This window comes from Enterobacter mori LMG 25706 (assembly GCF_000211415.1).
Classification (GTDB): Bacteria; Pseudomonadota; Gammaproteobacteria; order Enterobacterales; family Enterobacteriaceae; genus Enterobacter; species Enterobacter mori.
The window spans coordinates 213,153-269,178 of the sequence record NZ_GL890774.1; the positions used below are offsets into that span (position 1 = coordinate 213,153).

Below are 56,026 nucleotides of genomic sequence, written 5' to 3' on the forward strand. Positions count from 1 at the left end.
CCCCATCAGCGAGAGCGCCAGCACGTACCAGGCCGGAGCCATGGGAGACACGCCCATCAATACCGTCACTGCAATCGGCGTCAGTCCACCGAAAATGGCATACGACACGTTGTAAGAGAAAGAGATACCGCTGAAACGGACTTCCGGCGGGAAGGCTCGCACCATCACGTAAGGCACTGCACCCACGACGCCCACGCACAGCCCTACCACGCCGTACAGCAGGAACAGCTGTTCAGGATGGCTGCCCGCCAGATGGTAAAATGCCCAGCTCGACGCGGCCAGCAACAGGCTGCCGACGACAAAGGTAACGCTGGCCCCAAACCGATCCGCCGCCAGCCCGGCGGCAAGACAGCCAAAGCAGAGCATAATGGTCGCGATACTGTTTGCCTGCAGCGTCACCGCCGGGGCGAATCCATACTGTTTCTGCAGCCAAACCGGCGACATTAATATCACCACGACAATACCCGCCGAAAGCAACCAGGTAAGAAGCATCGACACCACTACCGCTTTTTTATGGCGTACCACGACGGCTTTCACCGGCAGCTCCTGCGCCAGCGCTTTGCGCTGCTGCATCTCGAGGAAAATGGGCGTCTCCTGCAGCCAGCGGCGCAGGTACATCGCCACCAGGCCAAACGCCCCGCCCAACAGGAACGGAAGACGCCAGCCCCACTCATGAACGGCCTGTTGCGTCATGCTGGTATTCACAATCGTCGCCACCACCGACCCCAGTAAGATCCCGACGGTGAGCCCCGCGGTTAAGGTTCCACAGGCGATCCCAATGCGACGGGCAGGCACATGCTCGGACACAAATACCCACGCGCCTGGAACTTCACCACCGATGGCCGCCCCCTGGAGAATACGCATCAGCAATAGCAGCAATGGCGCAAGGATACCCATCGAGGCATAGGTGGGCAGCAGACCAATAGCCAGCGTGGGCACGGCCATCAGCAGGATACTGAGGGTAAACATCTTCTTACGCCCGACCAGATCGCCAAAGTGCGCCATCACAATGCCACCCAGCGGACGCGCCAGATACCCGGCGGCAAAAATGCCGAAGGTTTGCACCTGACGCAGCCATTCCGGGATATCCGCCGGGAAGAAGAGTTCTCCCACCACGGCGGCGAAGAAGACAAAGATGATGAAATCGTAAAATTCCAGCGCGCCACCTAAGGCCGCAAGCGTGAGGGTTTTGTAGTCCTGTCGATTCAGAGGTCGGGGGTTATGTGACATAGCGAACCATTATGCGTGTGTTGTGGATTTATTTTTACAGCGATCGTAAAGAAAAAATTACTATATCGTAAATCCGTTTACACGCTACTGCGGCTGACGCTAATGTCACACTTTCGTTATTTTCAGGAGATTGTTTCGCGGCGAGCGCTTTTAGGACGAAAAGCTGCTACCACTTTTTCATCGGTTTCCACATAGGGACCGTCAAGCAGCTGTATACAATACGGTACACTTGCAAAGATACCGTGCACAATGACGCTGCCATCTTCTGCTTTCAGCCCTTCCAGCGTCTCTTTGATCGACTTCGGCTGGCCCGGCAGGTTCAGGATCAACGCCTGCTTGCGGATCACCCCCACCTGGCGGGAAAGAATGGCCGTCGGAACAAAGTGTAGACTGATCTGCCGCATCTGTTCACCGAAGCCCGGCATTTCGCGATCGGCAACCGCCAGCGTCGCGTCCGGCGTCACGTCGCGGCGCGCGGGGCCGGTTCCACCCGTCGTCAGAACAAGATGACAGCTCATCTCATCCACCAGCTCACACAGGGTCTGCTCGATAATCGGCTGCTCGTCCGGGATCAGGCGAGTCTGGATCTCAAACGGGGTGGTCAGCGCGCTGCCCAGCCACTCTTCAAGAGCAGGGATGCCTTTATCCTGATAAACACCGCTGGAGGCGCGGTCAGAAATCGACACCAGGCCGATGCGTAAGGTATTCATATCCATTCCATTCAAAAAGTACTGATTAAAGGGAATGATACACGCAGAGAGGAAATTCAGACAGAGGCGGGGGTAAGAGGCGTGACCGGGAGCCCGGTCACGCGGAATGATTACAGCAGGTCGCCGATCATTTTTTCCAGTTTGCCCTGGTCAACAGCAAACTTACGGATACCGTCCGCCAGTTTGTCTACTGCCATTGGATCCTGGTTGTGCTGCCACAGGAACTCGGATTCCGTGATGCGCTCTGGGCGTGCTTTCACTTCACCGGTGTAGGACAGTTTACGCTCAAGCGCGCCTTCGCTCTCTGCCAGCTCTTTCAGCAGCGCAGGGGCGATGGTCAGACGGTCACAGCCAGCCAGCTCGATGATTTCACCGACGTTACGGAAGCTTGCGCCCATAACCACGGTCTCATAGCCGTGCTGTTTGTAGTATTCGTAGATTTCAGTAACAGAAACCACGCCTGGATCTTCAGCCGGTGCGTACTCTTTCTTGTCGGTATTAGCTTTGTACCAGTCCAGAATACGGCCCACGAACGGAGAAATCAGGTATACGCCCGCTTCTGCACATGCACGCGCCTGCGCGAAGGAGAACAGCAGGGTCAGGTTACAGTTGATACCGTCTTTTTCCAGCTGCTCTGCAGCGCGGATGCCCTGCCAGGTAGAAGCCAGTTTGATCAGGATACGGTCGTTGCTGATGCCAGCATCGTTGTACATTTTGATCAGACGTTTCGCTTTCGCGATAGACGCTTCGGTGTCGTAGGAGAGACGTGCATCCACTTCGGTAGAGATACGGCCAGGAACCAGTTTCAGGATTTCCAGACCGATGTTCACTGCCAGCTTGTCGGTAGCGTCAACAACCTGCTGCGCGCGGTCGTTGCTCTGTGCTTTCGCCCAGGTCACTGCGTCGTCAATCAGTTTGCGATACTCAGGGATCTGTGCGGCGTTAAGGATCAGAGAAGGGTTGGTTGTGGCATCCTGCGGCTGGTACAGCTTCATTGCCGCGATATCTCCGGTGTCAGCTACGACAGTGGTGAACTGACGAAGGGAGGTCAATTTATCCGTCATGATAGTGTTTCTCTTTTAACGTGCCCTGGATAATTCACGCTACCGACAGCATGCCTGCAGCGGAAAAATGACAGGTTTACTTGTTAGGGGGATGTAACCGGTCTGCCCTGATGATAACACGAGTGAGAGGCAGCGCAACCGCAGACAGTGCGCTTAGGCAGAGTATGATAAACTGAGAATATTAACAGGCTGCTAATCAACAGCATGTCCAATCAGTGGTAGCGCTTACATATTCACTTTGGCATCAACAAGAGGGACGTTAATGCCTGATTTCCTATACTTTATTAACGAAATTCTCTGGGGTTCGATAATGATATATCTGCTCCTGGGAGCAGGTATTTGGTTCACGCTGCGCAGTGGTTTTATCCAGTTTCGTTATATTCGCAAATTTGGCAGAAGTCTGAAAAATAGAATCACCCCACAGCCGGGCGGATTAACCTCATTTCAGGCGCTCTGCACCAGTCTCGCCGCGCGGGTCGGCAGCGGTAATCTGGCGGGCGTTGCGCTGGCCATCAGTGCGGGGGGGCCTGGCGCCGTATTCTGGATGTGGGCCACGGCGATTATCGGCATGGCGACCTCGTTCGCTGAATGCTCGCTCGCTCAACTCTATAAAGAGAAAGACAAAAACGGTCAGTTTCGCGGCGGTCCGGCCTGGTATATGGCCCGTGGACTGGGGATGCGCTGGATGGGCGTCCTGTTTTCGCTCTTCTTACTCATCGCCTATGGCCTGATTTTTAACACCGTCCAGGCAAACTCCGTGGCGCATGCCATGCGCTATGCCTTTGCCTGCCCGGAATGGATAACCGGTGCCGTTTTAGCGCTTCTCACCCTGCTGACGATATATGCCGGTCTCAAAGGCGTGGCCCGCCTGATGCAGTGGCTGGTTCCGGTTATGGCCCTCCTGTGGGTAGCCGCCAGTCTGTTCGTTACCGTACTGCACATCGATCAGTTTCCGGACGTCATCGCCGCTATCTTTAAGAGCGCGTTCGGCTGGCGCGAAGCGGCCTCGGGCGCGCTGGGTTATACCGTCAGTCAGGCACTCACGGCAGGGTTTCAGCGGGGCATGTTCTCGAACGAAGCCGGTATGGGTTCAACGCCCAACGCAGCGGCGGCGGCGGCGTCCTGGCCTCCCCATCCAGCGGCGCAGGGCATTGTGCAGATGATTGGTGTGTTCACGGACACCATTATTATCTGCTCCGCCAGCGCGATGATCATTCTGCTGTCGGGGACCCTTCCCCATCCCTCTGGCACCGTCGGGATACAGCTGGTTCAGCAGGCGCTGGTCAATCTTGTGGGTGGCTGGGGAGCCGGTTTTGTCTCATTGATAGTGGGTCTTTTTGCGTTTAGTTCGATCACGGTGAACTATCTCTACGCGGAGAACAACCTGATCTTCCTGAAGCTTGACTCGCGACCTTCGCGCAACGTGCTTCGCGTAGGTGTCATCGCCATGATAATGACGGGCGCCCTGCTCAGCATGCCGGTGGTCTGGCAACTGGCGGACGTGATTATGGCGCTGATGGCGATCACCAACCTGACGGCAATTTTGCTGCTTTCTCCGGTGGTGACACTCATTGCTCAGGACTATCTGCGTCAGCGCAAGCTGGGCCTTAAACCCGTGTTTGATCCCACCCGCTACCCCGAAATTGAGGCGCAAATTGCCCCCGGCGCCTGGGATGATTTGCCGCGGCAATAACAGCTATCGATCAATTCAGGGCGATTTTTTGCTAAAGTCGCTCTAAATTTCCTGCAAGGACTGGATATGCTGATTCTGATTTCACCTGCAAAAACGCTCGATTACCAGAGCCCGCTCGCCACCGAGCGCTATACCCAGCCTGAACTGCTGGACTACTCTCAACAGCTGATCCGCGAAGCGCGTAAACTCTCTGCGCCGCAAATCGCCTCGCTGATGAGCATCAGCGACAAGCTGGCCGATCTGAACGCGACCCGCTTTCACGAATGGCACCCGGATTTCACCCCGGCTAACGCTCGCCAGGCGATTCTGGCCTTTAAAGGTGATGTCTATACCGGCCTGCAGGCGGAAGATTTTAGCGAAGCCGATTTCGATTTTGCCCAGCAGCATCTGCGTATGCTGTCAGGCCTGTACGGCGTACTGCGCCCGCTGGACCTGATGCAGCCGTATCGTCTGGAGATGGGTATCCGCCTGGAAAACATCAAAGGCAAAGATTTGTACCATTTCTGGGGCGATATCATTACCGACAAGCTGAACGCGGCGCTGCGCGCCCAGGGCGATAACGTGGTAATTAACCTGTCCTCCGACGAATACTACAAGTCAGTGAAACCGAATAAGCTGGATGCAGAGATCATCAAACCGGTGTTCCTCGACGAGAAGAACGGTAAGTTCAAAGTGATCAGCTTTTACGCCAAGAAAGCACGCGGGTTGATGAGCCGCTACATCATCCAGAACCGTCTGACGAAGCCGGAGCAGCTGACCGGATTTAACAGCGAAGGTTATTTCTTTGACGAGGCGTCGTCAGGGAAAGGTGAACTGGTGTTTAAGCGCCACGAGCAGTAAAAACAAACCCCGCCAACTGGCGGGGTTTTGCATTAATGGTGTTTCCAGTCCGGGCCGCGGTCGTCGCGGCGGTCATCGTGGTGATGGTCATCATGGCGATTGTCATGCTTACGCTTTTCATCATGCGGACGCCAGTGGTTATCGCGCCAGTCATAGTGCGCCTTCCACCAGTCGTGGTCTCGCCAGCGGCCGCCGTCCCAGTAATGTCCGTTGTTATCCTGGTCGCCAATCTGCAGTTTTACCGCAGGGACGAGGGTGATTTCAGATGCCTGTACCGCCATGGGAGCGACCAGCATCAGTGAAAGCGCGATGAGAGCAGGTTTCAGTTTAGACATAGGTGACTCCTCGTTACTCTTGCCCAACGTGGGCCGATGTAAGGAGATTACGCGAGGGGAACGGGGGATGTTATTCTCTGCAATCCTAAACGCTAAGTGACCGCATTTATTGGGAATTTCTACTTTTTTCCTGCTTCTTTTCTCCTTAATTCCTTCACAAATAAAGCCGGGTGGCGCTGCGCTTACCCGGCCTACGTTCTGCGCCGTTGTAGGTCGGGTAAGGCGTAGCCGTCACCCGACAAAAATCACGCTCGAGCCATCATCAGCTTACGCAGCGCGGCAAAATCTGCCGGCAATTCATGAGACAGCAGCGGCAGGTCGGCACGCTCGGCCAGCTCTTTCGGCAGTGACAGCGTTTCGCCCAGGATCGCTTCCACGCTCTCTTTGAACTTCGCCGGATGCGCGGTGCCCAGGAACAGGCCATATTCACCCGGATTGAGCTGATCGCGCAGCGCGCGGTAAGCAATCGCCGCGTGCGGTTCAGAGGTGTACCCCACAGCTTTCAGCTCGCGCATGGTCGCTTTGGTGGTTTCATCAGTCACCGCGGCGTAGCCCAGGTCACCCAGACGCCAGATCTTACGGCGGAACAGCTCTTCCACGCGCGGCCAGTTGTTTGGCTGCGATACATCCATTGCGTTAGAGAGTGTCGCCTGCGTGGCGTTCGGCGCCCACTTCCCGTCTTTCAGGAAGCGCGGCACGGTGTCGTTGGCGTTGGTGGCTGCGATAAAGCGTTTCACCGGCAGACCCAGCGATTTCGCCAGCAGGCCCGCCGTCAGGTCGCCGAAGTTACCGCTTGGTACGGAAACCACCAGCTGGTTGCGCGCTTCCTGCGGCAGCTGCGCCACCGCTTCGAAGTAGTAGCAAATCTGCGCCAGCAGACGGCTGATGTTGATAGAGTTAGCAGAGTTCAGCCCCAGGGCGACCTTTAGATCTTCGTCGTCGAAGGCCTGCTTGACCAGCGCCTGGCAGGCATCGAAATCGCCGTCAATCGCCACGGTTTCAATGTTGCCGCCGAGCGTACAGAACAGTTTTTCCTGCAGCGGGCTGATTTTGCCTTTCGGGTAGAGGATCACGACGCGGACGTTTTTCAGTCCGTAGAACGCGTGCGCCACCGCCGCACCGGTATCGCCGGATGTCGCGGTCAGGATGGTCACCGGTTTGTCGCCGCTGATGTGGGTCAGCATCTGCGCCATGAAGCGGCCACCGAAGTCTTTGAACGCCAGCGTAGGGCCGTGGAACAGCTCCAGGCAGCCAACGTCAGGCTCAACCTGCTTCACCGGTGCCGGGAAAGCAAACGCCGCACGCACGCGCTCTTCCAGCAGCTCCTGCGGGATTTCGTCCCCGATAAACGCCGACAGAATTTTCGTGCTGCGGGTGACAAAGTCTTGCTTCAGCAGTTCGTCGATGTCGGTCAGCTGAAATTCCGGCAGGTCATGAGGGAAAAACAGCCCCTGATTTTTGCCCAGCCCCTGCGTTACCGCCTGCGCGAAGCTGACCTGCTCGTTATGATCTTTAAGGTTGTAGAGTTTCATTAATTATCCCAGTACTCGTGCGCCAGCCGTGTCCAGACGGCAAATATGAACAAAGCCTTCCTGATTTTGCAGGTAGTGTTTAGAGAGCCAGTCCGCCACGCGCTGCGCGGTGTCTGGCTTGTCGCACAGGGCGAACAGCGTCGGGCCTGAGCCAGAGATGCCGCACGCCTGCGCGCCGATATCCATCGAGGCCTGTCGCGCCTCGTTAAAGCCGGGCAGCAGCTTCGTACGATACGGCTCGGCAATGACGTCTTTCATCAGCTTCGCCGCCAGCTGCGGCTGACGGGTGTAACAGGCATGAATAAAGCCTGCCAGGTGACGCCCGTGGGCGATACAGTCCTGACGACGATACTGTGCAGGCAGGATCGCACGCGCTTCCGCGGTAGAGACCTTAATGCCCGGATAGGCCAGCACCCACAGCCACTCATCAAACCCTGGCACCTGCTGGCTGATGATGCCATTTTCTTCGATCATCAGCTGCATGCCGCCGAGGAAGCACGGCGCCACGTTGTCATAATGAATGCTGCCGGAAATGCGCCCTTCCAGCTCGCCCATCAGCCCCAGCAGACGGCTGTTGTTCAGCGGCTTGCCGCAGTGCTCGTTCATCGCCACCAGCGCGGCAACCACGGAACACGCGCTGGAGCCCAGGCCCGAGCCAATCGGCATACTTTTTTCCAGCGTCATGGCGACCGGCACGTTTTTGCCGATCTCCTGACAGAAGCGTTCCCAGCACTGATAAACGATATTTTCGCGCGGCTCAGACGGCAGTTTGCTGGCAAAGCGGCCCACGTTATTCAGGCTGAAGCTGTCTGCCGCTTCCACCGTAACCGTATCGCCCAGCAGCGAACCATCCACCGGCGTGACCGCCGCGCCCAGCACGTCAAATCCGACGCTCATATTGGCGCTGGAAGCCGGGGCATAAACTTTGACCATGTTAAACTCCTAACTTCCATGACAGGGTACGCAGCAGATCGGCAAACACACCCGCCGCCGTAACATCGTTCCCTGCGCCATAGCCGCGAAGCACCAGCGGCAATGGCTGATAATAGTGGCTGTAGAACGCCAACGCATTCTCGCCGTTTTTGACTTTGTACAGCGGATCGTTGCCATCCACTTCGGCAATCTTCACCCGGCACACGCCATCTTCTTCAATGTTGCCAACATAGCGCAATACCTTACCTTCATCACGGGCTTTCGCCACTCGGGCGGCAAAAGCATCGTCAAGCTGCGGCAAATTCGCCATAAAGGTGCTGACGTCACCACCGTCATCAAACTCTGCTGGCAGCACCGGCTCAATCACGATATCCGAAAGCTCCAGCTCGCGGCCCGTTTCACGCACGAGGATCAGCAGCTTGCGCGCCACGTCCATCCCGGAGAGATCGTCACGCGGATCCGGCTCGGTATAGCCCAGCTCGCGCGCGGCGCGAGTGGCTTCCGACAGGCTCATCCCTTCATCCAGCTTGCCGAAGATAAAGGACAGCGAGCCGGAGAGAATGCCGGAGAAACGCTGCAGTTCATCGCCCGCGTTGAGCAGGTTTTGCAGGTTCTCGATAACCGGCAGGCCTGCGCCCACGTTGGTGTCGTACAGGAACTTGCGGCGCGACTTGCTCGCCGCCAGACGCAGCTGGTGATAGTAATCCATCGACGAGGTGTTGGCCTTTTTGTTTGGCGTCACCACGTGGAAACCTTCGCGCAGGAAGTCGGCATACTGATCGGCCACCGCCTGGTTGGAGGTACAGTCAACAATCACCGGGTTAAGCAGGTGATACTCTTTCACCAGACGGATCAGGCGGCCCAGGTTGAACGGCTCTTTCGCCTCGTTCATCTCGGCCTGCCAGTTTTCCAGGTTCAGACCGTGAACGTTGGTCAGCAACGCTCTGGAGTTGGCAATCCCGCAGACGCGCAAATCGATATGTTTCTTCTTCAGCCACTCCTGCTGACGCTTCACCTGCTCCAGCAGCGCGCCGCCTACGCCGCCCACGCCAATCAGGAACAGCCCGATCACCTGGTCGGTGTTGAACAGCATCTGGTGAACGACGCGCACGCCGGTGGTGGCGTCATCGTTGTCCACGACAACGGAAATCGAACGCTCAGACGAACCCTGCGCAATCGCCACGATGTTGATATTGGCACGCGCCAGCGCGGCAAAGAATTTAGCGGAGATGCCGCGCAGCGTGCGCATGCCGTCACCGACGACTGAGATAATCGCCAGACGCTCCTGAATGGAGAGTGGCTCCAGCAATTCCTCTTTCAGCTCCAGATAGAACTCTTCCTCCAGCGCGCGACGGGCGCGCAGGCAATCCGCCTGCGGCACGCAGAAGCTGATGCTGTATTCGGAAGAGGACTGGGTGATCAGCACCACGGAGATACCGTTGCGGGACATGGCTGCAAAGACGCGCGCCGCCATGCCGACCATCCCTTTCATCCCCGGGCCGGAGACGCTGAACATCGCCATGTTGTTGAGGTTGGAGATGCCTTTCACCGGCAGACCGTCTTCATCGGTACTCGCGCCAATCAGCGTACCCGGCGCCTGCGGGTTACCGGTGTTTTTAATCAGGCAAGGGATCTGGAACTGAGCAATCGGAGAGATGGTACGCGGGTGAAGCACTTTAGCGCCGAAGTAGGAAAGTTCCATCGCTTCCTGGTACGACATCGACTTGAGCAGCCTGGCGTCCGGAACCTGGCGCGGGTCGCAGGTATAGACGCCGTCAACATCAGTCCAGATCTCACAACAGTCTGCGCGTAAACAGGCGGCCAGCACGGCGGCGGAGTAGTCGGAGCCGTTACGGCCCAGCACCACCAGCTCGCCCTTCTCGTTACCGGCGGTGAAACCTGCCATCAGGATCATGTGGTCAGACGGGATTTTGCTCGCGGCGATACGGCGGGTTGATTCGGCAATATCAACGGTGGATTCGAGGTAGTGGCCCACCGCCAGCAGTTTTTCAACCGGGTCGATCACGGTCACGTTATGGCCGCGCGCTTCCAGCACGCCCGCCATGATGGCGATTGAGAGTTTTTCGCCCCGGCAGATCAGCGCCGCGTTGATGCTGTCCGGGCACTGGCCGAGGAGGCTGATACCGTGCAGGACGTGTTTGATTTGCGCAAATTCCTGCTCAACGAAGGACTTCAGCTGAGCGTGCGGGAAGCCGGGCAGCGCCTCTGCAAGCCCTTGCAGTAAGTCAGCGAAGATACGCTCGGCGTCGCTGATGTTCGGGAGTGCATCCTGGCCACCGATGGTTTTTTCAATCATCGCCACCAGATGGTTCGTGATTTTTGCCGGGGCAGAGAGCACGGTAGCAACCTGCCCCTGCCTGGCGTTGCTTTCCAGGATATCGGCAACACGCAGAAAACGTTCTGCATTTGCCACTGATGTACCGCCGAACTTCAACACTCGCATGGTTCTACCTCGTTTCCTTTAGCCGAAAAAAAAGCCCGCACTGTCTAGGTGCGGGCTTTTTTTTGTTTTTCCTGTACGCGTCAGCCCGCATCGTTACCCGTGGTAATGATGATGGTTGTGGTAATGGTGGTGATGCTGATGCGTTTCATGGATGTTGTGTACTCTGTCATTATTATCTGTCTGTGCTGTATTCTTTTAGGGTTAAAGGATCGGGCACCTTAAGTCAACGAATTTTTAATTTGATCACAATTCGGAGGACTCTCACGTCCCGCTGCCGTCGGATTTATTTTCATCCGAATACTCCAAAAGCAACCCTTAGCATCAGATGATTACACCATAATAAAAATGTATGACAGCACTTTACTCGGCCAATTTTTTTTCAATATCGTGCAGCAAACGGTGCAGCATTGCCGTGTCGCGTTGCTCAAGACGGCCCAAACGCTGCTGTAGCCAGTCGACCATTTTTTGATCGTCAGCCACACCCAGCTGCATGAGCAGGTTTTCCACGCGCGCGCGAAGTGCAGACAGCTGGTTTTCATCGGTGCCTTTAACAGGCGGCTGCGGAATTTGTATTAAGGATGCTAATTGATAGCAATAGACCATCACCGCCTGGCCTAAATTGAGTGAAGGATAATCTGCAACCATCGGCGCGCCTGTCAGCACATCCGCCAGTTCCAGCTCTTCATTGGTCAGCCCGGAATCTTCACGCCCAAACACCAGCGCGGCTTTCTCCAGCCACTGGCTTTTCTCTTCCAGCATCGCCACCAGCTCCGCGGGCGTGGCGTAGTAATGAAACTTCGCCCGGCTGCGCGCCGTGGTCGCAACGGTAAAGGAGATGTCGTGCAGCGCGTCGGCAAGCGTAGCGTAAGTGGTTATATTATCGAGAATATCTCCCGAACCGTGTGCGACCCAACGCGCCGCAGGCTCCAGGTGCGCGGCGCTGTCCACAATACGTAAATCGGTAAAACCCATGGTCTTCATGGCACGCGCCGCAGCGCCTATGTTTTCGGGTCTTGCTGGGGCCACCAGCACAATCGACAGATGCATTTATGCTCTCTTTTTAAGCAGTTAGCGGGTAAAAATGTGATGCGCCTCAACATATTACGCAGCACGAATTTACAAAATTGCAACACAAATCACCGAAATAGCGTTTCATAACAAATTAAAAACGCTAAACTATTTTGTGGCTGAACAATCAGTTAGAATGTTAACAGACAGATATTATCCCTATGTTTTATAATGATAATGACTGTGTGAATGCCTATTCTTAATTGGATTCGTATTGTTTATCAATCAATGTCCGCAACTAGTTGGTTTATTGAAAATTTGTGACAAAGGCTAGCATTCGGATACGATGATTTCATCAAACTGTTAACGTGCTACAATTGAACTTGATATATGTCAACGAAGCGTAGTTTTATTGGGTGTCCGGTGTCACTTAGCCTGTTATGTTGCTGTTAAAATGGTTAGGATGACAGCCGTTTTTGACACTGTCGGGTCCAAAGGGAAAGTACCCAAGACCAAGCTAATGATGTTGTTGACGTTGATGGAAAGTGCATCAAGAACGCAATTACGTACTTTAGTCACGTTAAGCCGATCATGTTAATTTGCGACATGCATCAGGCAGGTCAGGGACTTTTGTACTTCCTGTTTCGATTTAGTTGGCAATTTAGGTAGCAAACATGCAGACCCCGCACATTCTTATCGTTGAAGACGAGTTGGTAACACGCAACACGTTAAAGAGCATTTTCGAAGCAGAAGGCTACGATGTCTTTGAAGCGACCGATGGCGCAGAGATGCATCAGATCCTTTCTGAAAATGATATCAACCTGGTCATTATGGACATTAACCTGCCAGGCAAAAACGGCCTTCTTCTGGCACGCGAACTGCGTGAACAGGCGAACGTCGCGTTAATGTTCCTGACAGGCCGTGACAACGAAGTTGATAAAATTCTTGGCCTGGAAATCGGTGCGGATGACTACATCACCAAACCGTTTAATCCACGCGAGTTAACCATTCGTGCACGCAACCTGCTGTCCCGCACCATGAACCTGGGAACGGTCAGCGAAGAGCGTCGTAGCGTAGACAGCTACAAATTCAACGGCTGGGAACTTGATATCAATAGCCGTTCACTGATCAGCCCGAACGGTGAGCAGTATAAACTGCCGCGCAGTGAATTCCGCGCGATGCTGCACTTCTGCGAAAACCCGGGCAAAATTCAGTCCCGTGCAGAACTGCTGAAGAAAATGACCGGTCGCGAGCTGAAGCCGCATGACCGTACCGTAGACGTGACCATCCGTCGTATTCGTAAGCATTTCGAATCTACGCCAGATACGCCGGAAATCATCGCCACGATCCACGGCGAAGGGTACCGTTTCTGCGGTGACCTGCAGGAGTAATCCCGCAGTTAACGCATTAAAAACGGCGCAAATGCGCCGTTTTTTTTATTTCCAGATCCGCATCGTATCGTCATCCGGTGCTGCGGGTGGCTCAGGTTGCTTCGGCTGAGAGAGCGAGTACCAGTCGAAATGACGGGTCAGGTACATGACGGCGAACAGCGCCAGCGCGAGAACCGCAGACCCCAATAGCAGCGCACTGTCCTCAGAGCGCAGCAGGAACCACATCACCACGTCCAGCCCCAGCAAGGCCAGCACAAATAGTCCGCTGCGCTTCCAGCTTTTCAGCACGGCCTGCAGGTACATTCCGTTCATCGCAGCGCCCACCAGACTTGCAACAACCCAGGCTGGCGTAAACCCAACGTGTTCAGACAACGCCAGCAACACCAGATAGAACAGCACCAGCGACAATCCCACCAGCAGGTACTGCATTGGGTGCAGGCGCAGCCCGGTTAAGGTTTCGAAGACAAAGAAGGCCATAAACGTCAGCGCAATCAGCAAAATGGCGTACTTGATCGCCCGGTCAGTCAGCTGATACTGATCGGCGGGCGTGGCTACCGTGACGCTAAAGGCGGGGATCGACTCCCATGATGGCGATTCGCTCCCGCTGAACCAGCTCTCAAGGTTGTTCGCAAACCAGCTGCTCTTCCAGTTCGCCTGGAAACCAGACTCGCCAATTTTGTGCTTAACCGGCAGATAGTTGCCCATAAAGCCCGGATGCGGCCAGTTGCTGTTAAGCGTCATTTCGCTGTTACGCCCTACCGGTACCACTGCAAAACTGCCAGTTCCCGCCAGATTGAGTGACATCTCAAGTGCAAACGTTTTGGCTTCCAGCGCGTTGTCGGTCAGCGGGATGTGGATCCCTGCAAGCGCCCCGTAGACACCTGAACCGGGTTCCACGCTTAGCGTCTCACCATTGATTTTAGAGATACTGACCGTGCCAATACCCCGCGCGTCGCCAACGCCCGTCACGATAAACGGCTGCCCTGTCGCGATCGTTTCTCCTTTCAACTGCTTCAGCTCTTCGGTATTAAACTGCGCTTTTATCTTCAGGTCAGTGTTCCAGATTTGCCCATCGTAGATGCCAATATTTCGGGACTCCACGCGCTGGTTCCCTTCCACAACCAGAGAGTCCGGCAGAATGAAATGCATATAGCTTTTCTTGTATTCGACCTTCTTCTCGTCCTCCAGCTTGTAAAAAATCTCCGTCACCGGAATGGCAATCAGCGGGCCGACCAGTTTTTGCGGTCCGCTGGTGCTCTGCCGAAGCGTATTTTCGACATCGTTACGATAGCTTTCACGCTCTGAAATGAGGTTACTGACCATAAACAGCGGAACTAACAGCAGCAGGATGCACCCCAGCAGGGTGCTTACTTTCCAGAACAGGGGGGATTTCATCATTACGTCTCCTTTGTGATGAGGAGAGCGTAACCAGGCTGTGTGGGGTCAGTTTGAAGCTATGTGAAGGGACGGTGAAGTGCCAGCGTGGCCATCACGCCACCTTCATCGCGATTACGCAATGTAATCGCTCCCTGATGCAGACGCGCCACCTCCTGGACAAACGCCAGCCCGAGTCCGCTGCTCTTCAACCCGTTCTCACGCGGCAGGGAATAAAAGCGCTCAAAAATACGCTCCAGCGCATAATCCGGGATACCGCTTCCGCTATCGGTCACCGTGAGCAGGACCTGCGTTGGCGCTTCATACGCGGCCAGTGCAATAACCCCGCCGGGCGGCGTGAAGTCGATGGCGTTATCCAGCAAATTACCCAGAGCCTGTTCGAGCAGTTCGGGATCGCCCGCAACAAACAGAGAGGTGCTTTGGATCGTCAGCGTGATATTTTTCGCTGTCAGAACCGCCGAACGCGCGTCGGCCAGGCGGGTAAATAGCGTGTCGACGTCGACGCTGACCGGCACGATCTCGACCCGATTTTCAAGCCGCGCCTGGGTAAGCAGCTTTTCGACCAGCGACTGCATGCGCGCGTTTTGCACCAGAATATTATCGATAAACCGCGCGGCCACCTGCGGCGGCGGCTGCTCGGCGAGAATTTCCGCCGCGCCGCGTATCGCGGCGAGGGGGCTTTTCAGCTCGTGGGTCAGCGCATGGACATAGTGTTCAATGTAGTTTTTCCCTTCCAGGCGAATGCGCATATTCTCCAGCGCCTGGGCCAGCTTGTGCAGTTCGCTGCTGCCTGGATTAGGCAGCGGGAGAGGCGTATCCGTGGTCACTGAATCGGCGTAGCGCGATAACGTACTGATAGAACGATTGATCCACCAGGCAACGAGAAGACCGATCAGCAGGGCAATGCCGAGCAGCGCTCCGCCTGCCCACAGGATCCTTCGCTCGCTGCGATGGATACCCGGCGCCATCGCGCTGTTAGGTTTCCCGACCGACAGCACGCCGATAATCTTGCCCTGCTCCACAACTGGCGCGGCAACATACATCACCGTGCTCTCCGGATCGTCGGGATGGCTCTGGGTACTGCGCGCGCCGTATTCACCGCGAAGCGTCAGCCAGACATCGTTCCAGCGCGAGTAATCTTTCCCCACGGCCAGACGGGCGGAATCAAACACCACTCTGCCCTGCGCATCGGTCATGTAGACGTGATACTCGTTACGCACTTTATGAATGCCGCCGATATTGGCGCGGAAAGGGCGCTGATGAAGCTGAGAAAAGGCCTGTGCCAGTTTGCCCTGCTGCGCATTGCCCGAAAGGAGATCCTCACGCCCGACTTCGGCGAGTAAGGTCGCAGTATCGATTAACGTGCCCTCGGTTGCCCTGCGCACGCCGGGCTTTACTTCCTGAACAAAGATCGACAGCACAAACCACGCGGCGATGGCCACGATCAGGAAGTACCCCAGCAATAACCGCATCCCAATGCGCATCAGTAAAGGCCCAGACTGTAGCCCATACCGCGATGGGTGCTGATGGGTGAAAGTTCCTCGTTTACCGCCCGCAGCTTGGCGCGCAGGGTTTTGATGTGGGTGTCCACGGTGCGGTCGAAACTGTCGCCGTCTTCACCCCATACCTTGTCCATGAGCTGCTGACGAGAAAAGACCCGTCCGGGGGCCTGTAAAAAGGTTTTGAGCAGCAAGAATTCATAGCGGGTCAGGGGCAGTGCTTCACCGCACCAGCTAATCCGCGCGGCTGGCTCATTCAGCTCAAACTGCCCGATTCGGACGATGTCAGCAGGTGCAGCTGATTTTTGCATCCGCCGTAAAATTGTCCTTACCCGGGCGCACACTTCCCGTGGGGAGAAAGGCTTGGCAACGTAGTCGTCAGCGCCCATTTCCAGGCCGAGGAGTTTATCCACTTCATCGCTGCGGGCCGTCAGAAACAGCACCGGCAGTGACGGATGCTGGGCCAGCAGCTGGCGGCACAGCTCAAAGCCGCTGATGTCCGGCAGCCCGACGTCCAGAATGGCGAGCGCCGGAGCCTGCTGCCGCGCCGCCTCCAGCACCGGTAAACCGCGCTCGAACGCCTTTACCGCAAATCCTTCCTGCTGAAGCATGTAGATCAGCGTATCGGCGATACTGGTTTCGTCTTCAACCAGCCAGACCACAGGTTGTTGCATGGTTCATCCCTGAATTAATGCCACGGCATAATCGGCACCGCACTGATCGCGTTTTTCGGCGAGCCTTCCACCACTTTGTCGGAATAGGCCAGGTATGCCAGGGTGTTGCGTTTGGCATCATAGAAGCGCACTACCTGCAGCTTTTTAAACACCAGCGAGGTCCGTTTCTGGAAAACCACGTCGCCCTGCGCTTTGCCGTTTTTAATTTTATCGCTCAGCTCAACCGGCCCCACCTGCTGGCAGGAGATCGCCGCATCGGAAGTATCTTCCGCCAGCCCCAGCCCGCCTTTGATACCGCCCGTTTTCGCGCGGCTCACGTAGCAGGTGACGTTTTTCACATCCGGATCGTCAAACGCCTCCACCACGATTTTGTGGTCCGGACCAAACATTTTGAACACGGTATCGACGGAACCAATCTGTTCCGCCTGCGCGGCGCGGCCGACCATCAGCAGCAACGCGGTGAAGATCAAAGTCTTGTATTTCATATTGTTACCATTCTTTAAAATTGCACTGGGCGATTATTCAACACTTTAGACAAAAATGTAGCAAGATCACAGGATTAGAATATATTCGCCCAAAACGAGCCGTAAAAGGCATTAATGCGCAAAAAAAACACTGAATGCTAAAACATCAAAAAATGCTATTATCCGCTAACCTGTTATCAGGCACCTGCTGTTTTAAGGATGAGGATAGTATATGGATCAGGCTGGAATTATTCGCGACCTGCTAACCTGGCTGGAAGGTCATCTCGACCAGCCTTTGTCACTGGATAATGTGGCGGCTAAAGCAGGCTATTCCAAGTGGCATCTGCAAAGGATGTTCAAGGATGTCACCGGTCATGCTATCGGTGCCTATATTCGCGCACGTCGTTTATCTAAATCTGCTGTGGCATTGCGCCTGACCGCGCGGCCGATTCTGGATATTGCCCTGCAGTATCGTTTTGATTCGCAGCAAACGTTCACCCGCGCCTTTAAAAAACAGTTCTCGTTGACGCCAGCGCTTTATCGTCGTTCGCCTGACTGGAGCTCGTTTGGCATGCGTCCGCCGCTGCGTCTGGGCGAGTTCGCGATGCCGAAATATGAAATTGTCGCGCTGCCGGAAACCCATCTGATCGGCACAACCCAGAGCTACTCCTGTTCTCTGGAGCAGATTTCTGAGTTCCGTCATCAAATGCGCGTCCAGTTCTGGCGCGACTTCCTGAGCCATGCACCGGCAATCCCGCCAATTCTGTACGGTCTGAACGAAACGCGCCCAAGCCAGGAAAAAGACGACGAGCAGGAGGTGTTCTACACCACCGCGCTGACGCCAGAGATGGCGAATGGTTATATTCAGGGTTCGAAACCGGTCGTGCTGGAAGGCGGCGAGTACGTGATGTTCTCGTATGAAGGGCTGGGAACGGGCGTTCAGGAGTTTATCCTGACCGTTTACGGGACCTGCATGCCAATGCTGAATCTTAATCGCCGTAAAGGTCAGGACATTGAGCGCTACTACCCGGCGCAGGATGCCAAACCGGAAGAAGGCCCAATCAATCTGCGTATGGAATTCTTGATTCCTATCCGCCGTTAACGCTGCAGTTCGTCAAGCGCAGGGGCATCGAGATGCGAAATGTCCCCTGCCATCTCCACTACCCAGCCCGACGCCAGCCATGCGCTTTCCTGATAATCAATTCGGGAAATGGAGCAGTTGCGCAGACGCAAACGGCGCTCAGCGTAAGCCGGTAACCCCAGAATGGTGCTTACCAGGCAGCCCAACGCAATCCCGTGACTCACCAGCAGCGGACGGCTTCCCGCCGGGAGCTTCAGGCATTCCGCCAGTGCGGCATGCAAACGCACGCTCAGCTCCTGCATGGATTCCCCTTCCGGAATACGGCCATCTTCCGGTACCGTTCCCCAGCGTGCGACGCCAGCCCTCTTCCGTTTCCGTCAGCGTATCGATATGGCGTTTTTCCAGCACGCCCATATCCAGCTCGCGCAGGCGCGGCTCCAGCATGACATCACAGCCGCAGGCATCTGCGATGATGCGCGCCGTCTGCTGTGTGCGACCTAAATCGCTGGTAATCACGTGAGTAATGCCCAGCGTTCTGGCGCGTTCCGCCACCTGCCACGCTTGCTGCACACCCTTTTCGGTGAGAGGACTGTCCGACTGGCCTTGAATACGTCGCTCGGCGTTCCACTGCGTTTCACCGTGGCGAACAAGGTAAACCTGTAACATGTTTTTTTCCGTTATACTGCGATGAGTTTTTTTTGAATCGAGCTTAATTATGCACCATGTTGTCTCTGCTACCACTAATCCTGCCAAAATTCAGGCAATTCTAAGGGCATTTGACGAGATCTTCGGCGCAGGATCCTGCCATATTGAGGCCATCGGCGTCGAGAGTGGCGTTCCTGAACAGCCGTTTGGCAGTGAGGAAACGCGCGCTGGCGCACGAAATCGCGTGGCAAACGCCAGGGCCGCAGCACCGGATGCTGACTTTTGGGTGGCGATTGAAGCAGGTATCGACGAAGGCGCAACCTTTAGCTGGGTGGTCATCGAAAGCCGCGAGCAGCGCGGTGAAGCGCGCTCGGCCACCCTGCCGCTGCCGGAAGTCATTCTGGAAAAAGTGCGTGCGGGTGAAGCGCTCGGGCCGGTGATGTCGCAGTACACCGGCATCGATGAGATTGGCCGTAAAGAAGGAGCGATTGGCGTCTTTACCGCAGGCGCGCTGACGCGTTCTGGCGTTTACCACCAGGCGGTGATTCTGGCGTTAAGCCCGTTCCATAACGCGATTTATCGGTAAGTTTCCAGGCCGGATAAGGTGTAGCCGTCATCCGGCGTTTTTCAGCAATACCGCTTCCAGCCACTGGCGCAGCTCAACCGGCGCAGACTTCAGGCTGTTCGAGCCGCGGGTGATCGTTGCAATGCCCGCGCCGAGCTCATTTTTCAGCTCGCGCTGGCTCATCTCACCGCGCAGCAGCTCCTCAATGATCCGCACGCGCGTGCCCAGCGCCTCACGCTCGTCCGGCGTGAGCATCAGCTGCATGAGGGGTAAGTGCAAATCCTGCTCGTAAGACTGGCGAAGCAGCTCCACAAAACGAAGCCACTCCTGATGACGTTGTTCGGCCATTGCCGAGGAATACGGGGAATGCTGGGTCATGTTATGCTGCCTCTTGTACTCATTAGCGAGTACAGCATAACACAACCCGCGCCGATCAGTAACGCCTCTGCCACTCGGCATCGCTCATCAGGGTATCTTTCTGCCCCATGAAGTAGCGATAGTAGGCGTCATAGGCCAGCACGTTCTTCACGTAGCCGCGCGTTTCCGAGAACGGGATGCTCTCGACAAACGCCACCGCGTCGATGCGTCCGGCGCTGTTGCCAAGCCAGGTGCGCACGCGTCCCGGCCCCGCGTTATACGCCGCCGAAGAGAAGATGCGGTTATTGCCAAACTGCTGGTAGACGTACTGCAAATAGCTGGTACCGATGTTGATGTTGGTATCCGGATCCAACAGCTGCGACGGGCTGCTGTAACCGGGGATGTTGAACATCTTCACCGTGTGCGTCGCGGTGCCGGGCATGATCTGCATCAGGCCGCTGGCGCCCACCGGGGAGCGCACTTTCGGGTTCCAGGCACTCTCCTGACGGGCAATCGCCATCGCATAGCTCTGAGGGATATCTTTGCCGCTGGTATAACGATCGAACAGATCCTTATACGCCAGCGGGAAACGCTCTTCGAGATGATCCCACAGCTTGCCGGCGATCGTCGCCTGCACGCTCAGATCCCACCAGCGATTATCGAACGCGTAGCGGGCAAGCTGGGCTTTCTCGTCGGTGGTGCGGCTGGTGACCAGATTAGCCCACTCGCTGCGCGCGGTGTTGTCCATATTCCAGTACATCAGCTCGCGCACGCGCGCCATCTCCGGCCCCTGCGTCAGCGCCGGGTTCGCGTTGGCGGGCGCTTTGTCGATCTTGAGCGTGTACTCCTCGCCCAGCCGCTGCGCCGCCACCATCGGGTAGAATCCGCGCTGTTGCATCAGAGCGTGGAGGATAGCCTTGGCCTCATCGTCACGGCCACGCTCCAGCAGCAGGTCGGCCTGCCAGTAGCGCCATTCATCTTTCTCTTTAGCATCCATCGGCAGACGCGCAAGCCAGGTATTCAGCCCACGACGATCGCCCGTGCCCAGCGCCATTCGCACGCGGCGCTCGACAAGCGAGGTGGAGTTTGAACGCATGATCGCGTCGTCACGCCAGCGCGCCTGTTCGTCGGTCACATCGGTGCCCATCAGTCGCCACGCCACGATGTCGCGCAATTCCTGCGTTTGTTCTTCATTAAGCTGCTGCGCCTGCACCAGCTGCGGGATCATCAGCCGCGCGTTTTCCACATCGTCACGCGCCACGCTAGTAAAGGCGACCGCCGCCATTTGTCGCGTGAAATCTGTCGCGCCCGTACTGCGGGCAAAGGTCAGCACGCTGTTCGGATCGTTTGCCAGCCCAATGACGGCAGACGAAATGGTTTGATAGTCGGACGGCATCTGCCCCGCCAGCGCAGTGACCAGACGCGTGTTCCCGGCCTTCATCGCCAGGCGAATGCGTTCAAGATAAGCCAGCGGATCCTGTTTGCCCGATGCGCGCCATGCGCCGAAGAGCGAATCACAGGCGTTAGGCTGGCTTTTGCCCGTCAGCCAGAGATCTTTGGCACCGACCCAGGCCTCCTCCTGCTGTCCTGTGGCCCATTTGGCGTAGTAGTAATTACACTGTGCTTCCGTCGTGCCCGGTTTTTCCGGGCTAAACGCCAGCAGCCCGCGCCAGTCTTCACGACGCGCCAGCTCATTCACAAAACGAGACTGGAGATTACGGGCAGGCGGCAGAGTCGGGTTCGCCTGAATGAAGTTGTTCACGGTGACGGTGGGTTGGTTCATGAGATCGTCGGTTATCTGGCGGTACTCCAGATACGGATACAGCGGATAATCCTTTAGCGTCGGCATCAGGGCCTGCACGGTATCCATCTGCTTGTTGTCCCACGCCTGTTTAATCTGGGCGTAGCGGTTACGTTGTTCATCCAGTGAATCGGCATGCACCGCCTGGCTTACCGCCATTACGCATACGCTGGCAGCCAGCAGACGCCAGACCACCCGTTTGGCTTTTTCCACAAGCTCTTCCTCATTGTTTTTCGTTAGTTGCAGCGTCTTGCCACGTCAATGTTGCATTCACTTATGCTAACCAGGCATCCTGCAACGCGCCACGTTATGGACACTTTTTTACCTTTCCTGCGCGTTTTAACACTCCCGGCGTTCCTGACTGGGATTAGGGCATGAAAAAGGCTACACTTCGAGGCTGAAATTCCTTCTCATTACGATAAAAGAGGCGAAGTCCAACGTGGCTCAATTCGTTTATACCATGCATCGTGTCGGCAAAGTTGTCCCGCCGAAACGTCATATTCTTAAAAATATCTCGCTGAGCTTCTTCCCGGGTGCAAAAATCGGTGTTCTGGGTCTCAACGGTGCCGGTAAGTCCACCCTGCTGCGCATCATGGCGGGCATCGATACAGACATCGAAGGTGAAGCCCGTCCGCAGCCTGGCATCAAGATTGGTTACCTGCCGCAGGAACCTCAGTTGAACCCGGAACACACCGTTCGCGAATCCGTTGAAGAAGCGGTGTCCGAAGTAGTTAACGCGCTGAAAGGTCTGGATGAAGTGTATGCCAAATACGCCGAGCCGGATGCGGACTTCGACAAGCTGGCCGCTCAGCAGGGCAAGTATGAAGAGATTATCCAGGCGCACGACGGTCACAACCTGAACGTGCAGCTGGAGCGCGCGGCTGATGCCCTGCGTCTGCCGGACTGGGATGCAAAAGTTGAGAAGCTCTCCGGTGGTGAACGTCGCCGCGTCGCGCTGTGCCGCCTGCTGCTGGAAAAACCAGACATGCTGCTGCTCGACGAACCAACGAACCACCTGGATGCAGAATCTGTCGCCTGGCTGGAACGCTTCCTGCACGACTTCGAAGGCACCGTTGTGGCGATCACCCACGACCGTTACTTCCTCGACAACGTCGCGGGCTGGATCCTGGAGCTGGACCGCGGTGAAGGTATTCCGTGGGAAGGCAACTACTCCTCATGGCTTGAGCAGAAAGATCAGCGTCTGGCGCAAGAAGCTTCTCAGGAAGCGGCGCGTCGTAAGTCTATCGAGAAAGAGCTGGAGTGGGTGCGTCAGGGCGCGAAAGGCCGTCAGTCTAAGGGCAAAGCCCGTCTGGCACGCTTCGAAGAGCTGAACAACACCGAATACCAGAAACGTAACGAAACCAACGAACTGTTTATTCCACCTGGAGCACGTCTGGGGGATAAAGTGGTTGAAGTCAGCAATCTGCGTAAGTCTTACGGCGACCGCCTGCTGATTGACGACCTGAGCTTCTCCGTACCGAAAGGCGCTATCGTCGGGATCATCGGTCCGAACGGCGCGGGTAAATCAACCCTGTTCCGCATGATGTCCGGTCAGGAACAGCCTGACAGCGGCTCTATCACTCTGGGTGAAACCGTGAAGCTGGCCTCCGTTGATCAGTTCCGTGCCGCAATGGACAACAGCAAAACCGTGTGGGAAGAAGTCTCCGGCGGTCTGGATATCATGCGTATCGGCAACACCGAGATGCCAAGCCGCGCCTACGTTGGCCGCTTTAACTTCAAAGGCACCGACCAGGGCAAACGCGTAGGCGAGCTGTCCGGCGGTGAGCGCGGTCGTCTGCACCTGGCGAAGCTGCTGCAGGTGGGCGGTAACGTACTGCTGCTCGATGAACCAACCAACGACCTGGACATCGAAACCCTGCGCGCGCTGGAAAACGCACTGCTGGAGTTCCCGGGCTGCGCGATGGTTATCTCGCACGACCGCTGGTTCCTGGACCGTATCGCGACCCACATTCTGGACTACCAGGATGAAGGTAAAGTCGAGTTCTTCGAAGGTAACTTCACCGAATACGAAGAGTATAAGAAACGCACGCTGGGCGCCGATGCGCTGGAGCCGAAGCGTATTAAGTACAAGCGTATTTCGAAATAAAAGCAAAACGGCAACTTCGGTTGCCGTTTTTTATGTTTGTTCCCTCTCCGCGTGGGAGAGGGGCAGGGTGAGGGCATCAGGCCCCACAAAATCACCCGCCCACGTAATACCGCTTCACCTCATCGAACTGCATCGCAAACTCGATATAGCTCATCAGCGCAGGTGAATTCAGCTTGCGGCTTGGATACGCCAGCCACAGATCGTTACCTTCAACATTCCACTCCGGCAGCACCTTCACCAGTGCACCCTTATCGATCTTATCCTCCAGCAGAAATGCGGGTAACAGCGTGATCCCCGCGCCGGCAATCGCACATTCGCGGGCATACACCAGATTATCGGTCATGTGCGCGTTATCAGGCAGGTAGCGGTAATCTTCGCTCTCGCTTCGCAGAAGCCACTCTGACCACGCCCGGTGCGTAATGCAGCGGTGCTCCACCAGCTGACGGGGATGAATTAACGGCTCCCGACGCGCCAGATAGTCCGGCGAAGCCAGCATATAACGCGGGCAGTGCCCGATCATTCGGCCAATCAGGGAGGAGTCCTGCGGTTTGCCGGTACGCAGCGCCACGTCAAAACCGGATTCGACCAGATCCACAACGTCGTCAGAGATCGACACGTCCAGCGACACGTCAGGATAGCGAAGCTGGAACTCGGCATTCATATGCGCCAGCAGCGTCGCGCCAATCCCCGCCGGACAGGTGATCCGCAGCCGCCCGCTCGGGTTTTCGCGCAGCCGCTGAATGGCGTACTCCGCCCGCTCGCTGGCCGCCAGCATCTCACGGCAGTGCACCAGATAGTGCTCGCCCGCAAACGTGAGGCTGATCCTGCGCGTAGTGCGGTTGAGCAGGCGGATCCCCACCTGCTGTTCCAGCTGACTAATCCGCTGGCTAACGCTGGATTTTGGCAGTTCCGCTTTCTGAGCGGCAGCCGTAAAGCTGCCCATCTCCGCTACCAGCGCGAACAGCGCCATGTCCTGCAGCTGTTTAAACATGATTGTTCATCCTGTACGAACGCTGAGTTCTTGATTGTCCATCTTATCATGCAGCTGACCACTTAATAGACTAGCCTCAACAAAACGCATTCCATTGAGGAGCACACCATGTCTGTTAAAGCCATTGCCGTTAACCCAGCGAACCCTGCTGTTTTTATTGAAATAACCCCGCCGATGCCGCAGCCCGGCGAGCACGATCTGCTGGTGGAGGTGAAAGCCGTCTCCGTTAACCCGGTCGATACCAAAGTCCACGCGAGTATTGCCAAAAACGGGCTGAACGAGCCGCGCGTGCTCGGCTGGGATGCCAGCGGGATCGTCAAAGCCGTGGGGGCTGGCGTGACCGGATTCAAACCGGGAGATCAAGTGTGGTACGCGGGCGACATCACCCGCCCGGGCAGCAATACCACGCATCAGCTGATCGATGCGCGTATTGTCGGGCACAAACCTGCGAGCCTCGGCTGGGCGGCTGCCGCTGCACTGCCCTTGACCGCGCTCACCGCGTGGGAAGGCCTGTTTGAACGGCTGAACATTCAGGATGCAGGGGCGGACAAAACGCTGCTGATCATTGGCGGCGCAGGCGGCGTGGGATCGCTGGCGATCCCCTTTGCGAAACACAACAGCAAGGTGAAAATCATCGCAACCGCTTCGCGAGAAGATTCTGCCCAGTGGTGCCGCGACCGCGGTGCAGACGTGGTGGTGAACTACCGCGATCTGAAAGGTGAGCTGGCGAAAGAGGGGCTGACCTTCGTGGATTACATTTTCATCCTCAACGACACCGACGGGCACTGGGATGCGGTCAGCGAACTGATTGCGCCACAAGGGCATATCTGCTCCATCGTTGAGAATGAACGTCCGCTGGATCAGGACAAGCTGAAGTCCAAATCCGCCGCCCTGCACTGGGAATTTATGTATACCCGCAGCATGTATCAGACGGCGGATATGGCGCGTCAGGGTGAGATCCTCAATGAGGTGGCGAAGCTGGTGGATAACGGCGTGGTGGAAAGTTCGTTGAGTGAAACGCTGCACGGGCTGAGCGTGGAAAGCATTACCGAGGCGCACCGCAAAGTGCTGGAGGGACATATGCGTGGGAAAGTGGTGGTTGAGTTCTGAGCGGTTTGATGCCCTCACCCCGGCCCTCTCCCACCGGGAGAGGGAGGTTAACGCTTACCCCTGCTCCCCCATCATCTCCTTCACCAGCTCGACGCAGCGCAGGAAACGGGAGTCGTAGTCCGACTCTTCCACATGCACAAACTCAACGTTATTTTCGTTGAGCATCTCCACCAGCATGGACTGGAATTCCCGCCTGTCCACGGAGCTGCCGAGGCTGCGCATGCCATCAGCGACCCACGGAGTATTGTTTTCCAGCAGGATCACCAGGTCAAAGCGATACTCGTCAATCAGCGCCTGCACGAACGGGTGCTCACGCCCTTCATACTTTTTACAGAACGCCTGCGTGGTGACGAAATCGGTATCGATAAACGCCACTTTATTGGCATATTTCACGGCAAAATCAATGTACTGGGCATGTCCGAGCGCAATTTTGTCGTAGTCGGAATACTGCAGTGCCATCTCGTCGCCACCGAGGTGCGAGAAGACATAATCGCGGCCGTACTCCCACGCGCTGGTGGTGTTGAAGATGTTCGCCAGCTTATTGACCAGCGTTGATTTGCCGCTCGACTCGCCGCCCAGAATCGCCACCGTACGCACAAAGAACGGCTTAACTTCGGTCGGAATATAATCCCAGTAGCGGAACGGGTTTTCGCGGATCTGCGCCCCGCTGATGTTCATAAAGGTGCGTTTCGGATCGATCAGCACCGTCTCGATGCCCAGATGCTCGCGGAACTGAGGCGCATCGGACTCTTCAGAGGTGTAGATCCAGTTCGGCGCAATCCCCTTGTCTTCCATAAAGGTTTTTACACCGTTGCTCCACACGTCCCAGCCGTGCGGATACGGCTCCATGCCCTCTTCGTTAAAGGCATGAATACGAATGTTTTTCTGATACTTAAAGGTCTGAAGCAGCCAGCGCAGGCGGTCTGACACAGTGGGCTGCTGCGACATGGCGCTGTCTTCGAACAGCTGACGGTCGCGGGTTTCATCGTAGCCCATGATGATGTGCAGCTCGTCCACCTGGCTACAGGCGCGCTGGATCAGATAGATATGCCCGGTATGCAGCGGGTAAAACTTGCCGAACACCACACCGATGTTCTTTTGCATACGCGGGAATTCCAGCCCCAGAAAGCGGTGCAGTGCTTCGAGCTTCTGCGCGCTGGGGCTTTTGATTTTGGCGTTCAGCAGCTGGCTCAGGTAGCCTTTGGTCATGCCGCTGGCGTCCGCCACCTGCTGCAGCGTGCAGCCCTTCTGGCGGATTGCGGTCTTGATGTAGTCAAATGATGACATAAATTACGGTGCCTCCTGCAAAATCGAATACGTAATTATAAGTCGTCAAAGACATTTAACGCATCTGCGAGTTTTTTCACGCCAAATACCTGCATCCCTTCCGGGATTTTTTTCGGCACGTTGGCGGCGGGAACGATCGCCCGGCGGAAGCCGTGTTTTGCCGCCTCGGAGATACGCTCCTGACCGCTGGGCACCGGACGGATTTCCCCGGCGAGGCCCACTTCGCCGAAGACGACCAGATCCTGCGGCAGCGGTCTGTCGCGCAGGCTGGAGACCATTGCCAGCAGCAGCGCCAGGTCTGCGCTGGTCTCAGTAACTTTGACGCCGCCGACCACGTTCACAAAAACGTCCTGATCCGCCATCTGCAGCCCGCCGTGACGGTGCAGTACCGCCAGTAGGATCGCCAGACGGTTTTGTTCCAGACCGACCGCCACGCGCCGCGGGTTGCCCATCATCGACACGTCCACCAGCGCCTGAATTTCGACAAGCAGAGGACGCGTCCCTTCCCACAGCACCATCACCGAGCTGCCGGAGGTGATCTCATCGCCACGGCTCAGGAAGATGGCCGACGGGTTGCTGACTTCGCGCAGCCCCTGTTCGGTCATGGCAAACACACCCAGTTCGTTCACCGCCCCAAAGCGGTTTTTATGGCTGCGCAGGGTACGGCAGCGGGCATCCGCGTCTCCGTCGAGCATCACAGAGCAGTCGATACAGTGCTCAAGCACCTTCGGCCCGGCCAGCGAGCCGTCTTTGGTCACGTGGCCAACCATCACAATCGCCACGCCGCGCGTTTTGGCAAAGCGCGTCAGGTATGCCGCGGTTTCACGTACCTGCGCGACGCTGCCCGGCGAGGACTGAATGTCCGCCATGTGCATCACCTGGATGGAGTCGATCACCATCAGCTTCGGCTGCTCTTCTTCGGCGATCATGCAAATCTGCTCGATGCTGGTTTCGGAGAGCATGTTCAGGTTGCCGGTCGGCAGACCCAGGCGGTGCGCGCGCATCGCCACCTGCTGAAGTGACTCTTCGCCCGTGACGTACAGGGTTTTCATCTGTTCGGCGAGCTTGCAGAGTGTTTGCAGCAGCAGGGTCGATTTACCCGCGCCCGGATTACCGCCAATCAGGATGGCGCTGCCCGGCACCACGCCGCCGCCGAGCACGCGGTCAAACTCTTTGAACCCGGTGGAGAAGCGCGGCAGCTCTTCGAGGCTGATGTCCGAGAGTTTTTGCACCTTCGCCACGCCCGCGTTACCAGCATAGCCGCTCAGGCGCTCGTTGCGGGCCACGCTCGGCGAAGCCGCCACACCACGCACTTCGGTGATGGTGTTCCAGGCATGACAGGCGCTGCACTGCCCCTGCCAGCGCGGATAATCCGCACCACATTCATTACAGACAAATGCGCGTTTTGGAGCTTTCGCCACGGTTTACCTCGTTATTTCTGATTAAGGCTGCCGGAGAGAATGCAGAACACCCCCATCAGGTCAGCGTGACGGATAGTCACTTCCGTCTTTTCATTCACTTTTGGCTTGGCGTGGTAGGCAATGCCAAGCCCGGCCGCTTTGATCATCGGCAGGTCGTTCGCGCCGTCCCCGATGGCGACGGTCTGGACGACCGGAATTTCATATTTTTCCGCCAGACGCGTCAGCGTATTGGCTTTGTACTGGGCATCCACGATATCGCCGATCACCTGGCCGGTCAGCTTGCCGTCCATGATCTCCAGCTCATTGGCCACCACGGTGGTCAGGTGCAGTTTTTCCCGCAGATAATCCGCGAAGAAGGTGAAGCCACCAGAGGCGATCGCCACTTTCCAGCCGAGAGACTGCAGCTTCAGCACCAACTGCGTTAATCCGGGCATCAGCGGCAGCACGTCGCGCACCTGGCGCAGGATGTTAGCGTCGGCCCCTTTCAGGGTTGCCACGCGCTGGCGCAGGCTGGCGGTGAAATCCAGCTCGCCGCGCATCGCACGTTCGGTGACTTCCGCTACCAGCTCGCCGATGCCCGCCAGCTTCGCAATCTCGTCGATACATTCGATCTGGATCGCCGTAGAGTCCATGTCCATGACCAGCAGGCCAGGGGTTTTCAGGTGCGGAATTTTACCGAGCGGCGCGACGTCCAGCCCGGCGTCATGCGCCAGACGCGTTGCGCGCTGCGTCAGGGAACCCGCAAGGCGGATGACCTGGTAATCTTCCACACACCAGGCGGCGACAATCACCATCGCAGCCCCCAGTTTGCTTTGGTACTGGGTCAGGCGTTGCTTGTCCAGACCGCGTCCGTACAGCAGCCAGCCGCTACGACCGGCGTGGTAATCCAGAGGCATCACCTCATCGCCACTTAAAGAGAGCGGCAATCCTGGCCATAAAGAGACATCCGTTGGCAGGTCGCACCAGGTAATGTTCGGCATTAAAGCTCCTGTAAATTCGTTCGCGCCGGAAGGTTCCAGAGGGAAAATAACGCATGAGGCTACCCTGTAACCATCACTTCTGGCAACATTAAGCCGTAAATTTTCAGCAGGTGGAATATGGCTCGCGCAAGAACTGAAATTCCGGCTTCATCGCGCCGTGATTGTCCTGATCTGTCTCGCACTTCTGGTGGCGCTGATGCAAGGGGCATCGTGGTTTAGCCAGAACCATCAACGGCAACGTAACCCGCAGTTTGACGAGCTGGCCCGCACGCTGGCGCGTCAGGTCACGCTCAACGTTGCCCCCTCAATGCGTACTGAAACGCCGGACGATAAGCGGATAGGCCAGGTTTTACGTCAGCTCACTGAAAACAGTCGTATTCTGGATGCCGGCGTCTATGATGAGCAAGGCAACCTGATTGCCCGCGCGGGCGAGCACGTTAATGTGCGCGACAGGCTGGCGCTGGACGGCAAAAAAGCCGGGGGCTATTTTAACCAGCAGATCGTCGAACCCATTCAGGGCAAGAATGGCCCGCTGGGCTACCTGCGCCTGACGCTCGATACGCATACCCTGCCGACCGAAGCCAAACAGGTCGATAACACCACCAACATTTTGCGTCTGATGCTGCTGCTCTCGCTGGCCATTGGCGTTGTGCTGGCGCGTACCCTGCTTCAGGGCAAGCGTACCCGCTGGCAGCAGTCACCGTTCCTGCTGACCGCCAGCAAGTCGGTTCCCGAAGACGAAGAGAGCGAGAAGAAAGAATAGTGATAAAGTAGGCGAATGACTCAGAAAAGGAACTTTGCCATGACGACGTTACGCCTGCTTATCTCTGACTCTTACGATCCCTGGTTTAATCTCGCGGTGGAAGAGTGCATCTTCCGCCAGATGCCCGCCACCCAGCGCGTGCTGTTTCTCTGGCGCAATGCCGATACGGTAGTTATTGGCCGGGCGCAAAACCCGTGGAAAGAGTGCAATACGCGGCGTATGGAAGAGGACAATGTCCGCCTGGCGCGCCGCAGCAGCGGCGGCGGCGCGGTGTTTCACGATCTCGGCAACACCTGCTTCACCTTTATGGCGGGTAAACCGGAGTACGACAAAACCATCTCTACCTCGATTGTGCTCAACGCGCTGAATTCACTCGGCGTGACGGCGGAAGCGTCCGGGCGTAACGATCTGGTGGTGAAAACCCCCGAGGGCGACCGGAAGGTCTCCGGCTCCGCCTACCGCGAAACGATGGATCGCGGCTTCCACCACGGCACCCTGTTGCTGAACGCTGACCTGAGCCGTCTGGCGAACTACCTGAATCCTGATAAGAAAAAGCTCCAGGCTAAAGGGATTACCTCCGTGCGTGGGCGCGTAGCGAATCTGGTAGAACTGTTGCCGGGGATTACGCACGAGCAGATTTGCGATGCGATCCGCGAGGCGTTCTTTGCGCACTACGGCGAGCGCGTGGAAGCGGAGGTAATCTCTCCAGATAAAACCCCGGACCTGCCCAACTTTGCTGAAACCTTCGCACGCCAGAGCAGCTGGGAGTGGAACTTCGGCCAGGCGCCTGCGTTTTCCCATCTGCTGGACGAGCGTTTTACCTGGGGCGGCGTGGAGCTGCATTTTGACGTCGAGAAAGGCCATATCACCCGCACGCAGGTGTTTACGGATAGCCTGAACCCGGCACCGCTGGAAGCACTCGCGGCTCGTTTACAGGGCTGTTTGTACCGGGCGGATATGCTGCAGCAGGAATGCGACGCGTTGATTGGGGATTTTCCGGAGCAGGAAAATGAGCTGCGGGAGCTATCGGCGTGGATTGCACAGGCCGTACGCTAAGTGCGGTTTGCTGCCCTCACCCCGGCCCTCTCCCACAGGGAGAGGGAGGGAAGAGACAGAATTACTCTTTATCGCCCAGCAGAACAGATTCCAGCGCGATTTTGATCATGTCGTTGAAGGTAGTCTGACGCTCGGCAGCGGTGGTCTGCTCGTGGGTACGGATGTGGTCAGACACGGTGCAGATGGTCAGCGCTTTCGCGCCAAACTCAGCCGCCACGCCGTAGATACCCGCCGCTTCCATTTCCACGCCCAGAATGCCGTATTTCTCCATCACGTCGAACATCTCGCCGCCGTCCGGTGCATAGAACAGGTCAGCAGAGAAGATGTTACCCACGCGCGCCTCAACGCCCAGCGCTTTCGCCGCGTCAACCGCGTCACGCACCATGCCGAAGTCTGCAATTGCAGCGAAGTCATGATCTTTGAAACGCATACGGTTAACTTTGGAATCGGTGCAGGCACCCATACCGATAACGATATCGCGCAGCTTAACGTCCATGCGCACCGCGCCGCAGGAGCCCACGCGGATGATTTTCTTCACGCCGAAATCGGTGATCAGCTCTTTGGTGTAGATAGAGCAGGATGGGATACCCATACCGTGGCCCATGACGGAGATTTTGCGGCCCTTATAGGTACCGGTGAAGCCCAGCATGCCGCGAACGTTGTTCACTTCACGCACGTCTTCCAGGAAGGTTTCTGCAATGTGCTTCGCGCGCAGCGGGTCGCCCGGCATCAATACGACGTCAGCGAAATCACCCATTTCTGCATTAATGTGAGGAGTTGCCATCTTCAGTTCCTTTTCATTGTAAATTCTCCCTCTCCCTGTGGGAGAGGGTTGGGGTGAGGGCATCAGACCGCACCCAACATGATTCAGAACATGGCCTTGCCATATTCCATGTCAGACGTACCAAAGTATTTCGCGATAGTCTGGCCGATGTCCGCGAAGGTTTCACGGTGCCCCAGCGAGCCCGGCTTCACTTTCGGGCCGTACACCAGCACCGGAATGTGCTCACGGGTGTGGTCGGTACCGGTCCAGCTTGGGTCGCAGCCGTGGTCCGCGGTCAGGATCAGAATGTCATCTTCCCCCACCAGCTCCATCAGCTCCGGCAAACGGCGGTCAAACAGTTCCAGACCGGCGGCATAGCCCGCGATATCACGACGGTGACCCCAGGAGGAGTCGAAGTCCACGAAGTTGGTGAAAACAATGGTCTTGTCACCCGCTTCTTTCATCTCTTTGATGGTGGCATCGAACAGCGCATCCAGACCGGTGGCTTTCACTTTTTTGGTGATACCGCAGTTGGCGTAGATATCCGCAATTTTACCCACGGAAACCACGTGGCCGTCTTTCTCTTCAACCAGCTTCTGCAGCACGGTCGGTGCCGGTGGCTCAACGGCCAGGTCGTGACGGTTACCGGTACGCTGGAAGTTACCCGCTTTGTCGCCGATAAACGGACGCGCGATCACGCGGCCGATGTTGTAGCCACCTTCGGTCAGCTCTTCACGGGCGATTTCGCACAGTTCGTAGAGTTTATCCAGACCATAGGTCTCTTCGTGGCAGGCAATCTGGAACACGGAGTCGGCAGAGGTGTAGAAAATCGGCTTGCCGGTTTTCATGTGCTCTTCGCCCAGCTCGTCCAGAATCACGGTACCGGAAGAGTGGCAGTTGCCGAGGTAGCCAGGCAGATTGGCACGCTTAACCAGCTTATCCAGCAGCTCCTGCGGGAAGCTGTTCTGGTGATCGGAGAAGTATCCCCAGTCAAACAGAACCGGCACACCGGCGATTTCCCAGTGACCAGACGGAGTATCTTTACCGGAAGAGAGTTCGTGCGCCCAGGCGTAGGCACCCACGACTTCCGCGTTGCCGTCCATACCAGCTGCGATTTTACCGGTAGAGCCTTCGTGCGCTTTCACCAGCCCGAGACGGGTCAGGTTTGGCAGGGTCAGAGGACCTTTACGACCGTTGTCCGCTTCGCCTTTGGCACAGGCTTCCGCGATGTGACCCATGGTATCGGAACCCACGTCACCAAAACGATCTGCATCTTCGGTTGCGCCGATGCCGAATGAGTCCAGCACCATAATAAATGCACGTTTCATAATTGTTCTCCGTACGTAGTGCTTCAAAAAATAGCGATCAGATCAGTATACAGTTATTCAGTGATGCGGCGATAGACAGTCGGTGTGGTTTCCGGTGCTTTATCGTCAAGCGTAATTGCCGCTTTCACCGCTTTTGCCGCATCCTGCCAGCTGGCTTCGTCTTTCGCGTGGATCACCGCCAGCGGACGTTGACCGTCAACGCTGTCGCCCAGACGCGCCATATCGGTAAAGCCGACGCTGTAATCAATGGTGTCCGATGCCTGACGGCGTCCGCCGCCCATCGAGACCACCGCCATGCCGAGCGCGCGGGTGTCCATTGCGGAAACGAAACCTTCGGTATCTGCGTAAACGGCTTTGCTGAGCATCGCGGTTGGCAGGTATTTCGCGTAGTTTTCGACGAAATCGGTCGGGCCTTTCTGCGCCGCAACCATGCGGCCAAAGATCTCCGCCGCTTTGCCGTTGTCCAGCACCGCCTGCAGCTTCGCGCGCGCTTCCGCATCGTCTTTGGCGAGCTTGCCGGAAATCAGCATCTCCACGCACAGCGCCATGGTGACGTCGAACAGACGCGGGTTACGGTATTCACCTGTGAGGAACTGTACCGCTTCACGCACTTCAACCGCGTTACCGGCGCTGGAGGCCAGCACCTGGTTCATATCGGTGAGCAGCGCGGTGGTGCGCACGCCTGCGCCGTTGGAGACGCCAACGATCGCTTCGGCAAGCGCAGCAGAAAGCTCATAGGTCGGCATAAACGCGCCGCTGCCCACTTTTACGTCCATCACCAGCGCGTCCAGCCCTTCAGCCAGTTTCTTCGCCAGGATAGAGGCAGTGATCAGCGGGATGGAGTCAACGGTCGCGGTAATATCACGCGTCGCGTAGAAACGCTTGTCTGCCGGAGCAAGAGAGCTGGTCTGGCCGATAATCGCCACACCAACGTCTTTAATAATGTCGCGGAAGCGGCCGTCATCCGGGAAGATATCGAAGCCCGGAATAGCTTCCAGTTTGTCGAGCGTACCGCCGGTATGACCCAGGCCACGCCCGGAGATCATCGGGATGTAACCGCCGCAGGCTGCCACCATTGGGCCGAGCATCAGGGAGGTTACGTCGCCCACGCCGCCGGTGGAGTGTTTATCCACAATCGGGCCGTTGAGGTTGAGGCTTTTCCAGTCCAGAACGGTTCCTGAATCTCGCATCGCCATGGTCAGCGACACGCGCTCAGGCATCGACATATCGTGGAAGAAAATGGTCATCGCCAGAGCCGCAATCTGCCCTTCAGAGACGGTGTTATCACGAATGCCGTTGATAAAGAAGCGGATCTCTTCGTCGCTTAATACATGACCATCACGTTTTTTACGAATAATTTCTTGTGCGAGAAACACGGTAACCTCCATGCGGAATCGGGGGAGTTGTGGCGGGTGGCGCTACGCTTACCCGCCCTACGATCCTGTAGGCCGGATAAGCGAAGCGTCATCCGGCATTGTCTGGCAATCAGTAGCTGCTTGCGCTCTTACCGTCGCCGTGACCCAGCGCTTTCAGCAGGCTGGCCAGCAGGCTGGATGCGCCGAAGCGGTAGTGACGGGAATCGGCCCAGTCGGAGCCGAACAGCTCGTCGGCAATCGCCAGGAACTGCTGCGCGTCTTCAGCGGTACGCACGCCGCCCGCAGGTTTGAAACCAACGGTTTTGGACACGCCCATATCACGGATCACTTCCATCATGATGCGCGCGCTTTCCGGGGTGGCGTTAACCGGCACTTTACCCGTTGAGGTTTTGATGAAATCCGCACCGGCTTTAATGGAAATTTCAGACGCTTTACGAATAAGCGCCTCTTCTTTCAGCTCGCCGGTTTCGATGATGACTTTAAGCCAAACGTCTGCCGCCGCACACGCGTCTTTACAGGCTTTCACCAGGTCAAAACCGACCTGCTCGTTGCCCGCGATCAGCGCGCGGTACGGGAACACCACGTCCACTTCGTCTGCACCGTAGGCAATCGCCGCGCGGGTTTCTGCCAGCGCAATCTCGATATCATCGTTGCCATGCGGGAAGTTAGTTACGGTTGCAATGCGCACGTCCGGCGTGCCCTGCTCTTTCAGAGTCTTACGGGCAATCGGGATAAAGCGCGGGTAGATACAGATGGCTGCGGTGTTACCCACCGGCGTTTTCGCCTGATGGCACAGGGCGATGACTTTTTCATTGGTGTCGTCATCGTTCAGGGTGGTCAGGTCCATCAGTTTCAACGCGCGCAGGCTGCTTGCAGTTAAATCGGTCATAACATTCTCCAACGGCAGTGCCGTATAAATTTTACCTTGCGGGTCTGTGAGTATTCTAACATTCACCCGCATCCACACTTCGACATTCATCACAGTTAATGAAAACTGCGTACAAATTTGCATTACTGTAATGAGATCTTCTTCAAACTTTATCGCGCTAACTGCTGACTAAAGCAGCGATACCCCCTGTCGGATCAAAAGCCCCAACAGGCTGGCTTTCTACAATCTGTTCATCATCCGCAGAATACTAAAGGAAGCGCACATGCCCCACTCCAGCCTCGACGCCCTGCAACAACGTTGCCAGCACATTGTGACAAGCCCGGTGTTAACGCCTGAGCAAAAACGTCATTTTCTGGCGCTGGAAGCGGAAAACGATCTGCCCTATCCCGCCCTGCCGCAGGCGGCACGCGCCGCGCTGGACGAGGGTTTTATCTGCGACATGTTCGAAGGCCATGCGCCTTACAAACCGCGCTACGTTCTGCCGGATTATGAAAAATTCCTGGCTAACGGTTCAGAATGGCTGGAGCTGGAAGGGGCGAAAGACTTTGATGACGCCCTCTCGCTGTTAACCATCCTTTATCACCATGTTCCGTCCGTCACATCGATGCCCGTCTATCTGGGCCAGCTGGATGCAATACTGAACCCTTATGTTAGAATTCTAACACAAGAAGAGATCGATAGCCGAATAAAACGTTTCTGGCGCTATCTCGACAGAACCCTGCCGGATGCCTTTATGCACGCCAATATCGGCCCGGCAGATACGCCCGTCACACGCGCCATTTTGCGCGCTGATGCAGAACTGAAGCAGGTTTCGCCGAATCTGACCTTTATCTACGATCCAGATATCACCCCGGACGATTTGCTGCTTGAGGTGGCGAAAAACATATGTGAATGCAGTAAACCGCATGTTTCCAATGGTCCGGTGAATGATAAAATTTTCACAAAAGGTCGCTATGGCGTGGTGAGTTGTTACAACTCTCTGCCGCTTGCAGGCGGTGGCAGCACCCTTGTACGCCTTAACCTTAAGGCCATTGCCGAATACAGCGCTTCTGCCGAAGACTTCTTTACCCGCACGCTCCCGCACTACTGCCAGCAGCAAATCGCCATCATCGATACGCGCTGCGATTTCCTGTATGCGCAATCTGGCTTCTTTGAGAATAGCTTCCTGGTGAAAGAGGGGCTGATTGACGCCGATCGGTTTGTGCCGATGTTTGGCATGTACGGTCTGGCGGAAGCGGTGAACGTGCTCTGCGAGAAGGAAGGCATCGAGGGGCGTTACGGTAAAGACGAACAGGCTAACGCGCTGGGGTATCGCATCAGTGAGCAGCTCGCGGCATTCGTTGAAAACACGCCGGTGAAGCACGGCTGGAAGCATCGCGCGATGCTGCATGCGCAGTCGGGGATCAGTTCGGACTCGGGCACCACGCCGGGCGCGCGTCTGCCTTACGGCGACGAGCCGGATCCTATCAGCCATCTGCTGGCCGTTGCGCCGCATCACAAACACTATCACGCCGGGATCAGCGATATTCTCACTCTGGAGGAGACGGTCAAACGCAATCCTCAGGCAGTGGTTCAGCTTTGTTTGGGCGCGTTCAGGGCCGGTATGCGTGAATTCACCGCTAACGTGGCGGGTAACGATCTGGTGCGCGTCACTGGCTATATGGTGCGATTATCGGATCTGAAGAAATACCGGGAAGCGGGTTCGAGAACCAACACTACGTGGCTGGGGGAAGAAGCCGCACGCAATACCCGCATTCTGGAACGTCAGCCGCGCGTGATAAGCCATGAACAGCAGATGCGCTTTAGTTAGTCAGGTCATTCCTTTTTCCTGCGTGGACGGGCCGGGCAGCCGCCTGGCGCTGTTTCTGCAGGGCTGTAACCTGCGCTGCAAAACCTGCCATAACCCGTGGACGATCGGTCGCTGCAACGACTGCGGCGACTGCGTGCCCCACTGCCCGCACGATGCGCTGACCATTCAGGCCGGGCGCGTCTGGTGGCAGGAGAGTGACTGCCACCAGTGTGATATCTGCCTTCACCTGTGCCAGCAGCAGGCAACGCCCATGGCACACCGCTTCAGCGTAGAAGAGATCCTCACCCGGGTCCGCAAATCCGCCCCCTTTACCCAAGCGACCACCGTGAGCGGCGGTGAAGCCACAACGCAACTGCCGTTTTTGATTGCCCTGTTCACCGCGATCAAAGCCGATCCCGCCTTGCAACACCTGACCTGCCTGGTCGACAGCAACGGTCTGTTAAGCGAAACTGGCTGGCAAAAGCTGCTGCCGGTACTGGATGGCGCGATGCTGGATCTCAAGGCGTGGGGGAACGAGCATCACCGCTTCCTGACCGGGCGCGAAAACCTGCAGATTAAGCAGAGCATCCGCTGGCTGGCAGATCGCCACCGTTTGACGGAACTCCGCTTATTGGTCATCCCAGAGCAATGTGATTATCTGGAACATCTCAAACCGCTGACGACATTTATTCACGGGCTTGGAAACATTCCTGTGCGAATCAACGCATTTCACGCGCACGGCGTTTATGGTGAGGCGGCCTCATGGCGTAGCGCGACGCCAGACGACGTGGAACCGCTGGCTGTGGCGCTGGAAGAAAAGCGGATCGCCGTGATCCGCCCGTCGCTCTATCTATAGTGTGATGCCAAATAGCGTACGCGTGTTCTCAAGCAGCGCATGGGCAATCACCGCCGCTGGCTCCGGACGCAGTTCACACAGCGCAGTAAACACACGTGCAGCCTGTTCAGGACGATTAGGCTGCCCCTGAAAACCATTCAGCGGCATATCGGGCGCATCCGTTTCCAGCAGCAGCGCTGATAGCGGCAGCCGTGCCATCACGTCACGGGTTTTACTGGCGCGCGGATAGGTAATAGTACCGCCGACGCCAATGTGATAGCCCAGCTCGATAAAACGCTGCGCCTGCTGCAGGCTGCCGGAGAAACCGTGTACGACGCCCCTGCGCGGCAGATCGATGCGTTTCAGGTGCATCGCCAGCTTATCGTGCGTGCGTCTCGAATGGAGGATCACTGGCAGATCGTGACGCTTCGCCAGCCTGAGCTGAGCGTCGAGGATCGTCTGCTGGCGCTCGAACTGCGGGTTCTCGCGATAAAGATCGAGGCCGATCTCACCGATGGCAACCAGTTTCTTCTCCGCCGTCTGCAAAACAGCGTCCAGCCTGTCGAGATGTTCGTCCAGATGATGTTCGATGACAATAGGATGCAACCCAAGTGCGGCATACAACGCGTCGTGACGGCGGGCGAGATCGAGCACGCGTTCGAAATACGCCGCTTCAATCGCGGGCACAATAATAGCGTCGACGCCCGCCCGTGCGGCGCGCTCAATGCTCGGCACCTCGTCGCCGGTGAAGGGGGGAAAATCAAAGTGACAATGGGTATCGACAAAGCGGTGCGTCACGCCAGATCCTCGTTATCCAGTGGAACATCGTTCGCATGGGGAATATCCACCAACGGCATGGTCAGCGGGTCGTTGGCGACAATCGCTGGCGGGGTGATAATGCGTTTATGCCGATGCAGAGGCGGCTGTTCAGCCAGCATTTTCCCCACCGTCGCCAGGAAGTAACGTCCGCACAGTCGTCCCGTCTTGTAATCCATGCGCAGCGCAGGAATACGGCTGCCGAGCGCCATGCTCAGCAGCGGCTTCGGAGGATAAATTTCGAAGATACGCAGTTTTCCCGGCGGTTTTTCAATGAAACGCTGCATCGCGCCGTAGGTGGTTTCATGCTGCTTCGCGATGTTCACCAGCGGCTGCAGGCTGCTGTCGCCCAGCCAGCGCTCCATGCGTTTGAACCACTGCGGCGTGTAATACATTTGCGACGGTACGGTTCGGATCACCACGATGGTTTTCGCCCCGCGTCGGGCGGCCTCCTGTACCGGCACCGCGTCACTGATCCCACCGTCCAGATAGCTGATGCCATCCAGCAGCGCACCGGTTCGATAAAAACCGGGAATCGCGCTGGAGGCGCGGATAATATCCAGCCAGTTCTCTTTCTGCGGCGAAAAGTAACCCGGCGAATAATCATCACCCCGGCTGGCGCACATCCAGAACTCTTTTCCGGCATCAAACAGGCGGGCGGCGGTGTCCATCGCCAGCGGCATCTGACTGGACGTGGAATCGAGTAGCCAGTCGAGATCGATCAGGTTCCCGCCGCGTACGAAGCGCACCGGGTTAAAAAATTCTTTTGCCGTGGTGTAGCGCATAATCACTTTGCGCGCGTAGCCGGGCTGGTTGCAGACATAAGCGGAGAGGTTCTGTGCCCCGGCAGAGGTACCGAAGTAGAGGTCAAACGGGTTGAACTGCGCGCGCATAAATTCATCCAGCACGCCCGCGGTGAAAATGCCGCGCTGACCGCCACCTTCACAAACCAGTGCAAGTTGACCCGCGCGGAACGGTTTTAACGTCAGCGGCGCAATATTGCCGAGCGTAACGGGAATTCGCTGCCCCACCTCTGCCTTCCTGTTTTCATTATTGTGTTCAGACACAGTAACGCCATCCCATCAGGTTCTCAAACGAGAAAAAGCCAGTCACGAGGACTGGCTTTACTTTGTTTATGAAATATTGCGTTTTGCTAAGGACGGCGTCGACCTGTAAACAGGCTGACCAGGAACAGAATAATACCAACGACGAAGACAATTTTTGCTGCCCATGCCGCTGTACCCGCCAATCCACCAAAGCCCAAAGCGGCGGCAATTAACGCGATAACCAGAAATATAATGCCCCAACGAAACATAAGCCTCTCCTTTACCATAGTTAATGTCGGCCGCTAAACGTGAGCGCTCAGGTCACTCACCGGCGTTTTTCCAGAGTCGTTCTTATTTCGCCCGCAGGCCTCAGCCAGACGGGCGAATGGTGAAGATTTACTTCGTTTTCAGATCGTTTTTAACGCTTTTCACACCATCAATCGCTTTCGCAATAGACTCGGCACGTTCAATTTGTGCCTGGGAATCAACCGTGCCGGAAAGCTGCACCACACCATCTGTGGTTTCTACTTTCACCTTGCGGGAAGGCACGATGTCATCTGCTAACAGTTTAGCTTTGATTTCGCTGGTGGTTGCCGCATCCCCGGCATAACCCTTCACGGAGGTGTCTTTAGCGTCGCGAACGTGCAGCTTATCGCTAACCGATGCGACACCTTCGACACCCTTGGCCACGTTAACAGCCTTTTCGGCCTGAGCCTGGCTTTCCACGAAGCCGCTCAGGGTGACGACTTTCTTGTCGGTCTTAACGGAAATATCGGTGCTCTTGATGGCTTCATCATCCACCAGTGCGGCTTTCACTTTTGCTGTGATGGAGCTGTCATCCATGAAATTACCGACTTTATTCATAGAGCTATCGATTTTTTCCCCTGCGGTGTTGGCAGTGGACTGTGCTTTATCCATGGTGCTGCTTTCCGCCAGGGCAGAACCGCTAACCAGAATGCTACCCAGAGTCACCGCCAGCAGAGTTTTAGAAATCTTAAGTCTTGTCATATTCATCGATGTATTCCTGTGTTTTGCTCGTCATTCGAGCGACAAACGTCCTTTATTACTAGTTTTATATTTCGCGAATAAGCACACGGGTGAAATGGAGAACCTAAAGTCATGCATTGAACAGTTTATTCATCCACGCCCGGTGCTAAACACTGAGTTAAATATAGATCACTCTCACAGTGTCGCTTTCAGAATCGGATAGAAAATGAGCAAAAGGCGTGAAATTGCCGTGAATTAAGAACATTCCGCAAGGGATTAATAAGACAGGAATTAAAGAAGAGCACGGCGGTAGCCGTGCTCTGAGAGGGAATTAGTGCTCGCGTGTTTTGCGGAACTGAACGTCAGGATAACGTTCCTGCGTCAGGTTCAGGTTTACCATGGTTGGGGCGATATAGGTCAGGTTATCGCCGCCATCCAGCGCCAGCTGAATCTCATTCTTACGCTTAAATTCTTCGAATTTCTTCACGTCAGAACACTCAACCCAGCGCGCCGTCGCCACGTTTACGGATTCGTAGATCGCTTCCACGTTGTACTCGCTCTTCAGACGCGCAACCACCACGTCGAACTGCAGCACACCGACCGCGCCAACGATCAGATCGTTGTTCGAAATTGGGCGGAACACCTGCACGGCGCCCTCTTCGGAGAGCTGAACCAGGCCTTTCAGCAGCTGTTTTTGCTTTAGCGGGTCGCGCAGGCGAATACGACGGAACAGTTCCGGTGCGAAGTTCGGAATACCGGTGAACTTCATCATTTCGCCCTGGGTGAAGGTATCACCGATCTGGATGGTGCCATGGTTATGCAGACCAATGATATCGCCCGGATAGGCTTCTTCAACGTGCGAACGGTCGCCCGCCATAAAGGTCAGCGCGTCGGAGATCACCACATCTTTCCCGGTACGCACCTGGCGCAGCTTCATGCCCTTCTCATACTTGCCGGACACCACGCGCATAAAGGCCACGCGGTCGCGGTGTTTCGGATCCATGTTGGCCTGAATTTTAAAGACGAAACCGGTGAACTTCTCTTCCTGCGCTTCCACTTCACGCGTGTCGGTTTTACGCGGCATCGGGCGTGGAGCCCACTCCACCAGACCGTCGAGCATATGGTCAACGCCGAAGTTACCCAGCGCGGTACCGAAGAAGACCGGGGTGATTTCACCCGCCAGGAACAGCTCTTTATCGAACTCGTGAGATGCGCCTTTCACCAGCTCCAGCTCGTCGCGCAGCTGCGCGGCCAGCTCTTCGCCGACGGCAGTATCCAGTTCAGGGTTATCCAGGCCTTTGACGACGCGGACGTCCTGAATGGTGTGACCTTTACCGGTCTGATACAGGTAGGTTTCGTCTTTATAGAGGTGGTAAACCCCTTTAAACAGCTTACCGCAGCCGATGGGCCAGGTGATTGGCGCACAGGCGATCTTCAGTTCGCTTTCGACTTCGTCCATCACTTCCATCGGGTCACGAATGTCACGGTCGAGTTTGTTCATGAAGGTGAGGATCGGCGTATCGCGCAGACGGGTGACTTCCATCAGCTTACGGGTACGATCTTCTACCCCTTTCGCGGCGTCGATCACCATCAAACAGCAGTCAACCGCCGTCAGGGTACGGTAGGTATCTTCAGAGAAGTCTTCGTGGCCCGGGGTGTCCAGCAGGTTCACCAGGCAATCGTGATACGGGAACTGCATCACGGAGGTGGTAATCGAAATACCACGCTGCTTTTCCATCTCCATCCAGTCAGATTTTGCGTGCTGGCTGGAGCCACGGCCTTTAACGGTACCCGCAGTCTGGATCGCCTGTCCGAACAGCAACACCTTCTCGGTGATGGTCGTTTTACCGGCATCCGGGTGCGAGATAATGGCAAAAGTGCGGCGTTTGGCCACCTCTTGCAGATAAGGAGACAACGTCATAATTAAATCTTCTTTTATAAGCGCGGCAGCACGCCACGCATCATGGAATACAAAATTGCGGCTATTTTACCCATCAATAGGGGGCAGGCAATCATTGTTTACACAGGAGCTGCTCCAGTTCGTTCAATGACGTGACGGTCCAGGTCGGCTCGATGCCTTCCGGCTGCACACGACCATGCGCATTCAACCAGACCGTCGACAGGCCGGAGTTGATGCCGCCAAGAATATCAGACTCTGCGGTATCCCCCACCATCAGGACGCGATCGCGGTCAGGATTGCCAGCCTGCGTCAGCGCGTAGTCAAAAATACGCGGGTCCGGCTTCGGTACGCCCACCTCTTCGGAGATCACCAGCGCGTCGAAATAATCGCGCAGGCCGGTGCGCTCGAGGCGGATCTGCTGCAGGGCGGTAAAACCGTTGGTGATGATCCCCAGTTTTACCTTGCCTTTTAACGCATTAAGCAGAGAAACCGCGCCCGGCAGTGGCGCACAGATATCCGCCATCGCGTTCAGAAACGCCTCGTTCAGCGTCCCCGGACTGACCTTTAAACGTTCCGCCCAGACGTCAAAGCGCTGGTGCTGAAGTTGTAACGCAGTGATGGCACCGTTCTGGTAATCCACCCACAGCGGCTTGTTCACCGCCTGATAGTCCTGAAAATCTTCAGCGGTGAAGGTCACGCTATAGTCGAGAAACATCCGCTGTAGGCCACCGAACGAATCGAACGTAAACAGCGTTTCGTCGGCATCAAAGAAAATCCAGTCCCATTTCATCGTTACAACCTTATTTTTCGTTATCCAATCGGCAGGGCCATTATGATGGCGTCTTCACGTCCCTCTGCGGTGGGGTAGTAGTTACGGCGGATTGTCGCCTCGTTAAAGCCTAAGCTTTCATAGAGCGCGATGGCGGCGACATTCGACGCGCGCACCTCCAGCCACAGGGTGAAAACGTCACGGGTTTCGAGCTCACGGATGAGGTGCTCGAGCAGTTCTCTTCCCAGCCCACGGCGCTGAAACGCGGGATCAACGGCGATGTTAAACAGCGTCGCTTCATCAAGAACAACCTGCGTAATCGCGAATGCGGCCAGGGTGCCGTCAACGTCCAGGCGGAAGTTGAGGTACCGTTCGCCCTGGTTGCTGGCGAAGGTTTTTTCGCTCCACGGAAAGGCGTGGGCGCGTGTTTCAATCGCAAACGCGGTGGTCAGGTCAGACGTCGTGAGGGAAGAAATCGTGTTCATATTCGCAGATTTGTTGCCATAGCGCGCTTCGCGCTTTTGGGTTGGCTTTCAGTTCGTCCAGCGCTGGCGAGCAGATCTGGCTCCCCTGGAGAGGCATGTCGTTTATCTCCCCGATGCGCCAGCTGTTACAGCGGCTTTCGGGAGGAAGCATCGTGACACGCTCTGGCGTCAGCTGTAAAACCTCGTCGGCCGTCAGCTTCAGGCTGCGAAGGACATCACCGATAAGGGGTTCATTCAGGGCAGGCAGTTCTTCCGCCACCATCACCAGCCGAACGTGCGCAGGGATGGAAATGGCGATTTCGCCCTGCAACGCCGTCGGGCGACGCAAGGCCCACTGGGTGATGCCCAGCTGCTGCAACTGCCAGTCTCGTCGGGATGTCATAGGGAAAACTCCTGTCTCTCAGGCGCGCAAATATAGCAAATGTGTCGAAAGTGCGCCATCTACCTACTATAATCCCCGCCTGAGTTTATTGAGGAACAATTCATGTCTGCATTTACCCCGGCAAGTGAAGTCTTGCTGCGCCACAGTGATGATTTCGAACAAAGCCGTATTCTGTTTGCCGGAGATATGCAGGATGACCTGCCTGCGCGTTTCGACTGTGCCGAAAGCCGTGCCCATACCCAACACTACCACCACTGGCAGGTGCTGAGCCGCCAGATGGGCGAGCGCGCGCGCTTTAGCCTGGTGGCAGAACAGAGCGACGTTGCCGACTGCGACACGCTGATCTACTACTGGCCGAAGAACAAACCGGAAGCCCAGTTCCAGCTGATGAACCTGCTCTCCCTGCTGCCCGTTGGCTGCGATATTTTCGTGGTCGGTGAAAACCGCAGCGGCGTGCGTAGCGCTGAACAGATGCTGGAAGCGTTCGCACCACTGAATAAAGTCGATAGCGCGCGTCGCTGTGGTCTGTACCATGGCCGTCTGGAAAAACAGGCAACATTTGATGCCGATGCATTCTGGGACGAGTATCAGTTAGACGACTTAACCATCAAAACCCTGCCGGGCGTGTTCAGCCGCGACTATCTGGATGTGGGTAGCAAACTGCTGCTGTCTACCCTGACGCCGCACACCAAAGGCAAAGTGCTGGACGTGGGCTGCGGCGCGGGCGTACTGTCAACAGTGCTTGCCAGCCATTCGCCAAAAGTGCGTTTAACTCTGTGTGATGTCAGCGCCCCGGCGGTAGAAGCCAGCCGCGCAACGCTTGCCGCAAACGGCATTGAAGGGGAAGTGGTTGCCAGCAACGTCTTCTCTGACATTACCGGTCGTTTCGACATGATTATCTCCAACCCGCCGTTCCACGACGGTATGGAAACCAGCCTTGAAGCAGCACAAACGCTGATCCGTGGTGCAACCCGTCACCTTAACAGCGGCGGCGAGCTGCGTATCGTTGCGAACGCCTTCCTGGCGTACCCGAAAGTGCTGGACGAAACCTTTGGCTTCCATGAAGTGATCGCCCAGACTGGTCGCTTCAAAGTCTACCGCACCGTCATGACGCGTCAGGCGAAGAAATAATTCGCCATGCAATGCAGGCCGGATGAGCGCAAGCGCCATCCGGCAAGCAGGCGTCTCAGTTCCGGCCATTTTTGCAGCAATCAATAAAAGGTGCGCACTTTTCAGTTGACGTAAAGCTGAAAACATCTAGAATGCGCCTCCGTGGTTACGATACTTTTACAGTATCGATGGTATGCGAAGGTGGCGGAATTGGTAGACGCGCTAGCTTCAGGTGTTAGTGTCCTTACGGATGTGGGGGTTCGAGTCCCCCCCCTCGCACCATAAATCACGTTGATATTGCTCGCACTGGGCGAAGGTGGCGGAATTGGTAGACGCGCTAGCTTCAGGTGTTAGTGTCCTTACGGATGTGGGGGTTCGAGTCCCCCCCCTCGCACCAATTATCTTACGTTCCTCTGAAGTACCTCTTGTTTTTCCTGTTATTTCAAACTCATCAGAATTACCAGTATTCCACTGACCAGCGCAACGCATGAAGGCAGCAGCACAAAGTGCCGTAATTGCTTATGCCAGATCATCCCTGACGTGACTAACAGCCCTGAAGCAATAATGGCTTTCCAGATATCGATGGAGAGATCGGCAAACAACAGACCGCCAATCATTGCCCCAGGCAGCAACACTCCCCAACCACTTCCCAGCGCTTTGCTCAACATGGTTTGCCCTTTCGCATCAATAATGATAACCAATATCATATGATAACAATTATCATTTGTCAGCATTCATCATCAAAATCCATCGACCTTTACCTTTCCCATAATGACAGGAAATGTCTAAGGTGATAAATTGCTCATCTGTTAACTCCCTATAAAGATTTTCTGATAATTACTATTCATCTTTTTTGCTTTTACTATTTTCTAACAACACCTATTCATTTGTTTTAATTAAATATTAATAAAAAAGCATTACTATGACATCACAATCCTGGCGGTCTTTGGTCAACAGCAAATATCAATTATCTTTACGTTTATTTCTCTTTCTGAATGCAGCCTCAGCGGTGTTCTCGGTAACAAACCCGCTCTATTCTGTACGCCTGTTCTCGTTCCCCCTGGTGGCTATTTTTATTCTCAGCACGGGATTGTTCGCCTGGCACTGGAAACAGAGAACCCGGAAAATCAATATTCCCGTCGTTTCAGCGATCTTCGGTATTTTGTGGGCCTGGCAAATTGTCTCGAAATTTTCGTTAATTACGCACGATCGGGCGACCTATTTAGTCATGGCACTCTTAACGGTGCTTTTTATTGGTTCCCTGGCATTTGCCAGCAATATCAAGGCATTTACCCTTCATTCATTACCCGCCTTTATTGTCTGCCTGTGGTTAGGCAGTCATGAAAGCTGGCTGAGAATGATCTACTCCTTTGCCCTCCCGGTGGCGGCGATTGGCATACATAACATCCTGCAAAAACGTAACGATCGCTTTGCTCAGACGCTTCTTTCCCAACTCCTGGAAGAACGCGAGACGCTTTCCGATCTCAGCATGATGGACCCGCTCACCGGCCTGTATAACCGTCGCGGCCTGCAAAGCCGACTGGAAAACCTGCCGAGAGTCGATAACGGTGAACACTTCGTTCTGCTGCTGGATATCGACCATTTTAAAGCATACAACGACCATTACGGCCACATGATGGGCGACCAGGCGTTGATCCGCGTCTCAGCGGCGATCCGTGATGCCGTACGCTCGCGTGATATCGTCGCACGCTTTGGCGGTGAGGAGTTTATGGTATTGCTGACGAGCATCTCGCTCGATCATGCCCGCCAGACGGCTGAGCGCATTCGCCAGAAGGTCTACGATTTAAAAATCCCGCATATGTTCAACGAAAGCGTGGCAACAAACGTCACCATCAGTATCGGTATTGCCATCTATGATGACGATGACCCGGAAGGCGCGCTGGAGAAAGCGGATAAAGCCCTCTACGAAGCGAAGCACATGGGGCGTAATAACATCCTGCTCAGCGACGAGTTGCAGACAGCTTAAGCCCGACATCCCACATTCAGGACAAAAGGCTTGCGATCGTTTTTATCTATAGTTAGGATTGGCAATCATTATCATTTAGATTCCTATCCTTATGGCGACACGTACCGCACAAGCCGTTGACTCACTTCTCTGGCGAGCCCCTCTCTCCACAGGGAGCGCTACGCTTGCGGATGCTATTCGTGACAGGATTGCCGATACCCGCGCTCCTCTGCTGGATTTTATCAAGCTGGATGAGCCTCACCCGCATAACACCATGACGCTTGCCGAATGGCAGCGTCCGGCAGAACGCCAGTCATTGCTGGCAGCGTATTCCGACCATATCTATCGCAATCAACCGACCCTTGCGCGGGAAAATAAACCCCTGCTCTCTCTTTGGGCGCAATGGTACATCGGGTTGATGGTCCCGCCGATCATGGTGGCCTTGTTAACCCAGGACACGATGATGGATCTCTCCCCGGAACATTTCCACGTGGAGTTCCACGAAACCGGGCGTGCGGCCTGCTTTTGGATTGACGTTCACGAAGATATGCGTGCCGGGCAACGCTCAGCTCAGGAGCGCATGGAACAGCTCATCACTCAGGCATTGATGCCGGTAATTGACGTGCTTGAGCAGACGGGAGAAATTAATGGAAAGCTTATCTGGAGTAATACCGGTTATCTAATCCACTGGTATTTAACAGAGATGAAACCGCTGCTGGGCGATGAGAAAGTGGATGCCCTGCGCCAGTCCTGTTTCTTTGCAAAACAGCTTTCTGATGGGCGGGATAACCCTTTATTCCGTACCGTCGTCCCGCGTGACGGCCTTCTGGTGCGTCGGACCTGCTGTCAGCGCAATCGCCTGCCTGACGTTCAGCAGTGCGGGGATTGCACGCTGAAGTAGTCAGGCCCAGCCTGATGCCCTCACCCTGCCCCTCTCCCACAGGGAGAGGGAACAAACACTAAAAACGGCAACATGAGTTGCCGTTTTGCTTTTACCTAGGCTACCTGCTGATTTTCCTCTTCCGCGTTACGCTGTGCTTCTTCCGCTTCCTGTTCCAGCAACTGCTTCTCGTACACTTTAAAGAACGGGTAGTAGATAATGGCCGATACGCAGGCCAGCACAACGACGAGAATAGCCGCGCGGAAGTCCCAGCCCAGCGCCCATGCCGCGCCTATCGGAGCAGGGGCTGTCCAGGGAACAACTGAGATAACGCGACCAATCAGATCAAACGTCATCGCCGCCCAGGCCAGCACGGCGTTTACCATCGGTGCCAGCAGGAACGGAATAAAGAACACCGGGTTCATGACAATCGGCGTACCAAAAATGACGGGTTCGTTGATGTTAAAGAAGCTGGGCACCACGCTCAAACGTCCAATTGAACGCAGGTGTGCAGAGCGGCTACGCAGATAGCAGATCACCAGCCCCATCGTTGCGCCAGAGCCACCAATCACGATAAAGAACGTCCAGAATGCTTCCATAAAAATGTGTGGCAGAGGTTGGCTTGCCGCCAGCGCGGTCTGGTTAGCGCCCAGGTTGGTCAGCCAGAACATCTGCAGCATCCCGGAGACAATGGCAGCCCCGTGGATACCCGCAAACCACAGCAAGTGACCAATCAATACCGCCAGCAGGATAGCAGGCAGCGAGTCAGCAGCGGAAACCAGCGGTTTGAAGATCGACATAATAGCCTGCGGGATCAGCATACCAAACTGAGACTGAATCAGCAGACTCAGCGGGTACAGCGTCAGCACAACCACCAGAACCGGGATCAGCAGATCAAAGGAGTTTTTGATCATCGGTGGCACCTGGTCTGGCAGGCGAATACCGATGTTGTGCGATTTCAGGAAACGCATCATTTCAACGCAGTAAACCGCCACCAGAATGGCGGTAAAGATCCCCGTTCCGCCGAGGCTGTCGACAGGCAGAGTGCCTTTGGTTTTCGGCGCAGCAACCAGCAGAAACGCCATCAGAGAAAGCATGGCGCACATGAACGGGTCAAGCTGATGAGATTTCACATAATGTTTGCCCAGGTTGTAGGCGATGGCCGCACAGATATAAATGGACATAATGCCCATCGTCCTATCAAACGGGGTGAGAATTTGCCCTTCAAATTGCTTCGCCATATCCAGCCAGGCGCGAGCAAAACCCCAGGTCGTATCAGGTGAGAACGGTGGGTAAGCAAACACCAGCAAGAATGACCCCACAATCATGAACGGCATCGCAGAGATAAATCCATCACGAATAGCCATAACATGACGCTGGGAAGAGATTCGCCCGGCAATCGGGCTGACGTAATTTTCAACGAAACGGAATATCAGATTAAACGCAGCATGGTTGGCAGACATAGCAGCTCTCCTGTCAGACGTTCGTTACGGGCGAATTCGCGCCACACGTTGTTCCATAAATCAGCTTCACAACCTTGCCGGCTTGCGTACCAGCGGTACTGCTCAGAAGAAATGGTTTCATAATTAGCTCTTATTATTGGATACAGGGGACGTTACATTCTCAGTATTAATCTCTGATTCACGCTCTGCAACCGGTTACTGTAACCGGTTTCCGTGAATGTGAAGGCGATCCATAAATCGGCCCAACAGGATAATTGTTACTGAAGAGATACTTACAGAACCTAAAGGCTTATGACAGATTACGCAGGATATTTGTCAGGAGGAAACAATGAGTTTGCAGTCTGTACAGCAGTTTTTTGCCGACAACGCACCCGATGTCGAAATCATCGAGCTTAGCCAAAGCACCGCGACCGTGGCCCTGGCTGCTGCAGCGCATAACGTTGAACCGGGTCAAATCGCCAAGACGCTATCGTTAAAGATTAAAAACGAAGTTATTCTCGTGGTGGCCAAAGGTGACGCGCGGCTGGATAACAAAAAACTGAAAGATGCATTCGGCGCCAAAGCACGCATGCTGAGCAGTGACGAAGTGGTCACCGTTACGGGTCATCCCGTGGGTGGCGTCTGCCCTTTCGGGCTGGAGAATCCCCTTTCCGTTTTCTGCGACGTTTCACTGAAACAGTACGCTGAAGTGCTGCCTGCTGCCGGTGCAATTCACAGCGCCGTACGTATTTCTCCCGACAGAATGGCAGAACTGACTGCAGCAAAATGGGTGGATGTCTGCATTTGATTGTTGCGCCAGAAGCGTTCTGGCGCATGACAAACGGCTAAGAGAATGAAGGCAAAATTAATGCCGAGAGACGAGGCTCCCGGGCGGGAAGATGAGCGAGGATATCTGCTGCATCCAGTAATCCCACATCAGAATTGACCCCGAGCTTTACCATCGCATTGAACTTGTGCGCCCTGATAGTCTTAATATTGCGCTCAAGCTGTGTCGCGATTTCAGGGATGGAATAGCCCGACGACATATAACGCAAAATTGCCCGTTCGGTGGGGCTCAACATGCGGTTCTGATTCACATACCAGTGATTGTACATGTTGTCGTTTACACGATGCGTTTCGTTAAGAAAGGTCACCATTCCTTGGATCAACTGCTCAAGCGACACCGATTTACTGATAATCCCGTGCAGGCGTGCCGGAGAAAGATGGCAAATCAGCCTCGCTTCTACATCATCTGACGCCAGGACAATACGCTGGATATTCGCGTGCGAGAACATCAGGTCACGCAGACTCGCAAGACAGTTACGACGCTCCTCACGCGCATCGGATAATGAGTAAATAACCGAATAAAACGCGGTCTGGGAAAGTGCCTCTTTAAAACTGTCGAATCGACTAAACAGGTGGACCTGATAGCTGCTGAATGCCGGCAAAGCAAAAATATGCTGCAGCCCAACAGCACTCATTACGCAATTTTCGATGACGGCGATATGTCTTGTTGCTGCGGTCTCTTCCATTCCTCAAACTCTCCATAGGCCGACATTAAACTCAGTTCTCGCATCCCCTGTATACTGCTGATCCAGGCATACATATCGGCATTGCTTCGCAGGGACAACCTGCGCATCGCACTGTTCTTCTGTGCACTGATCGTTTTGTTACTCTTCTTCAATAACGTCGCGATTTGGTTAATACACCAGCCTTTCCCCAGCAGTCGCAATACTTTGCGCTCAGAGTGGGTGAGCGCGATAAAGCTCTCGGACTCATCTTCAGGCTCTGGCGTGTCCGGCATTAACAACGTCTGGCTAATTCGTTCTGCACGTTCACTTCCGGCACGAATAGCATTAATGACCCCGTCGATCGGTTCCATATCTGACAGCAAGGTGCTTTCAGGACGCATGAGTAATTCTACCGCCAGAGGGTAAAGGGGGCGGGACACTAAAAAGATCCAATGGATATCCCGATACTGATTCAGCAACCCGTAATATTGCTCGAGCGTACCGCGAGGATTTCGATAATCACCAGAAATATCAGCAACAACCACACTGGCGCGGCGGAGTTGCAGCAGTGTTAGCTCCTGAATCGAGCGGCAAAAGGTCAGTTCATACTCGGGGAAATGGCGTGCCATCACCCCACCAAGCCCGGATTGCATAACCGGTATCTTACTAATCACAACTCCGTGTTTACCTTTCAATGGCAACATAGAACCTCCGAGTCCTTTCTTCATTTTCTAAATAGCGATAAAACGCATTGAGAGAAAATTATTTCATCCCTGAGTGCACACAACATCAATAATGAAAATTTTAAGAAAACCTTTACAAGATTAAGAAATGCCCAAAACAGGGTTAATATCTCATAAATAACAACCGAATTTAATTACAGTTACCTGAAAAGAACGAAAATATAAAATTAGAAATACTTAATATATGCGAGATATATTTTTAACCCCTAAACATTCATAAAATAAATATTATTAATCGATTTCCTTCACTTTCGCTCATGTGGCTGTTTGCACAAATCTTGATCTGACCCAGAGCAAGTGACACCGCACTTTGTGCTAAAAATAAGCATTCCGGGCCAACAGGCAAGCTATCCATCCTCTCTTCAGGGCAATACATGCAAGATCAGTCAACGCAACGCGCAACGACGCGGATATGTATTCAATGCGGGCTTTTTCTCTTACAGCACGGGGCAGAAAGCGCCCTCGTCGAGGAACTCTCAACGCGTCTTGGCGTGGCGCTCGGCATGGACAGCGTCGAAAGTTCCATCTCGTCGAATGCCATTGTACTGACCACCATAAAAGACGGGCAGTGCCTGACGTCCACCCGTAAAAATCACGATCGCGGCATCAATATGCACGTCGTGACGGAAGTGCAGCACATCGTCATTCTTGCTGAGCATAAGCTGCTGGATCTGAGAGAAATTGAGAAACGGTTCGCGCAAATTAAACCGTTACGCTATCCGCGCTGGCTGGTAGTGGTCATGGTTGGGCTGTCGTGCGCCTGTTTTTGCAAACTCAACCAGGGCGGATGGGACGGTGCCATCATCACCTTTTTCGCCAGCAGCATCGCCATGTATGTCCGCCAGCTGTTGACCCACCGGCAACTGCACCCGCAAATTAACTTCTGCATTACCGCTTTTGTTGCCACCACGGTTTCTGGCCTGCTGTTGCGCTTGCCGCAATTTGCGAACACCCCGACGATTGCCATGGCCGCCAGCGTGCTTCTGTTGGTCCCGGGCTTTCCGCTGATTAACGCCGTGGCCGACATGTTTAAAGGGCACATCAATACCGGCCTCGCGCGCTGGGCGATTGCCAGTCTTCTGACGCTCGCCCCCTGCATCGGCGTGGTCATGGCGATGACGCTGTGGGGGTTACGCGGATGGGCATAATCGAATTTCTCCTTGCGCTGGCGCAGGACATGCTTCTGGCCGCCATTCCCGCCGTCGGCTTTGCAATGGTGTTCAACGTGCCGCAGCGGGCATTGCCCTGGTGTGCACTGCTGGGCGCCATTGGTCACGGTTCACGTATGGTCATGATGACGGCAGGTTTCAACATCGAATGGTCAACGTTTATGGCCTCGATGCTGGTCGGCAGCATTGGCATTCAGTGGTCGCGCTGGTATCTGGCGCATCCAAAGGTCTTTACCGTGGCGGCCGTTATTCCGATGTTTCCGGGCATCTCCGCCTATACCGCGATGATTTCAGCGGTAAAGATCAGCCATTTTGGTTACACCGAGCCGCAAATGATCCTCCTGCTGAGCAACTTCCTGAAGGCGTCTTCCATTGTCGGGGCGCTCTCCATCGGCCTGTCGATTCCCGGCTTGTGGCTTTACCGCAAGCGCCCGCGCGTTTGAGATTTGTGTTATCACGCTGCCATGGTAATAATCCCTGCATTCTGTTTGGTGACGATAAGGAAAGGATGTGGCTAACCCTGGCAGCGAAAACCCGGAACACAATGAAGGATCCAGCCTGAAGGAAAACATTTTCCAGAGCGCCATTGCGCTGTTTGCCGAATATGGGCTAAACGGTGCCCGCATGGAGCAAATCGCCGAGAAAGCCGGCACGACCAAACGGATGGTGGTGTATCATTTTAAGAATAAAGAAAACCTGTATCTTCTGGCCCTGGAGTACGTTTATACCCAGATCCGCGCCAGTGAGAAACGGCTCAGCCTTGCCGGTATGCCGCCGGTAGAAGCGCTGGTTCATCTTGTTGAAGCGACCTTTGACTACCACGCCGACCACCCGGACTACATTCGCATCATCTGTATGGAGAACATGCAGCGCGGCCGCTTCATGCAACAGTCCAACTACCTGCGCCAGGTTAACCGCCGCGCGCTGGAACTGCTGGAAGCCATTCTGCAGCGTGGAAAAGAGAAGCAGCTGTTCAATCAGATGGTAGACGCGCGCGACCTTCACCGCCTGATCAGCAGCTTCAGCTTCCACTATGTCGCCAACAGCTATACCTTTACGCTGTTGTTCGAAGAGGGAGCAGACGAAGCCGCTCAGCGTCAGCACTACCGGAAAATGGCGGTCCAGGTGGCACTTCGCTATACGTGCCCATAAAATAGCTTGCAATTATATCGCACACTACCTATATTCCTCTCATGAACGCAAAAACGAACGACACCAATGCCGCGCTGCTGCTGGATAACCAGCTCTGTTTTGCCCTCTACTCAGCAAACCTGGCGCTTAATAAGCTGTACCGGCAACTGCTGGCACCGCTGAACCTGACCTACCCGCAGTACCTGGTCATGCTGGTTCTGTGGGAGCAGGATGACGTGACGGTGTCGGACATTGGCGAACGACTGTTTCTTGACTCAGCCACGCTGACGCCGCTGCTAAAGCGTCTGGAAAGCGCCGGGCTGATCAACCGCCACCGTTCCCGTAAAGACGAACGCCAGGTTGCTGTCACCCTGAGCGATGCCGGGCGTGCACTCCAGCAACAAGCCGTGGGGATCCCTCACGCGGTTGGGTGCGCAGCGCAATGCGATACCGACACGATGCTGGCGCTTAAGCAGCAGCTTGAGCTTTTGCGACAACAGTTACACCACGCGTAAGGCTATACTTTACGCGTCTTTCTTTACCTATATATATCGCACGCTATTTAATAGCACACACAAATGTAAGATGAGGAACCTGCCATGTCTTTAGAAAAAGTTGTCTACACTGCCAAAGCCAAAGCCACCGGAGGCCGTGACGGCCGCGCGACCTCTTCCGACGGCGTCCTGGACGTTAAACTGGGTGTGCCAAAAGAGATGGGCGGCATGGGCGGCGAAGTGACCAACCCGGAACAGCTGTTCGCTGCGGGCTACTCCGCCTGCTTCCTGGGCGCGATGAAGTTTGTGGCCGCTCGTGACAAATTCGCGCTGCCGAAAGAGGCGTTTATCGAAGGTGAAGTCGGCATTGGCCCACTGCCAACCGGTTTTGGTATCGAAGCGAAGCTGAACATTCACGTTGAAGGAATGGATCCTGCGGAAGCGAAAAAACTGGTGGATGCGGCGCACATCGTTTGCCCATACTCTAACGCCACGCGCGGCAATATCGACGTCACGCTGAACATCATCGCGTGATAACTGCCTGATGGCGCTGCGCTTATCAGGCCTACGGCTGTAGCCCCGGTAAGCGCAGCGCCACCGGGGAAATCCCCTCCTTTCCTTTCCCCTCTCTGTGCTACCATAAGCCCATATCACGCCCGTAGTAACCCAGTAGAGAAAGCGTTATGTCCTCCAGAATCCTGACCACCAGCATCGCTGGCATTGATGCCTTTATGCGCGATCCCCGCGGCGTGCTGACCAATGCCGAAGGCGGTACCCTCGCCGTGTTTGCCGATAACGCCCCGGCGTTTTACGCAATCA

General features: G+C 55.6%; 57 protein-coding genes, 2 tRNA genes, 1 pseudogene and 1 other annotated feature (1 of these 61 running past the window's edge). Of the genes and pseudogenes, 23 read left to right on the forward strand and 37 right to left on the reverse strand.

The window, feature by feature from the left end; all coding sequences use genetic code 11:
- The 3 genes from ENTMO_RS0102815 to tal form a co-directional block, all read right to left on the reverse strand.
- The coding region (locus ENTMO_RS0102815) for an MFS transporter (protein ID WP_010427074.1) at window positions 1-1,230 on the reverse strand (1,230 nt) is incomplete at its 3' end.
- A gap of 122 nt (window positions 1,231-1,352) precedes the next feature.
- Entirely contained in the window at window positions 1,353-1,940 is a 588-nt protein-coding gene (gene mog, locus ENTMO_RS0102820; RefSeq protein WP_010427076.1) for a molybdopterin adenylyltransferase, read from the reverse strand.
- Between the two features lie 110 nt (window positions 1,941-2,050).
- Entirely contained in the window at window positions 2,051-3,004 is a 954-nt protein-coding gene (gene tal / locus ENTMO_RS0102825; RefSeq protein WP_010427077.1) for a transaldolase, read from the reverse strand.
- Window positions 3,005-3,266: 262 nt separating this feature from the next.
- Between tal and ENTMO_RS0102830 the strand changes: the two genes are divergently transcribed.
- A complete protein-coding gene (locus tag ENTMO_RS0102830; protein WP_010427079.1) occupies window positions 3,267-4,697 on the forward strand; it encodes an alanine/glycine:cation symporter family protein in 1,431 nt (476 codons plus the stop codon).
- Between the two features lie 66 nt (window positions 4,698-4,763).
- Window positions 4,764-5,537, forward strand: a complete 774-nt coding sequence (gene yaaA, locus ENTMO_RS0102835; protein ID WP_010427080.1) for a peroxide stress protein YaaA — start codon at window positions 4,764-4,766, stop codon at window positions 5,535-5,537.
- 32 nt (window positions 5,538-5,569) lie between these two features.
- Here the strand turns inward: yaaA and ENTMO_RS0102840 are convergent, their stop codons facing one another.
- The 7 genes from ENTMO_RS0102840 to yjjY form a co-directional block, all read right to left on the reverse strand.
- Window positions 5,570-5,872, reverse strand: a complete 303-nt coding sequence (locus ENTMO_RS0102840) for a DUF2502 domain-containing protein (RefSeq protein ID WP_010427082.1) — start codon at window positions 5,870-5,872, stop codon at window positions 5,570-5,572.
- 245 nt (window positions 5,873-6,117) lie between these two features.
- Complete coding sequence (gene thrC, locus ENTMO_RS0102845) at window positions 6,118-7,404, reverse strand: threonine synthase (protein WP_010427084.1); 1,287 nt, start codon at window positions 7,402-7,404, stop codon at window positions 6,118-6,120.
- Window positions 7,405-7,407: 3 nt separating this feature from the next.
- Window positions 7,408-8,337, reverse strand: coding sequence for a homoserine kinase (gene thrB / locus ENTMO_RS0102850; protein ID WP_010427087.1), 930 nt, complete (start codon window positions 8,335-8,337; stop codon window positions 7,408-7,410).
- Window position 8,338: 1 nt separating this feature from the next.
- Window positions 8,339-10,801, reverse strand: a complete 2,463-nt coding sequence (thrA, locus tag ENTMO_RS0102855; RefSeq protein ID WP_010427089.1) for a bifunctional aspartate kinase/homoserine dehydrogenase I — start codon at window positions 10,799-10,801, stop codon at window positions 8,339-8,341.
- A gap of 24 nt (window positions 10,802-10,825) precedes the next feature.
- Window positions 10,826-10,943 (reverse strand) — a sequence feature (Thr leader region).
- On the reverse strand, window positions 10,882-10,950 hold the full coding sequence (thrL, locus tag ENTMO_RS24935) for a thr operon leader peptide (RefSeq protein ID WP_015572623.1): 69 nt from the start codon (window positions 10,948-10,950) through the stop codon (window positions 10,882-10,884). Its footprint overlaps the feature before it by 62 nt.
- Before the next feature lie 211 nt (window positions 10,951-11,161).
- Window positions 11,162-11,848, reverse strand: coding sequence for a tRNA/rRNA methyltransferase (locus tag ENTMO_RS0102865; protein WP_010427090.1), 687 nt, complete (start codon window positions 11,846-11,848; stop codon window positions 11,162-11,164).
- Between the two features lie 399 nt (window positions 11,849-12,247).
- Window positions 12,248-12,388 carry a YjjY family protein gene (gene yjjY, locus ENTMO_RS25845; protein ID WP_085928893.1) on the reverse strand — a complete coding sequence of 47 codons (141 nt, stop codon included), beginning with the start codon at window positions 12,386-12,388 and terminating at the stop codon, window positions 12,248-12,250.
- A 95-nt stretch (window positions 12,389-12,483) separates the two neighbouring features.
- Between yjjY and arcA the strand changes: the two genes are divergently transcribed.
- On the forward strand, window positions 12,484-13,200 hold the full coding sequence (gene arcA, locus ENTMO_RS0102870; RefSeq protein WP_003856501.1) for a two-component system response regulator ArcA: 717 nt from the start codon (window positions 12,484-12,486) through the stop codon (window positions 13,198-13,200).
- A 45-nt stretch (window positions 13,201-13,245) separates the two neighbouring features.
- Here the strand turns inward: arcA and creD are convergent, their stop codons facing one another.
- The 4 genes from creD to creA are packed head-to-tail and all read right to left on the reverse strand — an operon-like array spanning window position 13,246 to window position 17,253.
- Window positions 13,246-14,598, reverse strand: coding sequence for a cell envelope integrity protein CreD (creD, locus tag ENTMO_RS0102875; RefSeq protein ID WP_029484937.1), 1,353 nt, complete (start codon window positions 14,596-14,598; stop codon window positions 13,246-13,248).
- Window positions 14,599-14,654: 56 nt separating this feature from the next.
- Entirely contained in the window at window positions 14,655-16,079 is a 1,425-nt protein-coding gene (creC, locus tag ENTMO_RS0102880) for a two-component system sensor histidine kinase CreC (RefSeq protein WP_010427095.1), read from the reverse strand.
- Entirely contained in the window at window positions 16,079-16,768 is a 690-nt protein-coding gene (gene creB / locus ENTMO_RS0102885; protein WP_010427097.1) for a two-component system response regulator CreB, read from the reverse strand. The genes creC and creB overlap by 1 nt, the downstream gene beginning before the upstream one ends.
- Window positions 16,769-16,782: 14 nt before the next feature.
- A complete protein-coding gene (gene creA / locus ENTMO_RS0102890; RefSeq protein ID WP_010427098.1) occupies window positions 16,783-17,253 on the reverse strand; it encodes a protein CreA in 471 nt (156 codons plus the stop codon).
- Between the two features lie 211 nt (window positions 17,254-17,464).
- On the opposite strand from creA, the gene robA reads away from it, so the two are divergent.
- On the forward strand, window positions 17,465-18,334 hold the full coding sequence (gene robA, locus ENTMO_RS0102895; RefSeq protein ID WP_010427100.1) for an MDR efflux pump AcrAB transcriptional activator RobA: 870 nt from the start codon (window positions 17,465-17,467) through the stop codon (window positions 18,332-18,334).
- Here the strand turns inward: robA and gpmB are convergent.
- A pseudogene (gene gpmB / locus ENTMO_RS23695) lies at window positions 18,331-18,979 on the reverse strand (2,3-diphosphoglycerate-dependent phosphoglycerate mutase GpmB). The gene robA and the pseudogene gpmB sit on opposite strands and share 4 nt — an antisense overlap.
- 49 nt (window positions 18,980-19,028) lie before the next feature.
- Here gpmB and yjjX point away from each other — a divergent pair.
- On the forward strand, window positions 19,029-19,544 hold the full coding sequence (yjjX, locus tag ENTMO_RS0102905; protein WP_010427103.1) for an inosine/xanthosine triphosphatase: 516 nt from the start codon (window positions 19,029-19,031) through the stop codon (window positions 19,542-19,544).
- Between the two features lie 27 nt (window positions 19,545-19,571).
- On the opposite strand, the gene trpR is transcribed toward yjjX, so the two are convergent.
- Entirely contained in the window at window positions 19,572-19,901 is a 330-nt protein-coding gene (trpR, locus tag ENTMO_RS0102910) for a trp operon repressor (protein ID WP_010427104.1), read from the reverse strand.
- A gap of 55 nt (window positions 19,902-19,956) precedes the next feature.
- Window positions 19,957-21,894 carry a murein transglycosylase gene (gene sltY / locus ENTMO_RS0102915; protein ID WP_010427106.1) on the reverse strand — a complete coding sequence of 646 codons (1,938 nt, stop codon included), beginning with the start codon at window positions 21,892-21,894 and terminating at the stop codon, window positions 19,957-19,959.
- A 226-nt stretch (window positions 21,895-22,120) separates the two neighbouring features.
- Between sltY and ettA the strand changes: the two genes are divergently transcribed.
- On the forward strand, window positions 22,121-23,788 hold the full coding sequence (gene ettA, locus ENTMO_RS0102920; RefSeq protein WP_010427108.1) for an energy-dependent translational throttle protein EttA: 1,668 nt from the start codon (window positions 22,121-22,123) through the stop codon (window positions 23,786-23,788).
- A gap of 91 nt (window positions 23,789-23,879) precedes the next feature.
- Here the strand turns inward: ettA and ENTMO_RS0102925 are convergent, their stop codons facing one another.
- On the reverse strand, window positions 23,880-24,779 hold the full coding sequence (locus ENTMO_RS0102925) for a LysR family transcriptional regulator (RefSeq protein WP_010427109.1): 900 nt from the start codon (window positions 24,777-24,779) through the stop codon (window positions 23,880-23,882).
- Between the two features lie 108 nt (window positions 24,780-24,887).
- On the opposite strand from ENTMO_RS0102925, the gene ENTMO_RS0102930 reads away from it, so the two are divergent.
- The gene (locus tag ENTMO_RS0102930; RefSeq protein ID WP_010427110.1) at window positions 24,888-25,889 is read left to right on the forward strand and encodes a zinc-binding alcohol dehydrogenase family protein; all 1,002 of its coding nucleotides are present in this window, start codon (window positions 24,888-24,890) and stop codon (window positions 25,887-25,889) included.
- A gap of 54 nt (window positions 25,890-25,943) precedes the next feature.
- On the opposite strand, the gene nadR is transcribed toward ENTMO_RS0102930, so the two are convergent.
- Genes nadR through serB form a run of 3 tightly spaced genes read right to left on the reverse strand, consistent with a single transcriptional unit; the run spans window position 25,944 to window position 29,577 of the window.
- Complete coding sequence (gene nadR, locus ENTMO_RS0102935) at window positions 25,944-27,176, reverse strand: multifunctional transcriptional regulator/nicotinamide-nucleotide adenylyltransferase/ribosylnicotinamide kinase NadR (RefSeq protein WP_010427112.1); 1,233 nt, start codon at window positions 27,174-27,176, stop codon at window positions 25,944-25,946.
- 35 nt (window positions 27,177-27,211) lie between these two features.
- Complete coding sequence (radA, locus tag ENTMO_RS0102940; protein ID WP_010427114.1) at window positions 27,212-28,597, reverse strand: DNA repair protein RadA; 1,386 nt, start codon at window positions 28,595-28,597, stop codon at window positions 27,212-27,214.
- Between the two features lie 11 nt (window positions 28,598-28,608).
- Window positions 28,609-29,577: a phosphoserine phosphatase gene (serB, locus tag ENTMO_RS0102945; RefSeq protein WP_010427116.1), complete on the reverse strand. Its 969-nt coding sequence runs from the start codon at window positions 29,575-29,577 to the stop codon at window positions 28,609-28,611.
- 115 nt (window positions 29,578-29,692) lie between these two features.
- Between serB and ENTMO_RS0102950 the strand changes: the two genes are divergently transcribed.
- Window positions 29,693-30,340 (forward strand): YtjB family periplasmic protein, encoded by a 648-nt coding sequence (locus ENTMO_RS0102950; RefSeq protein WP_029484938.1) that lies wholly within the window; start codon window positions 29,693-29,695, stop codon window positions 30,338-30,340.
- A gap of 39 nt (window positions 30,341-30,379) precedes the next feature.
- Window positions 30,380-31,396: a lipoate--protein ligase LplA gene (lplA, locus tag ENTMO_RS0102955; RefSeq protein ID WP_010427120.1), complete on the forward strand. Its 1,017-nt coding sequence runs from the start codon at window positions 30,380-30,382 to the stop codon at window positions 31,394-31,396.
- Between the two features lie 61 nt (window positions 31,397-31,457).
- Here lplA and deoD read toward each other — a convergent pair whose 3' ends face one another.
- The 4 genes from deoD to deoC all read right to left on the reverse strand — a co-directional run bounded on the left by deoD (window position 31,458) and on the right by deoC (window position 35,752).
- Window positions 31,458-32,180: a purine-nucleoside phosphorylase gene (deoD, locus tag ENTMO_RS0102960; RefSeq protein ID WP_010427122.1), complete on the reverse strand. Its 723-nt coding sequence runs from the start codon at window positions 32,178-32,180 to the stop codon at window positions 31,458-31,460.
- An 83-nt stretch (window positions 32,181-32,263) separates the two neighbouring features.
- Entirely contained in the window at window positions 32,264-33,487 is a 1,224-nt protein-coding gene (gene deoB, locus ENTMO_RS0102965) for a phosphopentomutase (RefSeq protein WP_010427124.1), read from the reverse strand.
- Between the two features lie 53 nt (window positions 33,488-33,540).
- Window positions 33,541-34,863, reverse strand: a complete 1,323-nt coding sequence (deoA, locus tag ENTMO_RS0102970) for a thymidine phosphorylase (protein WP_010427126.1) — start codon at window positions 34,861-34,863, stop codon at window positions 33,541-33,543.
- Between the two features lie 109 nt (window positions 34,864-34,972).
- Window positions 34,973-35,752, reverse strand: coding sequence for a deoxyribose-phosphate aldolase (deoC, locus tag ENTMO_RS0102975; RefSeq protein WP_010427127.1), 780 nt, complete (start codon window positions 35,750-35,752; stop codon window positions 34,973-34,975).
- Between the two features lie 262 nt (window positions 35,753-36,014).
- Between deoC and ENTMO_RS0102980 the strand changes: the two genes are divergently transcribed.
- On the forward strand, window positions 36,015-37,562 hold the full coding sequence (locus tag ENTMO_RS0102980; protein ID WP_010427128.1) for a YjjI family glycine radical enzyme: 1,548 nt from the start codon (window positions 36,015-36,017) through the stop codon (window positions 37,560-37,562).
- Entirely contained in the window at window positions 37,537-38,397 is an 861-nt protein-coding gene (locus ENTMO_RS0102985) for a YjjW family glycine radical enzyme activase (RefSeq protein ID WP_010427130.1), read from the forward strand. The genes ENTMO_RS0102980 and ENTMO_RS0102985 overlap by 26 nt, the downstream gene beginning before the upstream one ends.
- On the opposite strand, the gene ENTMO_RS0102990 is transcribed toward ENTMO_RS0102985, so the two are convergent.
- The 8 genes from ENTMO_RS0102990 to ENTMO_RS0103025 form a co-directional block, all read right to left on the reverse strand.
- Entirely contained in the window at window positions 38,392-39,174 is a 783-nt protein-coding gene (locus ENTMO_RS0102990) for a metal-dependent hydrolase (RefSeq protein ID WP_010427131.1), read from the reverse strand. The two genes, ENTMO_RS0102985 and ENTMO_RS0102990, sit on opposite strands and share 6 nt — an antisense overlap.
- Window positions 39,171-40,223, reverse strand: a complete 1,053-nt coding sequence (locus tag ENTMO_RS0102995) for a patatin-like phospholipase family protein (RefSeq protein WP_010427134.1) — start codon at window positions 40,221-40,223, stop codon at window positions 39,171-39,173. Before ENTMO_RS0102995 ends, ENTMO_RS0102990 begins: the two co-directional genes overlap by 4 nt.
- Window positions 40,224-40,345: 122 nt before the next feature.
- Complete coding sequence (locus ENTMO_RS24555; RefSeq protein ID WP_003856556.1) at window positions 40,346-40,507, reverse strand: DUF1328 domain-containing protein; 162 nt, start codon at window positions 40,505-40,507, stop codon at window positions 40,346-40,348.
- Window positions 40,508-40,634: 127 nt separating this feature from the next.
- Window positions 40,635-41,252 (reverse strand): molecular chaperone OsmY, encoded by a 618-nt coding sequence (osmY, locus tag ENTMO_RS0103005; protein ID WP_010427139.1) that lies wholly within the window; start codon window positions 41,250-41,252, stop codon window positions 40,635-40,637.
- Window positions 41,253-41,556: 304 nt separating this feature from the next.
- Window positions 41,557-43,146: a peptide chain release factor 3 gene (prfC, locus tag ENTMO_RS0103010; RefSeq protein ID WP_010427141.1), complete on the reverse strand. Its 1,590-nt coding sequence runs from the start codon at window positions 43,144-43,146 to the stop codon at window positions 41,557-41,559.
- A gap of 91 nt (window positions 43,147-43,237) precedes the next feature.
- On the reverse strand, window positions 43,238-43,915 hold the full coding sequence (gene yjjG / locus ENTMO_RS0103015) for a pyrimidine 5'-nucleotidase (protein ID WP_010427143.1): 678 nt from the start codon (window positions 43,913-43,915) through the stop codon (window positions 43,238-43,240).
- A 20-nt stretch (window positions 43,916-43,935) separates the two neighbouring features.
- The gene (gene rimI, locus ENTMO_RS0103020; RefSeq protein WP_010427144.1) at window positions 43,936-44,379 is read right to left on the reverse strand and encodes a ribosomal protein S18-alanine N-acetyltransferase; all 444 of its coding nucleotides are present in this window, start codon (window positions 44,377-44,379) and stop codon (window positions 43,936-43,938) included.
- Window positions 44,348-44,761 carry a DNA polymerase III subunit psi gene (locus ENTMO_RS0103025; RefSeq protein ID WP_010427146.1) on the reverse strand — a complete coding sequence of 138 codons (414 nt, stop codon included), beginning with the start codon at window positions 44,759-44,761 and terminating at the stop codon, window positions 44,348-44,350. The genes rimI and ENTMO_RS0103025 overlap by 32 nt, the downstream gene beginning before the upstream one ends.
- Before the next feature lie 102 nt (window positions 44,762-44,863).
- Between ENTMO_RS0103025 and rsmC the strand changes: the two genes are divergently transcribed.
- The 3 genes from rsmC to ENTMO_RS0103040 all read left to right on the forward strand — a co-directional run bounded on the left by rsmC (window position 44,864) and on the right by ENTMO_RS0103040 (window position 46,268).
- Window positions 44,864-45,892 carry a 16S rRNA (guanine(1207)-N(2))-methyltransferase RsmC gene (gene rsmC / locus ENTMO_RS0103030; RefSeq protein ID WP_010427148.1) on the forward strand — a complete coding sequence of 343 codons (1,029 nt, stop codon included), beginning with the start codon at window positions 44,864-44,866 and terminating at the stop codon, window positions 45,890-45,892.
- A gap of 174 nt (window positions 45,893-46,066) precedes the next feature.
- Window positions 46,067-46,153: transfer RNA gene (locus ENTMO_RS0103035), tRNA-Leu, on the forward strand.
- Between the two features lie 28 nt (window positions 46,154-46,181).
- Window positions 46,182-46,268: transfer RNA gene (locus ENTMO_RS0103040), tRNA-Leu, on the forward strand.
- A gap of 40 nt (window positions 46,269-46,308) precedes the next feature.
- Here ENTMO_RS0103040 and ENTMO_RS0103045 read toward each other — a convergent pair.
- Window positions 46,309-46,578: a DUF1435 domain-containing protein gene (locus tag ENTMO_RS0103045; protein WP_162829260.1), complete on the reverse strand. Its 270-nt coding sequence runs from the start codon at window positions 46,576-46,578 to the stop codon at window positions 46,309-46,311.
- 215 nt (window positions 46,579-46,793) lie between these two features.
- On the opposite strand from ENTMO_RS0103045, the gene ENTMO_RS0103050 reads away from it, so the two are divergent.
- Window positions 46,794-47,858 (forward strand): GGDEF domain-containing protein, encoded by a 1,065-nt coding sequence (locus ENTMO_RS0103050; RefSeq protein ID WP_029484940.1) that lies wholly within the window; start codon window positions 46,794-46,796, stop codon window positions 47,856-47,858.
- Window positions 47,859-47,949: 91 nt separating this feature from the next.
- A complete protein-coding gene (gene fhuF / locus ENTMO_RS0103055) occupies window positions 47,950-48,738 on the forward strand; it encodes a siderophore-iron reductase FhuF (protein WP_010427155.1) in 789 nt (262 codons plus the stop codon).
- A gap of 95 nt (window positions 48,739-48,833) precedes the next feature.
- Here the strand turns inward: fhuF and ENTMO_RS0103060 are convergent, their stop codons facing one another.
- The gene (locus ENTMO_RS0103060) at window positions 48,834-50,180 is read right to left on the reverse strand and encodes a PTS cellobiose transporter subunit IIC (RefSeq protein ID WP_010427157.1); all 1,347 of its coding nucleotides are present in this window, start codon (window positions 50,178-50,180) and stop codon (window positions 48,834-48,836) included.
- A gap of 328 nt (window positions 50,181-50,508) precedes the next feature.
- On the opposite strand from ENTMO_RS0103060, the gene ENTMO_RS0103065 reads away from it, so the two are divergent.
- On the forward strand, window positions 50,509-50,967 hold the full coding sequence (locus tag ENTMO_RS0103065; protein ID WP_010427159.1) for a YbaK/EbsC family protein: 459 nt from the start codon (window positions 50,509-50,511) through the stop codon (window positions 50,965-50,967).
- A gap of 37 nt (window positions 50,968-51,004) precedes the next feature.
- On the opposite strand, the gene bglJ is transcribed toward ENTMO_RS0103065, so the two are convergent.
- Both bglJ and ENTMO_RS0103075 read right to left on the reverse strand, forming a co-directional pair.
- The gene (gene bglJ / locus ENTMO_RS0103070) at window positions 51,005-51,640 is read right to left on the reverse strand and encodes a DNA-binding transcriptional activator BglJ (RefSeq protein WP_010427161.1); all 636 of its coding nucleotides are present in this window, start codon (window positions 51,638-51,640) and stop codon (window positions 51,005-51,007) included.
- Window positions 51,640-52,374 (reverse strand): helix-turn-helix transcriptional regulator, encoded by a 735-nt coding sequence (locus ENTMO_RS0103075; RefSeq protein WP_010427163.1) that lies wholly within the window; start codon window positions 52,372-52,374, stop codon window positions 51,640-51,642. Before ENTMO_RS0103075 ends, bglJ begins: the two co-directional genes overlap by 1 nt.
- 413 nt (window positions 52,375-52,787) lie before the next feature.
- On the opposite strand from ENTMO_RS0103075, the gene ENTMO_RS0103080 reads away from it, so the two are divergent.
- The 6 genes from ENTMO_RS0103080 to dnaT form a co-directional block, all read left to right on the forward strand.
- Complete coding sequence (locus ENTMO_RS0103080) at window positions 52,788-53,561, forward strand: threonine/serine exporter family protein (RefSeq protein WP_029484941.1); 774 nt, start codon at window positions 52,788-52,790, stop codon at window positions 53,559-53,561.
- Window positions 53,552-54,025 (forward strand): threonine/serine exporter, encoded by a 474-nt coding sequence (locus ENTMO_RS0103085; RefSeq protein ID WP_010427167.1) that lies wholly within the window; start codon window positions 53,552-53,554, stop codon window positions 54,023-54,025. The genes ENTMO_RS0103080 and ENTMO_RS0103085 overlap by 10 nt, the downstream gene beginning before the upstream one ends.
- Before the next feature lie 67 nt (window positions 54,026-54,092).
- Window positions 54,093-54,734 (forward strand): TetR family transcriptional regulator, encoded by a 642-nt coding sequence (locus ENTMO_RS0103090; protein ID WP_010427169.1) that lies wholly within the window; start codon window positions 54,093-54,095, stop codon window positions 54,732-54,734.
- Between the two features lie 41 nt (window positions 54,735-54,775).
- Window positions 54,776-55,228: a MarR family winged helix-turn-helix transcriptional regulator gene (locus ENTMO_RS0103095; protein WP_010427171.1), complete on the forward strand. Its 453-nt coding sequence runs from the start codon at window positions 54,776-54,778 to the stop codon at window positions 55,226-55,228.
- An 84-nt stretch (window positions 55,229-55,312) separates the two neighbouring features.
- Window positions 55,313-55,741, forward strand: a complete 429-nt coding sequence (locus ENTMO_RS0103100) for an organic hydroperoxide resistance protein (protein ID WP_010427173.1) — start codon at window positions 55,313-55,315, stop codon at window positions 55,739-55,741.
- Window positions 55,742-55,890: 149 nt separating this feature from the next.
- Window positions 55,891-56,026 carry the 5' portion of a primosomal protein DnaT gene (gene dnaT, locus ENTMO_RS0103105; protein WP_010427175.1) on the forward strand. Its footprint extends 410 nt past the window's final position, so only the first 136 of its 546 coding nucleotides appear in the window; the start codon lies at window positions 55,891-55,893; the stop codon falls past the right edge of the window.

Excerpts from the sequence above, each read along its gene's own strand:
- ENTMO_RS0103045 (WP_162829260.1), bottom strand. The coding sequence starts at position 46,578 with ATGATATTGGTTATCATTATTGATGCGAAAGGGCAAACCATGTTGAGC.
- rsmC (WP_010427148.1), top strand. The coding sequence starts at position 44,864 with ATGTCTGCATTTACCCCGGCAAGTGAAGTCTTGCTGCGCCACAGTGAT.
- lplA (WP_010427120.1), top strand. The coding sequence starts at position 30,380 with ATGACGACGTTACGCCTGCTTATCTCTGACTCTTACGATCCCTGGTTT.
- fhuF (WP_010427155.1), top strand. The coding sequence starts at position 47,950 with ATGGCGACACGTACCGCACAAGCCGTTGACTCACTTCTCTGGCGAGCC.
- serB (WP_010427116.1), bottom strand. The coding sequence starts at position 29,577 with ATGCCGAACATTACCTGGTGCGACCTGCCAACGGATGTCTCTTTATGG.
- ENTMO_RS0103100 (WP_010427173.1), top strand. The coding sequence starts at position 55,313 with ATGTCTTTAGAAAAAGTTGTCTACACTGCCAAAGCCAAAGCCACCGGA.
- yjjG (WP_010427143.1), bottom strand. The coding sequence starts at position 43,915 with ATGAAATGGGACTGGATTTTCTTTGATGCCGACGAAACGCTGTTTACG.
- creB (WP_010427097.1), bottom strand. The coding sequence starts at position 16,768 with ATGCAACAACCTGTGGTCTGGCTGGTTGAAGACGAAACCAGTATCGCC.
- mog (WP_010427076.1), bottom strand. The coding sequence starts at position 1,940 with ATGAATACCTTACGCATCGGCCTGGTGTCGATTTCTGACCGCGCCTCC.
- ENTMO_RS0103025 (WP_010427146.1), bottom strand. The coding sequence starts at position 44,761 with ATGACATCCCGACGAGACTGGCAGTTGCAGCAGCTGGGCATCACCCAG.
- creD (WP_029484937.1), bottom strand. The coding sequence starts at position 14,598 with ATGATGAAATCCCCCCTGTTCTGGAAAGTAAGCACCCTGCTGGGGTGC.
- deoB (WP_010427124.1), bottom strand. The coding sequence starts at position 33,487 with ATGAAACGTGCATTTATTATGGTGCTGGACTCATTCGGCATCGGCGCA.
- deoD (WP_010427122.1), bottom strand. The coding sequence starts at position 32,180 with ATGGCAACTCCTCACATTAATGCAGAAATGGGTGATTTCGCTGACGTC.
- osmY (WP_010427139.1), bottom strand. The coding sequence starts at position 41,252 with ATGAATATGACAAGACTTAAGATTTCTAAAACTCTGCTGGCGGTGACT.
- nadR (WP_010427112.1), bottom strand. The coding sequence starts at position 27,176 with ATGTCATCATTTGACTACATCAAGACCGCAATCCGCCAGAAGGGCTGC.
- ENTMO_RS24555 (WP_003856556.1), bottom strand. The coding sequence starts at position 40,507 with ATGTTTCGTTGGGGCATTATATTTCTGGTTATCGCGTTAATTGCCGCC.
- ENTMO_RS0102925 (WP_010427109.1), bottom strand. The coding sequence starts at position 24,779 with ATGTTTAAACAGCTGCAGGACATGGCGCTGTTCGCGCTGGTAGCGGAG.
- ENTMO_RS0103075 (WP_010427163.1), bottom strand. The coding sequence starts at position 52,374 with ATGTTGCCATTGAAAGGTAAACACGGAGTTGTGATTAGTAAGATACCG.
- robA (WP_010427100.1), top strand. The coding sequence starts at position 17,465 with ATGGATCAGGCTGGAATTATTCGCGACCTGCTAACCTGGCTGGAAGGT.
- deoC (WP_010427127.1), bottom strand. The coding sequence starts at position 35,752 with ATGACCGATTTAACTGCAAGCAGCCTGCGCGCGTTGAAACTGATGGAC.
- ENTMO_RS0103095 (WP_010427171.1), top strand. The coding sequence starts at position 54,776 with ATGAACGCAAAAACGAACGACACCAATGCCGCGCTGCTGCTGGATAAC.
- yjjX (WP_010427103.1), top strand. The coding sequence starts at position 19,029 with ATGCACCATGTTGTCTCTGCTACCACTAATCCTGCCAAAATTCAGGCA.
- ENTMO_RS0102840 (WP_010427082.1), bottom strand. The coding sequence starts at position 5,872 with ATGTCTAAACTGAAACCTGCTCTCATCGCGCTTTCACTGATGCTGGTC.
- arcA (WP_003856501.1), top strand. The coding sequence starts at position 12,484 with ATGCAGACCCCGCACATTCTTATCGTTGAAGACGAGTTGGTAACACGC.
- ENTMO_RS0103085 (WP_010427167.1), top strand. The coding sequence starts at position 53,552 with ATGGGCATAATCGAATTTCTCCTTGCGCTGGCGCAGGACATGCTTCTG.
- bglJ (WP_010427161.1), bottom strand. The coding sequence starts at position 51,640 with ATGAGTGCTGTTGGGCTGCAGCATATTTTTGCTTTGCCGGCATTCAGC.
- yaaA (WP_010427080.1), top strand. The coding sequence starts at position 4,764 with ATGCTGATTCTGATTTCACCTGCAAAAACGCTCGATTACCAGAGCCCG.
- ENTMO_RS0103060 (WP_010427157.1), bottom strand. The coding sequence starts at position 50,180 with ATGTCTGCCAACCATGCTGCGTTTAATCTGATATTCCGTTTCGTTGAA.
- creC (WP_010427095.1), bottom strand. The coding sequence starts at position 16,079 with ATGCGCATTGGGATGCGGTTATTGCTGGGGTACTTCCTGATCGTGGCC.
- tal (WP_010427077.1), bottom strand. The coding sequence starts at position 3,004 with ATGACGGATAAATTGACCTCCCTTCGTCAGTTCACCACTGTCGTAGCT.
- ENTMO_RS0103050 (WP_029484940.1), top strand. The coding sequence starts at position 46,794 with ATGACATCACAATCCTGGCGGTCTTTGGTCAACAGCAAATATCAATTA.
- ENTMO_RS0103080 (WP_029484941.1), top strand. The coding sequence starts at position 52,788 with ATGCAAGATCAGTCAACGCAACGCGCAACGACGCGGATATGTATTCAA.
- thrC (WP_010427084.1), bottom strand. The coding sequence starts at position 7,404 with ATGAAACTCTACAACCTTAAAGATCATAACGAGCAGGTCAGCTTCGCG.
- prfC (WP_010427141.1), bottom strand. The coding sequence starts at position 43,146 with ATGACGTTGTCTCCTTATCTGCAAGAGGTGGCCAAACGCCGCACTTTT.
- creA (WP_010427098.1), bottom strand. The coding sequence starts at position 17,253 with ATGAAATACAAGACTTTGATCTTCACCGCGTTGCTGCTGATGGTCGGC.
- ENTMO_RS0102830 (WP_010427079.1), top strand. The coding sequence starts at position 3,267 with ATGCCTGATTTCCTATACTTTATTAACGAAATTCTCTGGGGTTCGATA.
- ENTMO_RS0102980 (WP_010427128.1), top strand. The coding sequence starts at position 36,015 with ATGCCCCACTCCAGCCTCGACGCCCTGCAACAACGTTGCCAGCACATT.
- ENTMO_RS0102985 (WP_010427130.1), top strand. The coding sequence starts at position 37,537 with ATGAACAGCAGATGCGCTTTAGTTAGTCAGGTCATTCCTTTTTCCTGC.
- trpR (WP_010427104.1), bottom strand. The coding sequence starts at position 19,901 with ATGACCCAGCATTCCCCGTATTCCTCGGCAATGGCCGAACAACGTCAT.
- ENTMO_RS0102865 (WP_010427090.1), bottom strand. The coding sequence starts at position 11,848 with ATGCATCTGTCGATTGTGCTGGTGGCCCCAGCAAGACCCGAAAACATA.
- ENTMO_RS0103065 (WP_010427159.1), top strand. The coding sequence starts at position 50,509 with ATGAGTTTGCAGTCTGTACAGCAGTTTTTTGCCGACAACGCACCCGAT.
- thrB (WP_010427087.1), bottom strand. The coding sequence starts at position 8,337 with ATGGTCAAAGTTTATGCCCCGGCTTCCAGCGCCAATATGAGCGTCGGA.
- thrA (WP_010427089.1), bottom strand. The coding sequence starts at position 10,801 with ATGCGAGTGTTGAAGTTCGGCGGTACATCAGTGGCAAATGCAGAACGT.
- rimI (WP_010427144.1), bottom strand. The coding sequence starts at position 44,379 with ATGAACACGATTTCTTCCCTCACGACGTCTGACCTGACCACCGCGTTT.
- ENTMO_RS0102930 (WP_010427110.1), top strand. The coding sequence starts at position 24,888 with ATGTCTGTTAAAGCCATTGCCGTTAACCCAGCGAACCCTGCTGTTTTT.